The organism is Stenotrophomonas sp. (assembly GCF_032103445.1).
GTDB lineage: Bacteria > Pseudomonadota > Gammaproteobacteria > Xanthomonadales > Xanthomonadaceae > Stenotrophomonas.
Genome location: NZ_DAMDFR010000038.1, coordinates 1 through 40758, shown reverse-complemented (window position 1 = coordinate 40758; position 40758 = coordinate 1). Strand labels below are relative to the sequence as shown.

Annotated in this window: 46 protein-coding genes and 1 tRNA gene; 26 read left to right on the top strand and 21 right to left on the bottom strand. The window is 66.4% G+C overall.

The window, feature by feature from the left end; all coding sequences use genetic code 11:
• Nucleotides 1–351: SPOR domain-containing protein (locus RT551_RS14100; RefSeq protein ID WP_313459770.1), on the top strand; the 351-nt coding region annotated here is incomplete at its 5' end.
• A gap of 160 nt (nucleotides 352–511) precedes the next feature.
• Entirely contained in the window at nucleotides 512–871 is a 360-nt protein-coding gene (locus RT551_RS14095; RefSeq protein WP_313459792.1) for a VOC family protein, read from the top strand.
• A 3-nt stretch (nucleotides 872–874) separates the two neighbouring features.
• Here RT551_RS14095 and RT551_RS14090 read toward each other — a convergent pair whose 3' ends face one another.
• Both RT551_RS14090 and RT551_RS14085 read right to left on the bottom strand, forming a co-directional pair.
• Nucleotides 875–1621: an SDR family NAD(P)-dependent oxidoreductase gene (locus RT551_RS14090; RefSeq protein WP_311193494.1), complete on the bottom strand. Its 747-nt coding sequence runs from the start codon at nucleotides 1619–1621 to the stop codon at nucleotides 875–877.
• A 73-nt stretch (nucleotides 1622–1694) separates the two neighbouring features.
• Nucleotides 1695–2177 carry a hypothetical protein gene (locus RT551_RS14085; protein WP_313459767.1) on the bottom strand — a complete coding sequence of 161 codons (483 nt, stop codon included), beginning with the start codon at nucleotides 2175–2177 and terminating at the stop codon, nucleotides 1695–1697.
• A gap of 158 nt (nucleotides 2178–2335) precedes the next feature.
• On the opposite strand from RT551_RS14085, the gene RT551_RS14080 reads away from it, so the two are divergent.
• Both RT551_RS14080 and RT551_RS14075 read left to right on the top strand, forming a co-directional pair.
• A complete protein-coding gene (locus RT551_RS14080; protein ID WP_313459765.1) occupies nucleotides 2336–2803 on the top strand; it encodes a DUF1456 family protein in 468 nt (155 codons plus the stop codon).
• Nucleotides 2804–2840: 37 nt separating this feature from the next.
• Nucleotides 2841–3962 (top strand): MFS transporter, encoded by a 1122-nt coding sequence (locus tag RT551_RS14075; protein ID WP_313459789.1) that lies wholly within the window; start codon nucleotides 2841–2843, stop codon nucleotides 3960–3962.
• 43 nt (nucleotides 3963–4005) lie between these two features.
• Here the strand turns inward: RT551_RS14075 and RT551_RS14070 are convergent, their stop codons facing one another.
• Nucleotides 4006–4677 carry a TorF family putative porin gene (locus RT551_RS14070; RefSeq protein WP_313459786.1) on the bottom strand — a complete coding sequence of 224 codons (672 nt, stop codon included), beginning with the start codon at nucleotides 4675–4677 and terminating at the stop codon, nucleotides 4006–4008.
• 211 nt (nucleotides 4678–4888) lie between these two features.
• Here RT551_RS14070 and RT551_RS14065 point away from each other — a divergent pair, with 211 nt between their 5' ends.
• Nucleotides 4889–5278, top strand: coding sequence for a DUF6165 family protein (locus RT551_RS14065; protein ID WP_313459784.1), 390 nt, complete (start codon nucleotides 4889–4891; stop codon nucleotides 5276–5278).
• Between the two features lie 36 nt (nucleotides 5279–5314).
• On the opposite strand, the gene RT551_RS14060 is transcribed toward RT551_RS14065, so the two are convergent.
• From RT551_RS14060 to RT551_RS14045, 4 genes are all read right to left on the bottom strand, one after another.
• Nucleotides 5315–6658, bottom strand: a complete 1344-nt coding sequence (locus tag RT551_RS14060) for an acyl-CoA thioesterase/bile acid-CoA:amino acid N-acyltransferase family protein (RefSeq protein WP_313459762.1) — start codon at nucleotides 6656–6658, stop codon at nucleotides 5315–5317.
• Between the two features lie 112 nt (nucleotides 6659–6770).
• The gene (locus tag RT551_RS14055) at nucleotides 6771–7490 is read right to left on the bottom strand and encodes a LytTR family DNA-binding domain-containing protein (protein ID WP_313459760.1); all 720 of its coding nucleotides are present in this window, start codon (nucleotides 7488–7490) and stop codon (nucleotides 6771–6773) included.
• Entirely contained in the window at nucleotides 7487–8488 is a 1002-nt protein-coding gene (locus tag RT551_RS14050) for a histidine kinase (protein WP_313459757.1), read from the bottom strand. The genes RT551_RS14055 and RT551_RS14050 overlap by 4 nt, the downstream gene beginning before the upstream one ends.
• A gap of 150 nt (nucleotides 8489–8638) precedes the next feature.
• Nucleotides 8639–9211, bottom strand: a complete 573-nt coding sequence (locus RT551_RS14045; RefSeq protein WP_313459754.1) for an Ax21 family protein — start codon at nucleotides 9209–9211, stop codon at nucleotides 8639–8641.
• A 642-nt stretch (nucleotides 9212–9853) separates the two neighbouring features.
• Between RT551_RS14045 and RT551_RS14040 the strand changes: the two genes are divergently transcribed.
• Nucleotides 9854–10216, top strand: coding sequence for a DUF1428 domain-containing protein (locus RT551_RS14040; protein WP_313459781.1), 363 nt, complete (start codon nucleotides 9854–9856; stop codon nucleotides 10214–10216).
• A 7-nt stretch (nucleotides 10217–10223) separates the two neighbouring features.
• Here the strand turns inward: RT551_RS14040 and RT551_RS14035 are convergent, their stop codons facing one another.
• Complete coding sequence (locus RT551_RS14035; RefSeq protein ID WP_313459751.1) at nucleotides 10224–10898, bottom strand: hypothetical protein; 675 nt, start codon at nucleotides 10896–10898, stop codon at nucleotides 10224–10226.
• A 99-nt stretch (nucleotides 10899–10997) separates the two neighbouring features.
• Nucleotides 10998–11840: a histone gene (locus tag RT551_RS14030; RefSeq protein WP_313459750.1), complete on the bottom strand. Its 843-nt coding sequence runs from the start codon at nucleotides 11838–11840 to the stop codon at nucleotides 10998–11000.
• A gap of 495 nt (nucleotides 11841–12335) precedes the next feature.
• Between RT551_RS14030 and RT551_RS14025 the strand changes: the two genes are divergently transcribed.
• From RT551_RS14025 to RT551_RS13965, 13 genes are all read left to right on the top strand, one after another.
• Nucleotides 12336–13772, top strand: a complete 1437-nt coding sequence (locus tag RT551_RS14025; RefSeq protein ID WP_313459747.1) for a Do family serine endopeptidase — start codon at nucleotides 12336–12338, stop codon at nucleotides 13770–13772.
• 134 nt (nucleotides 13773–13906) lie between these two features.
• Nucleotides 13907–14272, top strand: a complete 366-nt coding sequence (locus RT551_RS14020) for a hypothetical protein (protein WP_282294970.1) — start codon at nucleotides 13907–13909, stop codon at nucleotides 14270–14272.
• Nucleotides 14273–14296: 24 nt separating this feature from the next.
• The gene (locus RT551_RS14015) at nucleotides 14297–14782 is read left to right on the top strand and encodes a phage holin family protein (RefSeq protein WP_313459778.1); all 486 of its coding nucleotides are present in this window, start codon (nucleotides 14297–14299) and stop codon (nucleotides 14780–14782) included.
• Nucleotides 14779–15228, top strand: a complete 450-nt coding sequence (locus tag RT551_RS14010; RefSeq protein WP_311193484.1) for a protein sip-5 — start codon at nucleotides 14779–14781, stop codon at nucleotides 15226–15228. Before RT551_RS14015 ends, RT551_RS14010 begins: the two co-directional genes overlap by 4 nt.
• A gap of 102 nt (nucleotides 15229–15330) precedes the next feature.
• A complete protein-coding gene (locus RT551_RS14005; protein WP_313459775.1) occupies nucleotides 15331–16419 on the top strand; it encodes an AI-2E family transporter in 1089 nt (362 codons plus the stop codon).
• A gap of 9 nt (nucleotides 16420–16428) precedes the next feature.
• Nucleotides 16429–17139: an HAD-IA family hydrolase gene (locus RT551_RS14000; RefSeq protein ID WP_313459743.1), complete on the top strand. Its 711-nt coding sequence runs from the start codon at nucleotides 16429–16431 to the stop codon at nucleotides 17137–17139.
• Nucleotides 17140–17161: 22 nt separating this feature from the next.
• Nucleotides 17162–18529 carry a leucyl aminopeptidase family protein gene (locus RT551_RS13995; protein ID WP_313459741.1) on the top strand — a complete coding sequence of 456 codons (1368 nt, stop codon included), beginning with the start codon at nucleotides 17162–17164 and terminating at the stop codon, nucleotides 18527–18529.
• A 132-nt stretch (nucleotides 18530–18661) separates the two neighbouring features.
• Nucleotides 18662–19765 (top strand): catalase family peroxidase, encoded by a 1104-nt coding sequence (locus RT551_RS13990; RefSeq protein ID WP_313459738.1) that lies wholly within the window; start codon nucleotides 18662–18664, stop codon nucleotides 19763–19765.
• Nucleotides 19762–20301, top strand: a complete 540-nt coding sequence (locus RT551_RS13985; protein WP_313459735.1) for a cytochrome b — start codon at nucleotides 19762–19764, stop codon at nucleotides 20299–20301. The genes RT551_RS13990 and RT551_RS13985 overlap by 4 nt, the downstream gene beginning before the upstream one ends.
• 72 nt (nucleotides 20302–20373) lie before the next feature.
• Nucleotides 20374–21618: an efflux RND transporter periplasmic adaptor subunit gene (locus tag RT551_RS13980; RefSeq protein WP_313459734.1), complete on the top strand. Its 1245-nt coding sequence runs from the start codon at nucleotides 20374–20376 to the stop codon at nucleotides 21616–21618.
• Between the two features lie 58 nt (nucleotides 21619–21676).
• Nucleotides 21677–22366, top strand: coding sequence for an ABC transporter ATP-binding protein (locus tag RT551_RS13975; RefSeq protein WP_125359690.1), 690 nt, complete (start codon nucleotides 21677–21679; stop codon nucleotides 22364–22366).
• A gap of 15 nt (nucleotides 22367–22381) precedes the next feature.
• Complete coding sequence (locus RT551_RS13970) at nucleotides 22382–23539, top strand: FtsX-like permease family protein (protein ID WP_312316009.1); 1158 nt, start codon at nucleotides 22382–22384, stop codon at nucleotides 23537–23539.
• 11 nt (nucleotides 23540–23550) lie between these two features.
• Nucleotides 23551–24861, top strand: a complete 1311-nt coding sequence (locus RT551_RS13965; RefSeq protein ID WP_260341738.1) for an ABC transporter permease — start codon at nucleotides 23551–23553, stop codon at nucleotides 24859–24861.
• 51 nt (nucleotides 24862–24912) lie between these two features.
• Here the strand turns inward: RT551_RS13965 and RT551_RS13960 are convergent, their stop codons facing one another.
• On the bottom strand, nucleotides 24913–25764 hold the full coding sequence (locus RT551_RS13960; RefSeq protein WP_313459729.1) for a hypothetical protein: 852 nt from the start codon (nucleotides 25762–25764) through the stop codon (nucleotides 24913–24915).
• 421 nt (nucleotides 25765–26185) lie between these two features.
• Here RT551_RS13960 and RT551_RS13955 point away from each other — a divergent pair, with 421 nt between their 5' ends.
• Nucleotides 26186–26380, top strand: a complete 195-nt coding sequence (locus RT551_RS13955) for a hypothetical protein (protein WP_313459727.1) — start codon at nucleotides 26186–26188, stop codon at nucleotides 26378–26380.
• Between the two features lie 365 nt (nucleotides 26381–26745).
• Here RT551_RS13955 and rarD read toward each other — a convergent pair whose 3' ends face one another.
• Nucleotides 26746–27660: an EamA family transporter RarD gene (gene rarD, locus RT551_RS13950; protein ID WP_313459724.1), complete on the bottom strand. Its 915-nt coding sequence runs from the start codon at nucleotides 27658–27660 to the stop codon at nucleotides 26746–26748.
• Entirely contained in the window at nucleotides 27657–28559 is a 903-nt protein-coding gene (gene yedA, locus RT551_RS13945; protein ID WP_313459721.1) for a drug/metabolite exporter YedA, read from the bottom strand. Before yedA ends, rarD begins: the two co-directional genes overlap by 4 nt.
• Nucleotides 28560–28732: 173 nt before the next feature.
• Between yedA and RT551_RS13940 the strand changes: the two genes are divergently transcribed.
• Complete coding sequence (locus RT551_RS13940) at nucleotides 28733–30067, top strand: MFS transporter (protein ID WP_313459719.1); 1335 nt, start codon at nucleotides 28733–28735, stop codon at nucleotides 30065–30067.
• A 108-nt stretch (nucleotides 30068–30175) separates the two neighbouring features.
• On the opposite strand, the gene RT551_RS13935 is transcribed toward RT551_RS13940, so the two are convergent.
• The 4 genes from RT551_RS13935 to RT551_RS13920 form a co-directional block, all read right to left on the bottom strand.
• Complete coding sequence (locus RT551_RS13935; RefSeq protein ID WP_313459772.1) at nucleotides 30176–31828, bottom strand: M28 family metallopeptidase; 1653 nt, start codon at nucleotides 31826–31828, stop codon at nucleotides 30176–30178.
• 181 nt (nucleotides 31829–32009) lie between these two features.
• On the bottom strand, nucleotides 32010–32942 hold the full coding sequence (locus RT551_RS13930) for an MBL fold metallo-hydrolase (protein WP_313459716.1): 933 nt from the start codon (nucleotides 32940–32942) through the stop codon (nucleotides 32010–32012).
• Nucleotides 32943–33000: 58 nt separating this feature from the next.
• On the bottom strand, nucleotides 33001–33339 hold the full coding sequence (locus RT551_RS13925) for a hypothetical protein (protein WP_313459713.1): 339 nt from the start codon (nucleotides 33337–33339) through the stop codon (nucleotides 33001–33003).
• A 70-nt stretch (nucleotides 33340–33409) separates the two neighbouring features.
• The gene (locus RT551_RS13920; protein WP_313459710.1) at nucleotides 33410–34702 is read right to left on the bottom strand and encodes a tryptophan--tRNA ligase; all 1293 of its coding nucleotides are present in this window, start codon (nucleotides 34700–34702) and stop codon (nucleotides 33410–33412) included.
• Between the two features lie 110 nt (nucleotides 34703–34812).
• On the opposite strand from RT551_RS13920, the gene RT551_RS13915 reads away from it, so the two are divergent.
• Entirely contained in the window at nucleotides 34813–35598 is a 786-nt protein-coding gene (locus RT551_RS13915) for a hypothetical protein (protein WP_313459707.1), read from the top strand.
• Nucleotides 35599–35676: 78 nt separating this feature from the next.
• On the opposite strand, the gene RT551_RS13910 is transcribed toward RT551_RS13915, so the two are convergent.
• The 3 genes from RT551_RS13910 to rocF form a co-directional block, all read right to left on the bottom strand.
• Entirely contained in the window at nucleotides 35677–35898 is a 222-nt protein-coding gene (locus RT551_RS13910; protein ID WP_260341728.1) for a CsbD family protein, read from the bottom strand.
• Nucleotides 35899–36093: 195 nt separating this feature from the next.
• Nucleotides 36094–36231 (bottom strand): entericidin A/B family lipoprotein, encoded by a 138-nt coding sequence (locus tag RT551_RS13905; RefSeq protein WP_282294989.1) that lies wholly within the window; start codon nucleotides 36229–36231, stop codon nucleotides 36094–36096.
• Nucleotides 36232–36439: 208 nt separating this feature from the next.
• A complete protein-coding gene (rocF, locus tag RT551_RS13900) occupies nucleotides 36440–37363 on the bottom strand; it encodes an arginase (protein WP_313459701.1) in 924 nt (307 codons plus the stop codon).
• A 309-nt stretch (nucleotides 37364–37672) separates the two neighbouring features.
• On the opposite strand from rocF, the gene RT551_RS13895 reads away from it, so the two are divergent.
• The 4 genes from RT551_RS13895 to RT551_RS13880 all read left to right on the top strand — a co-directional run bounded on the left by RT551_RS13895 (nucleotide 37673) and on the right by RT551_RS13880 (nucleotide 40123).
• Complete coding sequence (locus tag RT551_RS13895; RefSeq protein WP_125359703.1) at nucleotides 37673–38125, top strand: roadblock/LC7 domain-containing protein; 453 nt, start codon at nucleotides 37673–37675, stop codon at nucleotides 38123–38125.
• A 77-nt stretch (nucleotides 38126–38202) separates the two neighbouring features.
• Nucleotides 38203–38562 carry a roadblock/LC7 domain-containing protein gene (locus tag RT551_RS13890; RefSeq protein ID WP_125359704.1) on the top strand — a complete coding sequence of 120 codons (360 nt, stop codon included), beginning with the start codon at nucleotides 38203–38205 and terminating at the stop codon, nucleotides 38560–38562.
• A 68-nt stretch (nucleotides 38563–38630) separates the two neighbouring features.
• Nucleotides 38631–39584 carry a hypothetical protein gene (locus tag RT551_RS13885; protein WP_313459699.1) on the top strand — a complete coding sequence of 318 codons (954 nt, stop codon included), beginning with the start codon at nucleotides 38631–38633 and terminating at the stop codon, nucleotides 39582–39584.
• On the top strand, nucleotides 39584–40123 hold the full coding sequence (locus tag RT551_RS13880; protein WP_313459696.1) for a GTPase: 540 nt from the start codon (nucleotides 39584–39586) through the stop codon (nucleotides 40121–40123). Before RT551_RS13885 ends, RT551_RS13880 begins: the two co-directional genes overlap by 1 nt.
• A 1-nt stretch (nucleotide 40124) precedes the next feature.
• Here the strand turns inward: RT551_RS13880 and RT551_RS13875 are convergent.
• A tRNA-Thr gene (locus tag RT551_RS13875) sits at nucleotides 40125–40200 on the bottom strand.
• Nucleotides 40201–40240: 40 nt separating this feature from the next.
• A partial coding sequence (locus RT551_RS13870; protein WP_313459693.1) for an SPOR domain-containing protein occupies nucleotides 40241–40758 on the bottom strand: 518 nt, incomplete at its 5' end.

Sequence of the window (40758 nt, the reverse complement as noted above, 5' to 3'; positions counted from 1 at the left end):
GCGGCAACCGCAGCACCCGCTGCGGCCACGCCGGCTGCCACCGCCACCGCAGCGGCTCCCAAGCCGGCGGAAACGACCCCGGCGGCGACTCCGGCTGCGGCGGCGGCTGAAGACAGCAACGTCCGCTACATCCTGCAGGCCGGTGCCTTCGGGGCCTCCGGCGATGCTGAGGCGACCAAGGCGAAGCTGGCGATGCTGGGTCTGGCGGCACGGGTGGAGTCGGCACAGATCAGCGGCAAGACCGTGTACCGCGTGCGGATGGGGCCGTATGGCACGGCCGGCGAGCTGGCAGAGGCCAAGCAGAAGCTGTCCAGCAGCGGCATGCAGGCGATGGCGATCAAGGCGCAGTAACCGACATTGGCCATTGAGCCCTTTGCTGTAACGGTTGGCCTTGAGCCATGAAGAAGCCCCGCTTGCGGGGCTTTTTCTTTTTCCGTTCATGGGGATGACGCGCATGGCGCGTCGCTACGGGGTAAGGCATGCTGGCGACTTCCTGGGGTGGAGTACGCGCATGGGCAGCTCGGAAGGCAACGACCGTCGGATCGACAACATTGAGTTCAACGTCAGCGACATCGCCCGCAGCAAGACGTTCTATGGCGAGGTGTTTGGCTGGACCTTCACCGACTTTGGGCCCGGTTACACCGAGTTCGACGATGGCCGGCTGAAAGGCGGCTTCACCACCGACGGTCCGGTGCGCGCAGGTGGTCCGCTGGTGATTCTGTACGCGGATGATCTGGATGCGACGCAGCAGCGGCTGGAAGCGGCCGGCGCGGAGATCTCCACGCCGGCGTTCGATTTCCCGGGCGGCCGGCGGTTCCATTTCCGCGACCCGGATGGGTATGAGCTGGCGGTATGGACCGCGCAGGCCTGACTGTCAGTCGCGCGCGACCTGGAAGCCGGCGAACGACTGGGTCACCGGCATTACTTCGAGGCGGTTGATGTTCAGGTGCGCCGGCAGGCTGGCGACCCAGAAGATCTGCTCGGCGATGTCCTCGGCGGTCATCGGATTGGCTCCGCTGTAGAGCTTGTCCGAGGCCGCCTGGTCGCCATGCGTGCGGACCACGGTGAATTCGGTTTCGGCCATGCCCGGCTCGATGGTGGTCACACGCACGCCGGTGCCGTGCAGGTCGGCACGCAGGCCCAGCGAGAACTGGCTGACGAAGGCCTTGGTGCCGCCGTACGCATTGCCGCCCGGATAGGGGTACACGCCGGCGACCGAGCTGATGTTGATGATCGCGCCCTTGCGCTGCACCAGCTGCGGCAGCAGGCGGTGGGTCAGGGTGACCAGCGCGGTGACGTTGGTGTCGATCATGGTGCGCCAGTCGTCCAGCGAGGCGTTCTGGGCCGGGGCGGTACCCTGGGCCAGGCCGGCGTTGTTGACCAGCAGGTCGATGCCGGCGAATTCAGCCGGCAACGCGGCCAGCGCCGCTTCCATCGCGGCACTGTCGCGCACATCGAAGGCGGCCGCGTGCACCAGCCCCGGATAGGCGTCCACCAGCGGCTGCAGGCGCTCGGCGCGGCGGCCGGTGGCAATCACGCGCCAGCCGGCCTTGGCGAAACAATGGACGGCAGCGGCACCAAAGCCGGACGTGGCACCGGTGATCAGGGCAGTACGGGTCATCGCGGGTCTCCGTGAGAAGTCCCGCCCATTTTCGCACTGGATGAACGCGCGTGTGTTGCCGGCGCTGGCGGGCTCAGCGGATGCGGAACACGCGCGCCTTGGGCAGGTCTGCGTCGACCTGCAGGAACCAGCGCCCGGCGATGCCCGGCACCACCACGATGGCAGGGTTGCTGACCGGCTTCTTGAGCTTCATCTCGCCCTTCAGCACCTGCCACTGCTGGCCGTTGTCGAGGCTGAACACGGTGCCAGGCTGCCAGCCTTCGATGGTTCCGGTGGCATGGGCTTCGATGGGGCCTTCGTCCAGGCCGGCGAACATCGGGGCCGACGCCGGAACCGGTGCGGAGGCAGATGCGGCCGCCACGGGAGCGGCAGGAGCCCGCTGCTCGGCCTCACGCAGCAGTCGATTCAGGGTCTGCAGCTGGGCCGGAGTGAGCCCCACTTCGGCCAACGCCTGCGCGTCCACGCGCTGCTCAATGGCCACATACGGGGCCTGCGCGGCGGCCGTTGCGGCCAGCCAGACCATGCCCACACCCGCCAGAACCTGCCACCTGCGCATTGCCCGCTCCACCTGGAATTGATGCCTGAGGCCGGCACTATGCTTCACTTTCATGGCAGCCAGATGACAGTCGTCATCACCCCGACCGGGGCCGCACCCCCCGCCCGGGGTAAAATGGCCGCCAGCCGCGCAGCCGCGCCGGCGGTACTGGAACCCCCATGATCAACAACGATGTACTGCGCAGCATCCGCTACATGCTCGACCTGAGCGACAGCATGGTCGCCAACACCTGTGCCCTGGCCGACCCGGCATTCGTGGTGGATCCGGCCGATGTGGCCGGCTGGCTGCGCAAGGAAGACGAGGCCGGCTTCATTGCCTGCGATGACCGCAGCCTGGCGCACTTCCTGGATGGCTTGATCGTGCACTATCGCGGCCGCGACGAAAGCCAGCCGCTGCGTCCGGTGGAAAAGCGCATCACCAACAACCTGGTGCTGAAGAAGCTGCGCGTGGCCTTCGAACTGAAGGACGTGGACATGCATGCGATCTTTGAAAGCGCCGGCTTCCCGGTATCCAAGCCGGAGCTTTCCGCCCTGTTCCGCCAGCCGGACCACAAGAACTACCGCGCCTGCGGTGACCAGATGCTGCGCAACTTCCTGAAGGGACTGACCCTGCGCGTCCGTGGTTGAGACGCATGCACCGCTGAGCCGCTGGCAGGTGTTGCTGATGGCCTTCGCCACGGGTGTGGCGGTGGCCAGCAACTATTACGCCCAGCCGCTGCTGCACACCATCGCCGAGTCGCTCGACATCAGCTTTGCGCGCGCCGGCATGCTAGTCACTGCCGCCCAACTCAGCTATGGGCTGGGGGTGATCCTGCTGGTGCCGCTGGGCGACATGTTCGAGCGCCGTCGGCTGATCGTGGTGATGTCATTGCTGTCGGCGGCCGGCCTGGTGATCAGTGCACTGAGCCAGCAGTTCCTGTGGCTGGTAGTCGGCACCGCCTTGACCGGTCTGTTCTCCGTGGTGGCGCAGGTGCTGGTGCCGTTCGCCGCAACCCTGGCGCGGCCGGAAGAACGCGGCCGCGTGGTCGGCGTGATGATGAGCGGGCTGCTGCTGGGCATTCTGCTGGCACGCACCGTCGCTGGTGCGCTGTCCTCACTGGGCGACTGGCGCACGGTGTACTGGATGGCCGCCGGGGCGATGGTGCTGACCACGCTGGCGCTGTATCGCACCCTGCCCCGCTTCCATGAGCATGCCGGGCTGGGCTACTTCGCATTGCTGCGCTCGATTGGCACCCTGTTTGCGCAGGAGCCGGTGTTCCGCCTGCGCACGCTGTTGGGCGCACTGAGCTTTGCGATGTTCGCCATCTTCTGGACACCACTGGCGTTCCTGCTGGCGGCCGAGCCCTATCACTACAGCGATGCCACCATCGGCTTGTTCGGACTGGTGGGCGCGGCCGGCACGTTGGCCGCAGGCATTGGCGGGCGGCTTTCCGATCGCGGCAAGGCGGGTCTGGCCACCACGGTGGCGCTGGTGCTGCTGGCGGCGTCGTGGCTGCCGCTGGGTTTCTCCGCGCACTCGCTGATCGCGTTGCTGGTCGGTGTGATCGTGCTCGACCTGGCCGCGCAGCTGCTGCACGTCAGCAACCAGAACGTGGTGTTCGCATTGCGCCCTGAAGCCCGTAACCGGCTCAATGCCGGCTACATCACCGGGTATTTCGTTGGCGGCGCACTGGGTTCGCTGGTCTCGGCGCAGATGTACCAGCGTTTCGGTTGGACCGGCGTATGCCTGACCGGCGCGACCGTGGCGATGATGGCACTGCTGGCCTGGGGTCTGCGCAAGCGCTGAACGGGGTCGCCGGGCACAGGCCCGGCGCACCCGGTGGTACCGCTCAGAACGCGGCCTGGATCGCGAACTCCACCCGTGAGCCGGCGTTGCTGCCGAACAAGCGCTTGCCTGCATTGTCGGTGTCGTGCCCGGTCAGGCGCAGTTCCCAGGGACCATGCACCTTCCAGATGGCGCTCAGCTGGCCGTGCAGGTAGTCATCGGCGTATTCCTTGTCCAGGAAATACTGGCCCACGGCACCTTCAATGCGCCACTGGTCGTTTATCGGGAAGCGCGCGCCCAGCTGGGCGTAGGTACCGGTGGTATCCGACGCCAGCGCGTCGTCGGACACGCCCACGCTCAGCCAGTAGTTGCCCTTGAAGGTCACGGTGCTGTTGAGCTCGGTCCAGTCCAGGTCGACGCCGGGGTCAGTGGACGGGTACATGTAGTGGGTCAAGTTGACGTCCAGCGCCCAGTCTTCGGAGAGCGAACCGCTCCAGCCCGCCACGAAGTCGAATTCGCTGCGTGCGCCCGCGTCCGGCTCATAGGACACGCCCGAGCCCCAGACCGAGCCGTACCAGCCGGATTCACTGCTGAGCTTGACGCCGGCCTGCACGGTCGGATCTTCCATGGTCTGCGAGCTGCCGCGCCAGACATAGTCGGTGGTCAATGTCGCGTTACCGTCCACGCCGGCCAGCGCCGAACCACTGATCACCAGACCGATCACCAGCCCCCCCATCCGGCGCACCCTGCGCCGTCCTGCCTGCTTTGCCACGATGAAACACTCCAGAAAACGGCGACGCCGTTGAAGCGCACAGTGTGATGAACAGGTGCATAAAGGAGCCATGCGGCGGGCCATCGGCCCCCGCAAAATCCGCGTAAAGATGGCGACCAGCCCTTCAGCCGGCTCGCGCTATCATGGCCGCCTTGAATCCTGCAGCGAGAACGACGTGGACGCGATCCTGACCCCGGTATCGATTGGCGAACTGATCGACAAGATCACCATTCTTGAAATCAAGGCCGAGCGCATCACCGATGCGGCCAAGGTCGCCAACGTCAGTACCGAGCTGGACGGCCTGCTGCCGCTGTGGCACCAGCAGCTGTCCGTACAGCCGGGCCTGGACGCTCTGAAGTCGCAGTTGAAGGTCATCAACGAACGCATGTGGGACATCCAGGATCGCCTGCGCGACAAGGAAGCCGCCCAGACCTTCGACGACGACTTCATCCAGCTGGCCCGCGGCGTCTATGGCACCAATGGCGAGCGGGTAAAAGTAAAGAACGAGATCAACCGCATCGCCGGCTCGCACCTCGTAGAAGAAAAACAGTACCAAGGCGAATAACCACGTAGAGCCACGCCCTGCGTGGCTGCACCACCATCATCGTTCAGCAGTGCCCCCAGCCCCCAACACCCGCCCCAGAAACCCCAACACCCGGCTCCCCGATTCCCGATCCGCCCGCGCATACCCCTCCGGCGTACCACCGACCGGAATGTACGGGCCGGTCTGGTGGCGAAAGGTCGTGGGTTGCAGGAACGGCGTGATCAGATGCCCGGCATCAGCGAAGTACGCCACTTCATCCGGCTGCGGAAGGGTGCGCCGCTCGCGCAACCAGCGCTGCGCCACCGCCGCCATGCGTGCCGAGTCGCCCAGCTGGTCATCACCTCCGGCCACCAGCATCACCGGCCCGTTGATGCGTTCAATCGGCAGCATCGCCTGTTCCAGCACCTGCGCCTGCTGCAGGGTCGGGCGCGACCAGTCGGCCCCCTCATCGAAGGGCAGATAGCCCAGCGACTGCCCCCGGTACGACAGCGCCGGCCGATCCACGCCCCGGAAATCCGCAGGCGGCACGTCACGCGAAATGCCCCGGAACGGTGCAGGACTGCCTACCCACGACACCACCGCACGGATCCGCGGGTCATGCGCCGCAGCCGCCATCGCCACGATGCCGCCCCACGATCCCCCCATCACCCCGATCCGCTCTGCATCCACCCCGCGTTGCCGCTGCAGCCAGTCCACTGCCTGCAGTACCGGTTCGATCGGCACGTCGATCAGGTCCTTCGGTCGGCCAGGCACCCGGTAGTACGCCACGGCCACGGCGACGTAACCGTTGCTGGCCAGCCAGGCCGCGTAGGCGCTGGCGGTATCGATGCCGCCCTCGGCACCGCCCAGGGTGATGACGGCAGGATGTAGAGGTCGGCTGGCGTCCATCGGTCCGGGCAGATACACCCTGGCAGTGACACCACCGATGCGCACCTCGCGGGCCGTTACCGCTGCAGCGGACAGATGGCGCAGCAGGGTGTGTTCGCCCAGCACCCGGCCATTGCGATAGGCGGTGAGCTGCATCGTCACCGGCGCAAAGGTGAGGGCCCCGGGCTGCATGCGCTGCGGCATTGGGCTGGGACTGCCATCGCCGCTTTCCGGCTGCATCGACCAGATCAGGCCACTGGCGTCCACGCCGCGGTAGGTACCCTGCTCCGCAGCGGCCACCGCCGTGTCCATCACGCCTTCCAGGTCGGCACGCAGCAGCGCGCGCGACTGCCAGCGCTGTCCGCGCGCATCATGCATGTCAAGGCGTAGTTCCACGGGTTCGGCCGCGCCCAGACCCGTCACGCGGATCTGCGGAACGCGATCGACCCCGTCGTCCAGTGCCCCGACGTGCAGTTCGGCGGCAGCCAATGGCGCGGCAAGCGCCCACATCAGCAAGGAAACGCACACGCGCATGGACCAGGCCTCTGATTGATCATGGCCCGGAATCATGACGTTGGGATCGATCCTGCGATGCTCGAATCACCCTGTAATGGTGCCAACCGGGCGCACGCTGGCACCAACCGGGTCAGCGCACGCGCAGCGCCTCTTCCAGTGCGTTGCGATAGGTGCGACTGAGCGGCAGCTGTTCGCCCCCAGCCAGCTCCAACATCGCATCTCCATTGCGCCGCTCGTGCAACGCACGTACCCGTTGCGGATTCACCAGCACCGAGCGATGCACACGCAGCACACCCGCACCCGCCAGCTGAGCGGCCAGCACCATGATGCTTTCGCGCAGCAGATGCACCTGCGCGCCGACGTGGACACAGGCGTAGTGGCCGGCCATGTCGATGTAGTCGATCCGGGCCGGATCGAGGAACTCGGTGCGGCTGCCCTGCTTCACCGCCAGCCACTGCCCTGGCGATGCCGGCGGCGGCGGTGGGGCGATCAATCGCCGCATGCGGTCAAGTGCCATGGCCAGGCGATCGGCGTCGACCGGCTTGAGCAGATAGTCGGCCGCCCCCAGCGCATAGGAACGCAACGCGTGCTGGTGGTGAGCGGTAATGAAGATGGTGCGGGTCGCCATTGCCGGCCAGCGTGCGGCCAGCGCCAGGCCGTCCCCGTCGGGCAGCTGGATGTCCAGCAGCAGCAGGTCAAAGCGGCGCGCTTTGAGCAGGGCGTCGGCTTCGGCCACGCTGCGTGCCGTGGCGTCCACGCGGATGTCGGCATGCGCGTCCAGCAGGCGCACCAGCTTGGCGGTGGCCAGCGGCACGTCTTCCACCACCAGTGCGCTGAGCGGGGCGCTCACGCCGGCACCTGCACGTCGACGCGGAAGCCATCAGGCAGCGGCTGCGCGTGCAGAACCGCGCGGTCACCGTACAGGGCGTGCAGGCGCTGGCGCAGATTCTCCAGGCCAGAGCCGGTACCCGGCGGAGGCGATCTGTCTGCCAGGCCACAACCGTTGTGCACACTCAGATGCAGGTGCACACCCATGCGTTCAGCGCGCACCCGGATGTCCAGCGCTGCGCTGCCCTGCTCCCAGCCACTATGGCGTACGGCGTTCTCCAGCAGGGGCTGCAGCAGCAGTCCAGGCACGGCGCAGCGCCATGCCGTGCCCACCACCTTCCAGTCCACCTGCAACGGCGCGTCACGCAGCAGCCGCTGCAGGTCCAGGTAGTCGTTGGCGGCGGCCACTTCGTCGGCCAGCGATCGCTGCGCGGAGCAGGCCATGGCGTCACGCAGCAGGTCCGACAGCCGTGCCAGCGCACGGTCGGCATCCGCAGGCCGGTGATAGCCCAGCGCGCCGATGGCATTGAGCGCGTTGAACAGGAAGTGATGCTGCAGATGCTGGCGCAATGCGTCCTGCCGGGCCTGATGCAACAGTGCACCGCGCCGCCGGTAGCGCTGCACGAAAGCCAGGGTCTGACCGATGCCGACCACGGCCACAAACGTGGGTGCCGCAAACAAAGCCGTTACCGCGATGGCCCGCATCATCGCCGCTGCGCTGGGCAGGGTGCCCCAGGGATGCAGCTGCGCCATCCAGGCACCCAGTATCCATCCCAGTGCCGACAACGCAGGGGTGACCGCTGCGCCGAGCAGCAGCAGACAGCCGGCGTGCCGCAGGTCGCGGCCAAGGCCCAGTGGCCAGCGTCGGCACAGCGCCCACAGTGCCGGCGTGGCCAGCATCCAGGGCAGGTAGCTGCCGACGATGAAGGCCACTGCATGGAACCAGCCGCCCAGCGGACCGCCGATGCCCTGACTGAGGTACACCGCCGGCGCGCTGCTGATGATCAGCAGGGCCCACATGCCGACGGCGAATCGAAACAGCGGAGAGTGCATACGGTGCGGCGGCATGGAAGCGGCCACCGAGTGTGGCACACGCAATAAAAAAGGGCCCGGCAGTGCCGGGCCCTGTATTGCCACGCAGGCAGCGCGCGGCAAACGGTCAAGCGCCGCTTACCAGCTGAAGCGCGGGCCGACCGACCATTCCTTGTCACCGTGGCGGTCCATCTTGAGATCGCCGCTGAGGCCCCAGTTCTGGTTGAGCTTCACCTGGCCACCCAGGCGGCCGTAGAACTGGCCGTCCGGATTGATGCCGTGCTTCTTGCTGTAGTCCTCGTAACCGGCCATGGCATACACCTCGGCGTGCTGGCCGAAGGCGGTGCGGATGCCGGCTTCAGCGCTGTAGCCGTTGAAGTCCAGGCCGTGGCGCGGGTCGAACTTGTTGTAGGCGACGCGGCCGACGAAGTCGGTGCTGCTGCCGATTTCCTGGTTGTAGCCCACACCCACGCGCCACTGGTCGATCTTGAAATCGCCGATGTCGGTCTTCTGCTGATTGAACTCGCCGAAGGCGTGCACGTTCGGCAGGAAACCATAGGAGCCCTTCACGCCCCAACCGTCAGCCTTGCCGCCGTCGGCGTCAGTTTTGACGTAGTTGCCTTCGGCGTAGTTGTAGGACAGGCCTTCAGCGGCCGACGCGGCAAACGGGAGGGCGGCAGCCAGGGCCAAGGCGATCAACGAAGTCTTCATGCGGTACATCCTTTCTTTCTTATGTCGTGCAGTGGCAACGATCGGCTGCTGCATCGGGAATGCAAAGTTTCCGTTATTCGACACAACGCGCCCTGAAGTTGGACGCATTCAACACGCTGAATTTTTGGGATGTGTTCAGCCGCGGACGAGTACACGCGGGTGCGCGAACGGTAGTGCCGGGCCATGCCCGGCAACCTCAGGAAACTCAAGAGAGAAAAGAAGGAGCGCTGGTCACGACGATACCCTTGCGGGGCGTCACGCGCTGGGGAAGCCGCTCTTGGGGAGTAGTCGGCTAACGCGTCCAATCTCCGTATTGCACCGGGGCCAACGCAGCTCAGGCGTCGAACTGCAGGTCACAGTGAGTGAGCATCCTGCCCGGCCCGCCCATATTGATCGGGATTATCCAACTCGCATATCAGGGTATTCCTCACCGGGGCTAGGACTTTTCTTACCCCATTCACGCTGCAGCGCAACGATAAACACAGTTAACACGTTGATTCCATTTTGATTACCACCGGTTACCCGGTATTCGTCACAGTTCCGGCACAGCGCTCGCGGCACGGTCGATTTTCCTCGCGCCCAGGCGTCGTACCTGTTGAAGGTGCCCGTGGTGGCGCACCCGCTCCCGACCGGAGGCTGCACATGTCGTATGTAGACGGATTCGTACTGGCGGTACCGACTGCCAACAAAGACAAGTTCATCGACCATGCAAAGGAAGGCGATTCGGTATTCATCGAATTTGGCGCATTGCGCGTGCTCGAATGCTGGGCCGACGATGTACCGCACGGCAAACAAACCGACTTTTTCCGCGCGGTGGAGGCCAAGGAAGACGGGACCGTGGTGTTCTCCTGGATTGAATGGCCCGACAAGGCCACCCGCGACGCTGGCATGGAGAAGATGATGAAGGACCCGCGCATGGATCCAGCCAACAACCCGATGCCGTTTGATGGCAAGCGGATGATCTACGGCGGCTTCGTGCCGATTGTGGTGCTGGAGAAAAAATAAACGCCGGCTAGCGGCCGGCATCGTCGTCGCGGTGTGCGATGCCGGCCCCCATGCCGACCCCCATTCCCATCCCCATGCCACCTGCTCCCGCGCCTCCCCCGCCGCCCTTGCCTGCGGCACGGTCGCCCTCGCCCTTCGGCTTGGCACCGGTGGGTCGCGCGGGCCCCTGCGCGGGAATGCTCACGCTGGCCGGAATGGGCTGCAGGTCCAGCGCCTCGCGGATGAAGTCGCGCAGCGACACCACCAGTGCGGCGGTCTGTACCGGCCGCCCCTGCGCCAGTTCGGTGGCAGCCACGGCGGCCAGGCGCACCTGGTCATCGGTGCCGAGCAGGATGATGTCCGACAGCGCGGCTTCCACCGCATCGCGGATACGGCGGGCACGGTCGCTGCCGATATCGGCGGCGGCGTCTCCGTCTTCCGCTGCGGTGCTGGCGGTTTGGCGCAGATCGCGCAGGTGACGCGGGTCCACGTCCAGTGAACCAGTGAACGAGCCGCCCAGCGTCTTGTAGGCCGCAATCAGCGTGCGCAGGCGTTCGTTGATCTGTCGGTTCTCGCGTTCACGCCGCTGCTGCATGGTCTGCATCACCAGCAGGCGGATACCCACGCCGATCAGGGTGATGACGGCCAGCCCGACCAGGGTCGAGAGCAGGGCCTGCCAGGAGCTGAAGTCCAGTCCACGCATTGAGAGTCCCCTTTCGCCAGACACGATGCTGGCACGGCGGGTGTGGCCGCGACGTGGAAACCGCTGCCCGCCCTGAAGGCGGGCAGCGGTGGCACGCGATTACTTGCGGGCGCGCTTGGCCGGAGCCTTGCGAACCGCCTTCTTGGCGGTCGCGGTCTTCTTGGCAACAGCCTTCTTGGCCACAGCCGACTTCTTGGCGACGGCCTTCTTGGCGGTGGCGGTCTTCTTGCCGACAACCTTCTTGGCGGCAGCCGACTTCTTGGTCACGGCCTTCTTGGTGGCGGCAACCTTCTTGCCGACAACCTTCTTGGTCGCGGCGGTCTTGCGGGTCACGGCCTTCTTCGAAGCGGCAGCCTTCTTGCCGACGACCTTCCTGGCAGCGGCGGACTTCTTGGTCACGGCCTTCTTGGTGGCGGCGACCTTCTTGCCGACGGTCTTCTTGGCGGCGGCGGTCTTCCTGGTCACGGCCTTCTTGGCGGTGGCAACCTTCTTGCCGACGGTCTTCTTGGCGGCCGCAGCCTTCTTGGTCACGGTCTTCTTGGTCGCAGCGGCCTTCTTGCCGGCAGCCTTGGTGGTCTTGGTCACGGCCTTTTCGGCAGCAGCCTTCTTCTTGGCAACCTTCTTGGTCAGGGCAGCGGCTTCGGCCTTGGCGTTGCTCTTGGCAGCTTCCAGCTTCTTCTTGGCGGTGGCCAGACGCTTGCTGACAGTCTTGGCGGCCTTGTCGGCCTTCTTGGCAACGGTCTTCTCGGCCTTCTTGACGGCCTTCTTGACCTTGGCAACCTGGGTGGTGGCAGCCTTGCGGGCGCGCTTGACGGTCTTCTTCACCGAGGCCACTGCTTCTTCGGCGGTGGTGGCGATGGTTTCGCCCACATTGCCAGCGGTTTCTTTAACGCTTTCGACGCCCTGCGACAGGGACGTCGCCACACCGTTTCCATTGCTCATTTGTTGCCTCCAAGGGGGCTAGGTTGGTCAAATCGCTGGCGATGCTATACCGGCAATGCGGATCGTGGAACGACTTTTGCGCGTTGTCCATGTGCTCCGTCATGGCGCGCGCGCAGCGCCATGCGCGCGCGGCCACCCCGCTCGTACAGCAAACCCCTTGAAAACAGCCTCCGCGCGCACGTTGCGTCACTCAGAACGGCGCTCCACGTCACCGCGAAACGGGTGCGGAACGAACATCGAAACCGCCCGCGCGCAGCTTGCCAGACGGCGCTGCAGCGCGGAATTGCGCAGCAACGCAATGACAGCGCGCGGCGCATGGCGCGGTGTCGTCAGTGTTCGCGATGGCCGATGATCCTGCTCCGACCCGGTTCCAGCTGCCCGGGCAGCCGCCATTTTTCATCGCCGGTTTAGCCCGTTGCCCACACACTCATTCAGCTTGGTTTACCGTATGCCCAACCCGTTCCCCGCCCCGCTTGTTCCCACGCCGGATCTGCCATGCGCCCGCTGCCCACTCTACTGACGCTTGCCCTTGCCGCCGCCTTCGGCGGATTCGTGGCTTCGGCCATCAACGCCCACCTGGACAACCGCGCCGAAGCCGCGCCGCTGCCGGCGACCGCCCTGACCGTGCCGACCACCGCCGCGTTGCCGGCGTCGGTCGCCGGGCAGCCGGTTCCGTCACTGGCCCCGATGCTGGAACGGGTGATGCCGGCGGTGGTCAGCGTCAACACCAAACAGGTGGTGCGGGTGCGCAACCCGTTCTTCAACGACCCGTTCTTCCGCCGCCTGTTCCCGGAAGTGCCGCAGGAACGCATCAACGAATCGCTGGGCTCAGGGGTGATCATCGACGCCGCCGGGGGTCTGGTGCTGACCAACCACCACGTCATCGACAACGCCGACGATGTGCAGGTGACGCTGGCGGACGGGCGCACGGTGAAGGCCGAATTCCTGGGATCCGATGCCGACACCGACATTGCGCTGATCCGCATTCCGGCCGGCAACCTTACCGAAATCAAGCTCGGCGACAGCGCCCAGCTGCGCGTCGGCGACTTCGTGGTGGCGATCGGCAACCCGTTCGGCTTCAGCCAGACGGTCACCTCGGGCATTGTCTCGGCGGTGGGCCGCAGCGGCATCCGCGGGCTGGGCTACCAGAACTTCATCCAGACCGATGCCTCGATCAATCCAGGCAATTCCGGTGGCGCGCTGGTGAACCTGCAGGGCCAGCTGGTCGGCATCAATACCGCCAGCTTCAATCCGCAGGGCAGCATGGCCGGCAACATCGGCCTGGGCCTGGCGATTCCGTCCAACCTGGCCCGCGACGTGGTCGACCAGCTGGTCAAGCATGGCGAAGTGGTGCGCGGCACGCTCGGCCTTGAAAGCCAGAATCTGACCCCACAGCTGGCGCAGAGCCTGGGCCTGAGCGAAACCCGCGGCGCGCTCGTGACCCGCGTGCTGCCCGGTTCGGGCGCAGCGGCGGCCGGACTGAAGCCGGGCGATCTGGTGGTGTCGGCCAACGGCCAGCGCGTGGACAGTGCGCAGGCCCTGCACAACATTGAAGGCCTGCAGGCGGTGGGCAGCACGCTGACTCTGGACATCCGTCGCGACGGCAAGGCGCAGCAGTTGAAGGCCGTGCTGAAGGAGCAGCCGCGTGCGGTCACTGGCGAGTCATTGGACCCGCGCCTGACCGGTGCCACCTTCGCCGACCTGCCCGAATCGATGCGCCAGGCAGGACTGAGCGGCGTGGTGGTCAGCGAGGTCAAGCGCGGCAGCCGCGCGGCCAACAGCGGACTGGCGAGCGGCGACGTCATCATCCAGGCCAGCGTCGGCGAGTTCGCCGACCTCGCCAGCTGGCGCGCCAACTTCCAGCAGCGCCCGCAACAGCTGGTGCTGCGGATCGTGCGCGGCGGGGCCAGCGGCCAGCTGGTCATGCGCTGAACCGGCGTGGTGTACCTTGACGTGCACCACGCAGATACGTAACACCCTCTACACCCCGGCGATGCTATTGATGGCGTTCGTTACCGCCGGGGTCATCCGCGGTCACCTTCCCCATCGCATACAGGAGATACACGATGAGCCCCACCAATACCGAGAACCTGAAGGAACACCTGGGTGAAGCCGGTTCGCACCTGAAGTCCGCCGCCAGCGCCGCTGGCAGCTCGATCAAGGGCGCAGCAGGTGCCGCCACGGATGAACTGCGTATCGGCAAGGCCAACGTCAAGGCTGAGCTGTCCGACACCGCCCTGTCCGGGCTGGCCGCTGCCGAGTTCGGCGGCGCCGCCGCCAAGGAACAGGTCGATGCGCTGATGGACAAGGGCAAGGACCTGGTCGACAGCGCCGCCGAGCTGATCCGCGAACGCCCGCTGGCTTCGTTCGGCGTCGCCTTCGCCGCCGGTTGGATCATCGCCAAGCTGGCCCGCAGCGGCGGCGACAAGTAATCCGGCGTGAGCGACCAGTCCCAGTTGCCCCCCGACGGTGGCGCGGCCAACCCGCCGCCGGAAGGTGATGCGTACAAGGCTCCTGGCCTCGACGAGAGCATCCGTGAGGTCGGCCAGGCCGGCCGCGCCACGGTGGATTCGGCCAAGCACACGCTGCGCTCGCTGCGGCGGCTGGCCTCGTTCGAGTTCGCGCTGGCACGCAGTGCGTTTGGACGGGCCTTGGCCTGGAGCGGCGTGGCGATTGTGTTCGGTGCCTCGGCCTGGCTGCTGCTCGCCGGCACCCTGATCGCGCTGATGCAGCGGTGGGGCCTGTCCTGGTTCCACTCGCTGCTGATCACCTCCATCCTCAGCCTGGCGGTCACCGGCTACGCCATCTGGCGGGTGTCGTTCTTCTTCCGTCACACCGGCATGCATGCCACCCGTCGCCAGCTGGCCCGTCTGGGTCTGTTCGACGAGCCACACGAGGATGACCCGGAAGGCCGCGATGACGAGACGGAGCGCACGCGATGAAGTTTGAAGCCCTGCGCCAGCGGGTGAAGCGCGCCGAACAGGTGGTGGTCATCCGCAGCGTTGAAACCCAGAGCAACTGGTTCACGCTCAGCAAGGTCTGGCGCGAGGGCTGGACGCCGCTGCGCATCATCACCGTGGGCCTGGCCGGCGGCTTCATCGCCGGCAAGCTGGAACCGGGAAAGACCCGCTTCCACGGCGCACGATGGCTGCAGATGATCGGCTCGGTGTCCAGCCTGCTGGCCAGCGCGCAGGCCGCGTTTGCCTCGATGCAGGCCGCTGAAGCGGCCGACACCGCCGAGCAGGCGGCCGACAAGGTGGATGACGTCGCCGATGACGTGGCTCCGGCCGCCGCAGCGCGCGTTCAGCCGCAGCCCGCAGCGGCCGCCCCGCGCAGTGAACCGCAGCCGCAGCCGGCTGAAGCCGCGACCGACGTTTCAGAACGGTAAGCAGTAGTATTCCGCCCCCAACACGTTCCGCCCGACCGCCGGTCGGGCACTACCACGCAGGCGATCGGCATGAGCGTTCCGGTGACTTCTCCTTCCGATTCGATCGTGCCCCCGCCCGACGACGCCGAACCGGCTCCGCCACAACCGACCCCACGCCCGCGTGCGCCGATGTCACTGGTGGTGCTGGCCACCCTGGCGGTCTGCTACACCCTGTGGGCGGCGCAGGACATCATCCTGCCGGTGCTGCTGGCGATGTTTTTCGCGCTGGTCGGCAATCCGATCCTGCGCTTCCTCGGTCGCCTGTGGATTCCGCGCTTCCTGGCGGCCGTGCTGGTCATCGGCGTGGGCCTGAGTGGTGCCGCCGCGCTGGGCGTGCAGCTGGTCGGCCCGGCGATGGACTGGGCCCAGGAAGCCCCGCAGCAGCTGCGCAAGGTGGCCCGGCAGGTGCAGAACCTGACCAAACCCGTGCAGCAGGCCAACCAGGCGGCGGAGAACTTCGCCCGTGCCGCCGGCGGTGAAACCAATCGTCGCGTGCAGGTCGTGCGGACCCAGCTGGACGACCCGTACCGGGTACTGACCCGCGCGCCGAAGCTGGCGGCCTCGGTGCTGGCGGTGGTGCTGCTGACGCTGTTCTTCATGATCTACGGGCAGAACCTGCAGAAGCATGCGATCGCGCTGTTCCCCAGCCGCCAGCAGCAACGCTTCACCAGTGACATCCTTCGCTCGATTGAACGCGAGGTGTCGCGTTATGTGTTGACCATCACCGTGATCAACACACTGGTGGGGTTGGTGTTCTCCGGAATTCTGTTGCTGCTCGGTATCGGCCTGCAGGAGGCCCTGCTGTGGGGCACGGTGGCGGCGCTGCTGAACTTCGCGCCGTATGTCGGCCCGTTCATCGGGGTCACCCTGATGCTGCTGATGGGCTTCGTGGAGTTCAGCGACCCGTTCAAGGCGCTGCTCCCGGCCGCCTGCTATCTGGCCCTGCATACCGTGGAAGGCCAGGTGATCACCCCGATCGTGCTGGGGCGGCGGATGGCGATTTCGCCGCTGATCCTGATCCTGGCGCTGATGGTCTTCGGCTGGTTGTGGGGCATGGTCGGGCTGCTGCTGTCGGTTCCGCTGCTGGTGTGCATCAAGCTGGTGCTGGCGCGGCTGGATGGCACTCAGGGGTGGGCAAGGCTGTTGGAGTAGAATGGCCGGGTGAATTTCCCTGTCCAAGCCATCACCCTCGACCTCGACGACACGTTGTGGCCGTTCGCCCCCATCGGGGCCCGCATCGACCAGGTGCTGCACACGTGGATGCTGGAGCACAGCCCAGCCACCGCCGCGATGTACCCGGTGGCGGCCATGCGCGAACTGCGCGAGCGCTCCTTCCGCGACAACCCCCACCTGCACTACGACCTGAGCGCCCTGCGCCGGTTGACCCTGCGCGAGGCTCTGGAAAACAGCGGAGCCAGCCTGGACCTGCTGGAGCCCGCCTATGAGGCGTTCTACGCCGCCCGCAACCAGGTGGAGTGCTACCCGGACGCCCTTGACGCGTTGGCGCGGATTGCCGCGCGGGTGCCGGTGGCGGCGGTCAGCAACGGCAACGCCGATCTGGAGCGGATCGGCCTGGCCCATCATTTCGCCTTCCAGCTGGGTTCGCGCGAACACGGCGCGGCCAAGCCGGCGGCCAGCATTTTCCACGCCGCCTGCGAGCGCCTGGGCGTGGCCCCGACCCACGTGCTGCACGTGGGCGACCACATGGACATGGACGTGGTGGGGGCGATGCAGGCCGGCCTGCGCGGCTGCTGGATCAACCGCGAGGCCCACACCTGGACCCATCCTTCGCTGCAGCCTGACCTGCAGTTTGACACCCTGACCGGGCTGGCCGACTGGCTCGATGCCAACCCGGGCGCAGCGCGCGCCTGATCCACTACGGAACCCTTCCCGCATGACCCAGATCACCGGCTTCACCACCGATACCTCCAAAGCCCTGCCGCTGCATGTAATGGACCGCGAGCAGTTCGCCGCCTGGCGCGCGCAGCAGTCCCCGTCGCTGGTGGCCTGGCTGGACGCGCAGCACTTCAATGGCAGCGGTGGCAGCGTGGTGCTGCTGCCGGGCGACGCCGGCGTTGGCGGGGCGATCGTGGGCTTCGGTGATCCCGGCGATGTGTACGCCTACGCGCATGCACCGTTCGCGCTGCCGGAAGGCAGCGTGTGGCAGCTGGCCGGCGACCTGCCGGAACTGATCCGGGACCGGCTGCAGGTCGGTTGGGGCCTGGGCAGCTACCGCTTCACCCGGTACCGCAAGCCCAACCGCGCCCCGGCACAGCTGGTGGCCAGCCCGTCGGCGGAAGTGCGTGATGTGATCACCGCCTGCCTGCGCGTGCGCGACTGGGTGAACACCCCGACCGAGGACATGGGCCCGCAGCAGCTGGAAGACGCCGCGCGCGAACTGGCCAGCGCCCACGGCGCACAGATCGAGGTGATCACCGGGCAGGAACTGCTGGAGCAGAACTTCCCGGCCATCCATGCAGTGGGCCGCGCCTCGCACCGCGCGCCGCGCCTGATCGCGCTGCGCTGGGGTAAGACCGATGCGCCGCACGTGGCGCTGGTCGGCAAGGGGGTGTGTTTCGACACCGGCGGGCTGGACATCAAGCCGGCCGACGGCATGCGCAACATGAAGAAGGACATGGGCGGTGCCGCGCACGCGCTGGCACTGGCCGGGCTGATCATGGCCCAGCAGCTGCCGGTGCAGCTCACCCTGCTGATTCCGGCGGTGGAAAACGCGATCGGTCCGGACGCGTTCCGCCCGGGCGAAGTGATCGCCACCCGCAAGGGCCTGAGCATCGAGATCGACAACACCGACGCCGAAGGCCGGGTGATCCTGTGCGACGCGCTCACCTACGCCAGTGAACAGAAGCCGGAACTGCTGCTGGACTTCGCCACCCTCACCGGCGCGGCGCGCATCGCGCTGGGCCCGGACCTGCCTGCGCTGTTCAGCAATGACGACACCGTGGCGCAGCAGTGGCTGGAGGCGGGCGACCGCACCCGCGACCCGGTCTGGCGCATGCCGCTGTGGCGTCCCTACCTGCGTTACCTGCACAGCAACATTGCCGACCTGGCCAACGCCGGCTCGCGCATGGCCGGCTCGGTCACTGCCGCGCTGTACCTGGAGCGCTTCATCGGCGAAGGTCAGAAGTGGGCGCACCTGGACGTGTACGCGTGGAACGACGGCGAGCGCCCGGGCCGCCCGGCCGGCGGTGAAGCGCTGGCGCTGCGGTCGGCGTGGCAGATGTTGAAGACGCGGTACGCGTAATACTCAAGATCCCCGCCCCGGCGGGGATCGTCGTTTTCAACGTTGTCGAAAATGTGAATATCGGCCGGACACCGGTTCTGCGAGGATGAGCGCCAGCCCACCCACTCACTTCGTGAAGGCAGGTATTGGCCCATGTCGCTCTTCCGCTACACCCGTGCCGGCCAAGAGCCCGGTGCACCCCGCCGGCATTCCGCGCTGCTGTGGATCGGGTTGATTGCCTTCATTGCCGGCCTGCTGATTCTGGCGTTTGCCTGGCTGGCCGGTTGGCTGGGGCGCGACCGCGCGACCGCGCAGTCCTTCACCGACACCATTGAAGCCACCGGAGCCAGGCACCCGGGCTTCCGTCGTGCGCACAGCAAGGGCGTGTGCGTTACCGGTACGTTCCAGGGCCTGCCTGCGGGTGCCGAGCTGAGCTCGGCGCGGGTGTTCCGCCAGCAGCAGGTGCCGGTGCTGGGGCGCCTGTCGATCGGCGGGGCCGACCCGCATGGTGCCGATGCCAATGCGCGCGTGCGCAGCATGGCGCTGCAGCTGGTGACCGACGACGGCCAGGAATGGCGCACGGCCATGAACAGTTTCCCGTTCTTCGCCGTGCCCACCGCCGATGCCTTCCTGGAACAGACCAAGGCACAGATTCCCGACCCGGCCACCGGCAAGCCCGACCCGGCGAAGATGGCCGCGGTGGCGGCAAAGTACCCTTCGGTACGCGCGTTTGGCGAGTGGGCCAAAAGCGCGCCGTGGTCGACCAGCTGGGCCAACACCGACTACAACGGCGTCAACAGCTTCCGCTTCATCAATGCCGCCGGCCAGGAGCAGGTGGTGCGCTGGAGCATGCGGCCGACGGCCGCGTTTGAAGCCATGAGCGCCGAACAGCGCGCGCAGGCCGGGCTGGATTATCTGGCCGACGAGTTCCAGCAGCGCCTTGCGCAGGGACCGGTGCAGTGGGAAATGTGGGTGACCCTGGCCGAGCCCTCTGATGCGGTCAACGACCCGTCGATACCGTGGCCGGCCGAACGCCGTCAGGTGAAGGTGGGCACGCTCAGCCTGACCGCCCTGCAGCCGCAGGCCGGCGGGGCCTGCCGCGACATCAACTTCGACCCGCTGATCCTGCCCCGTGGCATCGATGGCACCGACGACCCGATCCTGGCCGCGCGTTCGGCGGTGTACTCGGTGTCGTTCAACCGCCGCGAGCGCGAAACTGCCAGTGGTGCGGCCAAGGCGACGGGAGAAGCGAAATGAAGCAGAGCAGCGGACATTTCAACCTGACCGCGCGGGTGCTGCACTGGCTGATGGCCGCGCTGATCCTGGCAATGCTGTTCATCGGCGTGACCATGGTGGCCTCGCTGCACTGGCGGCCGGCGCTGATCGACCTGCATCGGCCGCTGGGCATCGCGATCCTGCTGCTGGCGGTAGTGCGCCTGATCAACCGCCTGCGCCATCGCCCGCCGCCGCTGCCGGCCGACCTGCCGGGCTGGCAGGTAGCTGCCGCGCATGCCTCGCACTGGCTGCTGTATGGGCTGATGTTCGCAATGCCGCTGGTTGGCTGGGCGATGCTGTCGGCCGGCGGCTACCCGGTGCAGATGTGGAAGGGTGTTGCGCTGCCGCACATCCTGCCGCACAGCCCGGCGCTCTATGCGGCCCTGCGCAGCGCGCACAGCCTGCTCGCCTACGTGCTGTTTGCGACGGTGGTGATGCATCTGTGTGCGGCGTTGTTCCACGCCTGGGTGCGGCGTGACGGGGTGTTTTCGGCGATGGCGCGCGGCCCGGGCCGGTAACGCCCACCCGGCGGCGTTTGCCGCCGGGCAATCTTGCGGTCACACTCGGCGCGATTCCACGTCTTGAGTCCCATGAACGCATCCGCCGAACTGCTCAAGGAACTTCGCATCGACCGCCAGAAGGGCGCGGCCCCGCCGCCGTCCCCGCCCCGCCGCGGTCTCTGGATCACATTGGCCGTGGTCGCCCTGGTGCTGCTGGCCGGTGTTGGCTGGTTCGCCTTCGGCCGCGAGAAGCCGCTGGAGGTGACCACCGCGCCGGTGCTGGCCATCCAGCAGGGCACCGCCAGCAGCTCGGTGCTGGACGCCAGCGGCTACGTGGTGGCGCGGCGCATGGCCACGGTGTCGGCCAAGATCACCGGCAAGGTTCGCGAGGTGATGATCGAGGAAGGCATGCGGGTCGAAGCCGGCCAGATCATGGCCACGCTGGACCCGATCGATGCCGACGCCCAGCGCAGCCTGTCCGCCTCGCAGCTGGAAGCGGCACGTGCGCAGCTGGCCGGGTTGAAGGCCCAGGTCGCCCAGGCCGATGCCGAAGCCGCCCGCTTACAGCTGCTGGTCGGCCAACAGCTGGTGTCGCGCTCGCAGTACGACCAGGCTACCGCGCAGCGTGACAGCCTGCGCGCGCAGCTGAAAACCGCCGAGCGCAACACCCAGGTGGCGGCCGATTCGCTGGCCATTGCCGATCTCGGCGTGGACAACAACATCGTGCGCGCACCGTTCTCCGGCGTGGTCACCGCCAAGGCGGCCCAGCCCGGCGAGATCGTGTCGCCGCTGTCGGCCGGCGGCGGCTTCACCCGCACCGGCATCGGCACCATTGTCGACATGGATTCGCTGGAGATCGAAGTCGAAGTGGGCGAAGCCTACATCGGCCGCGTGCAGCCGAAGATGCCGGTGGAAGCCACCTTGAATGCCTACCCGGAATGGAAGATTCCGGCCGAGGTGATCGCCATCATTCCCACCGCTGATCGCGGCAAGGCCACGGTGAAGGTGCGGGTGGCGCTGAAGGTGAAGGATCCGCGCATCGTGCCGGAAATGGGCGTGCGGGTGAGCTTCCTGGAAGCGGCGGCACCGGCCCAGGCGGAAGCGCCGAAGGGCGTTCGCGTGCCGGCGTCGGCACTGGTCGAGCGCGACCAGAAAACCGTGGCCTTCGTGGTCAGCGATGACGGCCACGCGCAGCAGGTGCCGGTGACCGTGGGTGTGGCATTGAACAACGACCGCCAGGTTACCGCCGGTCTCAGCGCCGGCCAGCAGGTGGTCAACAACCCACCAGCGGAGCTGCGTGATGGCAGCGCGGTGGTGGAGAAGCAAGCGCCGTAACGGGTGACACGACCAACGGTCGTGCATCCGTCAAACCTCTTGATACGGAGAACCACCCATGTCCACCCTGGTTTCGCTCCGCAACATCACCAAGACCTACCAGCGCGGCCCCGAAAAGGTGCAGGTGCTGCATGGCATCGACCTGGACATCCAGCGCGGCGACTTCGTGGCGCTGATGGGGCCGTCCGGCTCAGGCAAGACCACCCTGCTCAATCTCATCGGCGGCCTGGATACCCCCAGCGGCGGCGAGATCGAGATTGAAGGCGAGCGCATCGACCGCATGAGCGGTGGCCAGCTGTCCACCTGGCGCAGCCACCACGTCGGCTTCGTGTTCCAGTTCTACAACCTGATGCCGATGCTGACCGCGCAGAAGAACGTGGAACTGCCGCTGCTGCTGACCCACCTGGGTGCGGCGCAGCGCAAGCGCAATGCCGAGATCGCGCTGACGCTGGTGGGCCTGGCCGACCGCCGCAGCCACCGCCCGAATGAGCTATCCGGCGGCCAGCAGCAGCGCGTGGCGATTGCGCGCGCCATCGTCTCCGATCCGACCTTCCTGATCTGCGACGAACCGACCGGTGACCTCGACCGCGCCTCGGCCGAGGAGATCCTGTCGCTGCTACAGCAGCTCAACCGCGAGCACGGCAAGACCATCATCATGGTCACCCACGATCCCAAGGCCGCCGAGTACGCCACCCATACCGTGCACCTGGACAAGGGCGAGCTGGCCGACGCGCCAGCGGCGCACTGACGGAGGAGCGCCGCCATGAAATATTTCTCGCTCATCTGGGCGCAGCTGTTCCGCAGCAAGACGCGGACGCTGCTGACCCTGTTTTCAGTGGTGGCTGCGTTCCTGCTGTTCGGCATGCTCGATTCGGTGCGCGTGGCTTTCAGCTCCGGCGGCAGCGTGGAAGGGGCCAACCGCCTGATCGTGGCCTCGCGTCTTTCCATCACCCAGTCGCTGCCGATCCGGCTGGAGCCGCAGGTGCGGCAGGTGGCCGGGGTAAAGGACGTCACCTACGGCATGTGGTTCGGCGGCATCTACCAGGACCCGAAGAACTTCTTCGCCAACTTCTCGGTGGCCCCGAACTATTTTGACGTGTACCGCGAACTACAGTTACCGCCTGACCAGCTCAAAGCGTTCCAGGACACCCGGACCGGTGCGGTGGTCGGCGAGACCCTGGCCAAGGAATTCGGCTGGAAGATCGGCGACACCATTCCGCTGCAGGCGACCATCTTCCCGCGCAGTGGCAGCAATGACTGGCCGCTGCAGCTGGTGGGCATCTTCCGTTCCAAGGACCGCACCCTGGCCGCCAATGAAGAGCGCCAGTTGATGATGAACTGGAAGTACTTCGACGAAAGCAACGACTACATCAAGAACCAGGTCAGCTGGTACACGGTCACCCTGGACAACCCGGACCACGCCTCGCGGGTGGCGCAGGCCATCGATGCGATCTCGGCCAACTCCGACCATGAGACCAAGAGCCAGACCGAATCGGCGTTCCAGCAGGCCTTCGTCAAGCAGTTCGCCGACATCGGCCTGATCGTGACCTCGATCATGGGCGCGGTGTTCTTCACCCTGCTGCTGCTCACCGGCAACACCATGGCCCAGGCCGTGCGTGAGCGTGTTCCGGAGCTGGCCACGCTGAAGACGCTGGGCTTCAAGGACAGCACCGTGCTGGTGCTGGTGATGATTGAATCCGTCCTGCTGATCGGGCTGGGCGGTGCCATCGGCATGGGGCTGGCGGCGATGATCCTGCCGGCGCTGGCCCCGAAGACCCAAGGGCTGCTGCCGCCGCACGTGCCCACCCAGACCTGGGTGATGGGCGTGGCGCTGATCATCGGCATTGGCGTGGTGGTGGGCCTGCTGCCGGCGCTGCGCGCCAAGCGGCTGAAGATTGTGGACGCCCTGGCGGGCCGCTGAGGAGAATCGACATGATCAAGCACTGGTTGAAGAATGCGTTGACGGTCGTGCTGCTGGCGGTGGCACTGGGCGTATGGATCGCCCTGCCCTGGCCCGGCGTGCTCGCCGTGGCCGTGGCAGTCGCGCTGTGGCTGCTGCTGACCCGCAGTGGCCGGCTGGCGTTGGCCGCAACGCGCATTGGCGTGGCCAGCCTGCCGCAGCGCTGGGGAGCCTCCTCGGTGGTGGTGGTCGGCATTGCCGGTGTGGTCGGCGTGCTGGTGGCAATGCTGGCGATGGGCCAGGGCTTCCAGTCCACCCTCAACAGCACCGGCGATGACACCACCGCCATCGTGCTGCGCGGTGGCTCACAGGCGGAAACCAATTCGGTGATCACCCGCGAGCAGACCCCGCTGCTGTCCACCCTGCCCGGCGTCAGCAAGGATGCACAGGGCCGGCCGATGATCTCCCCGGAACTGTCCCAGGTGGTCAACCTAGTGTCGAAAGGTGACGGCACTGACGTCAATGCGCAGTTCCGCGGCGTGGGCGAGATGGGCTGGCTGGTGCATGACAAGGTCAAGGTGACCGAGGGCCGGCAGTTCAAGCCGGGCCTGCGCGAGATCGTGGTGGGCAAGGGCGCGCAGAGCCAGTTCCGTGGGCTGGATGTCGGCCAGACGCTGACCCTGGGCAACCAGCAGTGGACCGTCGTGGGTGCCTTCAACTCCGGCGACTCGCACGATTCGGAACTGTGGACCGACGCCGAAACCCTGGCCACCACCTACCAGCGCGGTGCCTGGCAGTCGATCAGCGTGCGTACCGATGGCAAGGCGGGCTTTGACCAGTTCAAGGCGGCCGTGGCCGCCGACCCGCGCCTGAAGCTGGACGTGGAAACCACCAAGGCCTACTACGCCAAGCAGGGTGGCGGGCTGACCAAGCTGATCAGCGTGCTCGGCACGGTGATCGGCGCGATCATGGCCTTCGGTGCGGTGTTCGGCGCGCTCAACACCATGTATGCGGCGGTGGCAACACGTGCGCGCGAGATCGCCACCATGCGCGCAATAGGCTTCCGTGGCCTGCCGGTGGTTACCGCGATCATGCTGGAAACCATGTTGCTGGCACTGATTGGCGGGCTGCTCGGCGGCCTGGTCGCCTGGGCCATCTTCAATGGCTACAGCGTCAGCACCATCGGCAGCAACTTCAGCCAGGTGGTGTTCCAGTTCAAGGTCTCGCCCGAGCTGCTGTGGAGCGGGCTGAAGTGGGCGCTGGGCATCGGCCTGGTCGGCGGGCTGTTCCCCGCCCTGCGCGCGGCGCGGCTGCCGATCACCACGGCCCTGCGCGAAACCTGAGGTTTGTGTGTGGGACCTGCAGCGCCCGGCGGGGCGCTGCAGGGTGTTGTGTTACAGGTGGATCACGAAGCAGTTGATCTCGCCGTCCATGCGGCTGCAGTCGAAGCGCATGCGTCGCCACGGGATGGGTTCGCCGTGCATCTTCACCCCCGCCCATTTGGCCCGCTGCATGAAGTACGGCTGGCCTTCAAAGAACGAGGTGTAGGAGAAGGATTTTGGCCCACCATCGGCGGCCAGAAAGTCTTCCGGTGACTCTTGCATGTAAGTATGGAAGTCCCCTGACCTAAGATATTCCCAACTGCGAGTATCGTGGTCGAAGTAGAACTCCATCTCCCCAAGCCCAGTTCTACCGGTTTTCAGCTGCACGGTGTAGGGCACCGAGCCATCCAGCTGAAAGTCGAAGCGGATCACTCGGCCATAGGGGTCCGCCCTGAGGTGGGCGTACCTTGCTCCACTGTTGAGGACGCGCTTCACCGTCGCCCGCGCCTCGGCATGCAGCGGATGCAAGGCGGAAACATGATGACCCCATATCATCGTATCGCTCTGGGGACTTGGCCAACCGGGCGGTATCAGCTGGAACGTCCCCCATTCGTCGTAGAATTTGCCGCTGCTAGGATGGTAGTGAAGGATCATCGCGTTGAACTGCCTGCTGACCCAGGATGCGGGATACCACCGCTCCACGGCCAACTCGCTGCCGTCGCGCTGCACGTTGTAGGCATAGAGAAGGTCATAGTTGAACCCGGTGTAGATGAGGTGCATGCCCTCACCCATGCTGATGGCCTTGGCCTGGCGTTCTTCTTCATTGCAATAGAAACAGCTCCATGCGATCGGGTCTTCCGGGCGTTCGTTCGCTTGGGCGGGCACTGCAGCCAGTCCCAGTGACAGCCACAACAGGTGTCTCATCATCATCCGCTCCTTGAACTCCCGCACATGCGGGCTGTTGAAGTGGAGCAGGCGACGGCACCGGCGAACATCGGAACGCAGCGAAATGTGAGCAGGCCGCCGCACCAAGGCAAATCACGCGGTCTCCCGGTAACACCAGTCATGCGTTGGCCGGCCCACGCATGACTGGCGCTACCGCAAAACGTGCCCATTACGCCAACCCCGTAGAGCGGGGCTTGCCCCGCTACGAACGGCCGGGCATCCACGTTAGCCGGGCAAGCCCGGCTCTACGCACCGCTTCAGTTCAGCCGCCCGCTTGAACTTTGTCTGAAATTGCGAAATCCCCATTGCGAGGCCACAACGCACTCGCTATTTTCGCGCCCTCGCAACAGGCAGGCGTCGCGGACGGATTACGACAACTGCCCACCTAAGGAGCGTTGGGATGTCGGACAGCAAGTGGGCCAAGGGACTTCAATCGCGTCTGCTGGAACTCCCGGAAGGTTTACTGGTTGCGGTGCTCTACGCTGCGGCATGCTGGGCGTCGAGACAGGTGTCGCTTGATCAGTTTTTTCTGCCTGCAGGCATCCGCGTTGCGGCGCTCCTGGTGTGCCGCCGCGAGATGTGGCCGTACAGTTGACGGGCGACCCGTGCCAGTTGTCTCTCCAACTACAGTTGACCGCTTATCGGTCTATCGCCGAAGTGGTATCGCTGATATTGGAGAGGGAACGCGGTCCGGTGCGGATTCGAGCCAGGTGCGGCTCCACAGGCAGCATTTGAGCGTCTCGCTGCGTCAGCCGCCAGCTATGGAGGCAAGGTCGATTTCAAACAGAATCGATTGCGGATGTACCTGTCAGATCCCGCATGAAATTCGTGCCGGCGGAGGGCCGGTTCGATCGGGCGGTGGTTGGATCGCGTCAGGGGTACGGGACGGTGATGGTTTCAGCCACGCATGGCGTGGCTCTACGCGGAGGTGCGGGTAGCGTTCCGTGGGACGGTGGTGACTCAGCGCGTCGTTGCCTTCCGCGTCCGCCACAGGCTGTCGCCGATGAAGAGCAACAGGCCGGCCCAGATCGCGGCGAAGCCCAGGGCCTTGCCGGTGTCGAAGGGCTCGCGGAAGAAGAACACGCCCAGCAGCAGGCCGATGGTGGGGGCGATGTACTGCAGGATGCCGACCAGCGACAGCGGGATGCGCTTCACGCCATAGGCGAAGCCGATCAGCGGCAGGGCGCTGACCGCGCCGCCGAGGATCAGCAGCAGGTCATTCTTCCAGCCCCAACCGCTGAAGAAGGCCCCGCCGTGCGCGCCTTCGCTCCAGATCGCAAAGCCGATCGCGGGCAGGAACAGGTACAGGCTTTCGATGCCGAGGCCGGCCACCGGGTCCACCGAGATCAGCTTACGCAGCAGGCCGTACAGGCCGAACGAGCAGGCCAGGCCGAGCGCGATCCACGGCGGTCGGCCGGCATCCACGGTGAGCCAGGCCACGCCGACCGCGGCGCACGCCACGGCCAGCCATTGCAGGCCGCGTAACCGCTCCTTCAGCACCAGCACCCCCAGCAGCACGCTGACCAGTGGGTTGATGAAGTAGCCCAGGCTGGTTTCGATGACGTGGCCGGCGTTGATAGCCCAGATGTACAGGCCCCAGTTGAAGGCGATGGCCAGGCTGCTCAGCGCCAGCGTGGGCAGCGCGCGCGGCTGCGCGGCAATGGTCTTCCACCAGCGGCGGCCGCTGATGAGCAGCAGCCAGGCGACCACCAGCACGGTGGTCCAGATGATGCGGTGGGCAATGATCTGCTGCGAGGGCACCGCCTTGAGCAGGTGCCAGTACACCGGCACCAGACCCCACAGGGTGAAGGCGAAGGCGGTGATCGCCAGGCCCCGGCGCTGCTCCTGCAGCGCCTGCGCGTCCACCGCGCTCACTTGGCGCGGGTCCGGGCGAGGGTCAGCACCACCACGCCGGCCAGGATGACGCCCATGGCCAGCAGGTCGTGCGCGCCGAACCGCTCATGGCCGATCCAGGCCCCCAGCAGCACGGCGATGACCGGGTTCACGTAGGCGTAGCTGCCGGCCAGCGCCGGGCGCACGTTGTGCAGCAGCCACACGTAGGCGGTGAAGGCGACGATAGAGCCGAACATGCATAGGTAGGCCACGGCCAGCAGCCCATTCATGCTGGGCCAGCTGGTGGGGCGTTCGCCGGTCGCCAGGCCCAGCGCGACCAGCATGACGCCACCGCAGATCATCTGCCCGGCGGCGGTCATGAACGGGGCCGGCAGGTCCAGGCGGCGGGCGCTGACCGAGCCGAACGCCCAGCCGATCGGGGCGATCAGCAGCAGGATCAGCCCCTGCGGGGAGGCGGTGAGGCTGCTGCCCGCATTCAGCCAGACGACGCCGAGGAAGCCGATGGCGATGCCCAGCCATTCGCCCTTGGTGGCGTGTTCGCCCCGGATTGCGCCGAACAGCGCCATCCATAGCGGCACTGAGGCCACGGCGGTGGCCGCCAGACCCGAGGACACGGTGCGCTCGGCCAGCACCACCATGCCGTTGCCCAGCACCAGCATGGTCAGGCCCATGAACACCAGGTTGCGCCACTGCCGGCCGGTCGGGGCGGCCATGCCGCGCCAGCGCAGCACCGCGTACATCAGGCTGCCGGCAACGATGAAACGGGCTCCGGACACGGTGGTCAGCGGCAGTGCGCCGCCTTCCAGGGCCAGCCGGATGCCCAGGTAGGTGGAGCCCCACACCACATAGACCAGCAGCAACGCCAAAACCACCATGCCGGTACGCGGCGCGGAGGCGGGAACGGGGGTTGGGACGGCCATTGCACGACCAGCAGGCGGGGGGAAGGGCGATTCTAGGGCCGCTGTCGCAGCTGGACTAGTCACATGGTGCAATGTCCACCGGTCATGCACGTGGGGTAAGGTAAAAGCAGGTGCCTATCCTGGGCCCGACGCTTTCCAGATCCACCGCTTCACCGCGAGGAACGATTTTCCGCATGAGCCACTCCCCCTCCCTTTCGACGCCCCTTGATGACAAGGCGGCGCTCAAACGCTCGATCTCCAACACCCTGAAAGGCTCGGCCGGCAACCTGGTCGAGTGGTACGACGTCTACGTGTACTCGGTGTTCGCGGTCTACTTCGAATCGCAGTTCTTCTCGGCCGAAGACAAGAACTCCACCATCTATGTGTGGGCGATCTTCGCCGCCACCTTCCTGATGCGCCCGATCGGCGCGTGGTACTTCGGCCGCTTTGCCGACCGTTACGGCCGCCGCCTGGCGCTGACCGTGTCGGTGACGATGATGGCCGCCTGTTCGTTCCTGATCGCACTCACCCCCACGGCGGCCACGATTGGTGGCTGGGCGGCATTGATCCTGCTGTTCGCGCGCCTGCTGCAGGGCTTCGCCACCGGTGGCGAGTACGGGGCCTCGGCCACCTACATGTCGGAAGCGGCGATTCCGGGCCGTCGCGGCTTCCTGTCCTCGTTCCATTACGTCACCCTGGTCGGTGGCCACGTGCTGGCACAGCTGACCCTGCTGACCATGCTGATCTTCTGGGCCAAGCCGGAAATCTCGGCCTGGGGCTGGCGTGTCGCCTTCGGCATCGGCGGTCTGGCCGCGATCGTGGTGTTCTGGCTGCGCCGGACCATGGACGAATCGCTGGGCCATGACGACATCGAGGCCGCGCGCGAAGGCAAGGCCAAGGCCTCCGGCTCCATGCGCGAGCTGTTCGTGAACCAGTGGCGTCCGCTGCTGCTGTGCTTCCTGATCACCGCCGGCGGCACCGTGGCCTTCTACACCTACTCGGTGAACGGCCCGAAGATGATCCAGAGCGCCTTTGCCGGCAACGACGTGATGACCGGCACGCTGATCAACCTGGGCGTGCTGACCTTCCTGATGCTGCTGCAGCCGGTCGGCGGCTGGCTGTCGGACATCATCGGCCGCAAGAGCCTGCTGGTGTTCTTCGGCGTCGGCGGCGTGCTGTACAGCTGGTACCTGATCACCGAACTGCCGAACCAGCATGACCCGGTGTGGGCGTTCCTGACCCTGGCCCTGGGCTTTGTGATCCTGACCGGCTACACCTCGATCAACGCGGTGGTGAAGGCGGAGCTGTTCCCGACCCACGTGCGTGCACTGGGCGTGGGCCTGGGCTATGCGCTGGCCAACTCGCTGTTCGGTGGTACCGCGCCGCTGCTGTACCAGGGCGCGCTGAAGACCGGCCATGTGGGTGAGTTCGCCATCTATGTCACCGCGATCATTGCGGTGTCGCTGTTCGTGTATGTGTTCTTCCTGAAGAACAAGGGCCCGAACTGGTTGGATGGGACGCGGAAATAGGTGGTGCCGGCCGCTGGCCGGCAACCACGTAAAAGCAAAACGCCGGGGCTGATGCCCCGGCGTTTTTTTGTACCCAGCGTTCATGGGGTTGCCGGCCAGCGGCCGGCACTACCGGCGGGCCGCTTCGCTCTTTTCGCGGATGGCGCGGAACTCCGAACCTTCTTCCCAGTGCGGCCAACGGCGGCTGTTGGCCAGTTCCATGCCAAGGTCGTACACCAGCAGGGTATCGGCGGCGTGGCCGGCCGGGTCCCAGCTCGGGGTCCAGGCGTCGCAGGCCTGGTGGTAGCAGTCGGCGAAGTACTTGTCGCGCAGCGCGCGGCCGGCTTCGACGCCGCCGTCCAGCTTGTCCAGGCCCGGGCCGATGGTGATCGCCGGCACGCCCAGGCGGGCGAACGCGAAGTGGTCAGCGCGGTAGAAGAAGCCGGCTTCCAGGTTCGGGTCCGGCGAGTAGCTGCGCCCGCGCGCCTTGGCGACACGCTCCAGGTCGCCCTCGAGCGACACGCGGCCCTTGCCCCACGACGCGATGTCACGGGTAGCGCCGTCCGGGCTGAACATCTCGATGTTCAGCACCGCCGCGGTCTTGTCCAGCGGGGCCAGCGGATGGGCGGCGTAGTAGTTCGCGCCGAGCAGGCCCTTTTCCTCGGCGGTGAGGGCGACGAAGTACAGCGTGCGTTGCGGCTGCGGGCCGGCGGCGAACACGCGGCCCAGCTCGAGCACGGTGGCCACGCCCGTGGCGTTGTCGATGGCACCGCGGCGGATGCGGTCACCCTTGGCGTCGGGCTGGCCGATGCCGAAGGCATCCCAGTGCGCGGAGAAGATCACCGCCTCATCGGCATGCGCTCCGCCGGGCAGCTTGGCCACCACGTTGCGGGTGATGACCTGCTCACGCTTGAGCTTGAACTGCGCCGACAGCGCCGCATCGCCCAGCGCCACCGGCTGGAAGCCCGGCGTCATGGCCTTGCGCTTTTCGGCCTCGAAATCCAGGCCGGCGTTGCGGAACAGCTGTTCGGCGAGCGCACGCTGCATCCAGCCGCGCACCGGCACGTGCTGGGCCAGTGCCTGTTCCTGGGTACGTTCAATGTCGAATAGCGGCGAAGTGCCCGAGCTCTTCACCGTGGCCCAGCCATATGCGGCCGGGGCGGTTTCATGCACGATCAGCACGCCCTGCGCGCCACGGCGGGCGGCCTCTTCAAACTTGTAGGTCCAGCGGCCGTAGTAGGTGACCGCCTTGCCGTCGAACGCGCCGGGCGCTTCCGCTTCGAAGTCGGCATCGTTGATCAGCACCACGGCGATCTTGCCGTGCAGATCGACGTCCTTGTAGTCGTTCCACTGCCGTTCCGGCGCGTCGATGCCGTAGCCGACGAACACCAGCGGGGCGTCCTTGATGTTCACCTCGGCCTGCGGGCGCAGGCTCTGCAGGGTGACGTCAACGCCATTGGCCAGCGTCTGGGTCTTGCCCTTCTGGCGCAGCGTCGCAGTGACGGGGCCATCCACCTGGGCACGCACCATCGGCACCGGCTGCACCCAGCTGCCGTCCACGCCGCCGGGCTGCAGGCCCGACGCCTTGAACTGCTCGATCAGGTACTGCACGGTGCGCTCTTCGCCGGGGCTGGCCGGGGCGCGGCCTTCGAACTCGTCCGAGGCCAGCACGCGTACATGGCGCGACAGCGCCTGCGGATCGATGCCACCGCCGGGAAGATCATTGGCCGCGTAGGCCAGGCCTCCTGCAAACAGGCAGGACGACAGCAGCAGGATGCGCATCGGATTCACGGCAGTACACCAGGAAAAAACGGAATGCCAGAGTGTAACGTGACAATCGCATGACCCACCATGACGTAGAGCCGCGCCCCAGCGATCTCAACGCGCCGGTACGACGAACGCGTCGCCACGCGCCCGTGAATGGACACCCCATGACGTAGAGCCGGGCTTGCCCGGCTGCTCTTCAACGCCGATCACGATCCAACCAACACGCCAACCCCTGCGCGTTGAGCTCGATATCCATCGCCAGCACCCGCACCACCGCCGCCTCATCCAAGCGGCACCCATGCGCCATCGCACGCTCCACATACAACTCGGTCAATGCCGCCACCAGGCACCGATGCCGATCCGCACGCCCGTCGCACTGGCGACCGATCTCCACCATCGCATCAATCTGCTCGATCAGGTCCGCACCAAGCTTGGGAATATCGCCGACCCGGCCGAAATGGGTGAGGTAAACCGACTGCGGCTGCAGTGCCAACAGACGACCGATGGAATGCTTCAGCGGCTCCGGGTCGAACTGCACCGGCGACGAGGTGGGCACCACAAACGCGCCCCGGTCACTGTCCAGTTCGCGATAGGACAGCCCGAAGGTGTCACCGGTGAAGGCGCTGCGGCTGCGCTCGTCCCACACGCACAGATGGTGACGGGCGTGCCCGGGTGTGTCGATGCACAGCAACGGACGCCCGGCCAGGTCCACGTGGTAGCCGTCTTCGGCAATCACCACGCGCTCGGCCGGTACCGGCAGGATCGGGCCATAGCTGCGGGCGATCTCTTCCGCTCCGTAGACCTCGGTCGCCCCGGCAATCAAGCGTGCCGGGTCGATCATGTGCGGCGCGCCGCGCGGATGCACCACCAGCTGCGCATTGGGCAGCTGCTGCATCAGCAGGCCCGCGCCACCGGCATGGTCCAGGTGAACGTGGGTGACGATCAGCCAGTCGACCTGCTCGGGGGTGAAGCCCACCCGTGTGAGGGCGGCGTGCATGGCGGGCACGGACAGCCCGGTGCCGCAGTCGATGAAAGCGGCGCGGCCGGCCTCGGTGATCAGATAGGCGGCACCGAAGTCATCGCGCTGGAACGCGGTGTCGATGGTATGAATGCTGGGGTCGATAGGCATCTGTGCCTCCCTGGCAATGAATCGGTGGGGCATCGCCCGTGGGGCGATTGCCCTCAATTTACGCCAAACCGTGGGGTGCCTTCGATTCGGCTTTGGTCGCACGTCGCGCCAGCCAGCTGCCACGCAGCAGTATCGCCAGCACCAGGACCGCCAGGAAGGCACCGTAGGCATACAGTACGGCGAGCACCTGCCGCCAGATCGGGCCGGCGTCGCCCTGGACCACGCCGATATGGTGGCCCCAGAGCATGGCGATGGCGCTGAGGGCGAAGGCCAGCAGCAGGGTGAGGGAGTCGAAGGCCCGGCGGGCGGTGGTGCGGGGTTCGCGTGGGAACCACCAGAACAGGGCACCCAGCAGGGTGAACCAGGGCAGGAACAGCAACAGAGACAGCCAGGGCATTGCGGTCATCCTGTTGGGGATGACGGCATCATGCCATGAGGAGCAGCCGGGCAAGCCCGGCTCTACGGGGTCAGGCGTCGCGCAGGACGGCCAGGGCGGCGAGGATCTGGTCGACTTCGGCTTCAAGCTTGAACAGCTCGCTCTGCAGCTGGTCGCCCTGCTCGGCCTGCTTGAGCACGGCGATCAGCTGGCCGGCATCGCGCGGCGAATCGAAGCCTTCGCTCTGGATCAGCAGGGTGCCATCGCTGGCCTGCAGCTTGAAGTAGAAGCGGCCGTCCTTCTCGCGGTACTGCTTGAACAGCGGCGGGGCGGCGCGCAGTTCCTGGGCGTCGTCGGCGATCGCTTCGCGTGCGGTGGACAGGTCACGCAGGCCCACCGCGTGGCGCAGTTCCTTCAGCAGCGGAATGGCGTACTGCTCGCGCAGCTGCTGGCCGCGGCGACGCAGCAGCGCTTCGATCTTCTCCGGCTCGGCCATCAGCGCGTCGTAGCGCTCGCGCAGCGGGGTCAGTTCCTGGTCGATGCGCTCGAACAGCTGCTGCTTGGCATCGCCCCAGCTGATGCCGTCGGCGAAGGCCTGGGCGAACGCGGCGGTCTGCTCCGGCGTGGCGAAGGCCTGGTACATCTGGAACAGCGCCGAGCCTTCGGTGCTCTTCGGTTCGCCCGGGGCGCGCGAATCGGTGAGGATCGAGAACACCAGCTTCTTCAGCTCTGCGCGCGGGGCGAACAGCGGAATGGTGTTGTGGTAGCTCTTGCTCATCTTGCGGCCGTCCAGGCCAGCCAGGGTGGCAACCTGCTCGTCGATCACCACGTCCGGCAGCGGGAAGTACTCCTGGCCGTACACGTGGTTGAAGCGCTGGGCGAAGTCGCGCGCCATTTCGATGTGCTGGATCTGGTCGCGGCCGACCGGCACGCGGTTGGCCTTGAAGATCAGGATGTCGGCGGCCATCAGCACCGGGTACATGAACAGCCCGGCGCTGATGCCGGCGTCTTCGTCCAGCTGCTCTTCGCGGTTCTTGTCCACCGCCGCCTTGTAGGCATGGGCGCGGTTGAGGATGCCCTTGCTGGCAACCACGGTCAGGAACCACATCAGCTCGGTCGTTTCCGGGATGTCGCTCTGGCGGTAGAACCACACCTTGTCCGGGTCCAGGCCACAGGCCAGCCAGCTGGCGGCAATCTCCAGGGTGGAACGCTGGGTGCGCTCGGGCTCCTGCGCCTTGATCAGGCTGTGCAGGTCGGCCAGGAAGAAGAAGCTCTCGATCTCCGAGGCCTGGCTGGCGGCAATGGCCGGTCGGATGGCACCGACATAGTTGCCCAGGTGGGGCGTGCCGGAGGGGGTGATGCCGGTAAGAACGCGGGTGGTCATGGGGGGAATCATGTCGGACAGGTAAACGCCCCCAGTTTACCTGCCCCGGCGCAACCCCGTTGGCCCGGGTGGCACGTTCAACCCACTACCTTCCCAGCGGATGCGCTGCCATGAAACGCCTGATCCTGCCCCTGCTTGCCGTGCTGGCCCTGACCGGCTTCAAGCCCTATCCGCCGGACCCGGGCCGGACCGACCCGGTGGAGCTGAGCATCGTCGACCGCGACCAGGGCAGCGCGCTGCCCTGGTACAGCCACCGCGGCCAGCGCTGGGTGGCCGGCCAGAACGGCCACCCGTACAGCCTGCGGCTTTACAACCGCAGCCCCGGGCGCGTGCTGGTGGTGCTGTCGGTGGACGGACTGAACGTGATCAACGGCGAGGTGGCCTCTCCGGACCAGACCGGCTACGTGCTGGAACCGTGGCAAAGCGCGGACATCACCGGCTGGCGCAAGTCCCGGCAGGAAGTGGCGCAATTCGTGTTCACCGACCCGGGCCGCAGCTACGCCAGCCGCACCGGCCGCCCGGACAACATCGGCGTGATCGGCATGGCGGTGTTCAATGAAGCGCCGCAGTTCCGACCACCGGTGGCACCGGCCCCGCCGATGGCGCGGCAGCGCGCGCAGGCACCGGCCGCGGAGTCGTCCGACCGCTCACTGTCGTCAGTCGAGGTAACGGGTTCGCTGGGCACCGGGCATGGGGCGCGCGAATCGTCGTATTCGGGAAGCACGGACTTCCGTCGCGCCAGCCGCATACCTGTTCAGCAGGTGTCGGTGCGCTATGACAGCGAGCGCAACCTGATCGCGCGCGGCATCATCACCCGGCCGCGTCCGGTGGCCGGCGAGCCGCAGGCGTTTCCGGGCCAGTTCGTGCCGGACCCGCCGCCGTACCGCTGGCGTTGATCGGACACACAGAAGAACGGGCCGCATCGCGGCCCGCCTCTTCTTCACTTCACGTTGCCGGATCAGACCGGCACCCGATCAATGGTAATCCGGGTATTCCTTGCGCATGGCTTTTTCGAAGTCACGGACTTCGGTTTCAGCGCGGTCTTTGGCCCAGCCGTAACGTTCCTGCAGACGGCCAGCCAGGTATTCGGCATTGCCCTCCGCCACCTTGAAGTCGTCGTCGGTCAGGTCGCCCCACTTGGCCTGTGCCTTGCCCTTCAGCTGCGTCCACTTGCCGGAAATGATGTCTTTGTTCATGGGTTGGCATCCTGTTGGAACGGCAATGTCGCCGCAGGTGCAGAGTGCGCAATCGCGTGTTGGCCGACGGTCAAGCGTGAATGAAAGCGATGCTCACGTCGTTGAACGTGCAGACAGCGGTGTGCAGCGCACATGAAAAAAGCCGGGTTTCCCCGGCTTTTTCCCGATGCGTGCTGGCCGCGGCCAGCAGAGTCATCAATTGCCCTTGGCGGCGTCTTCAACCTTTTCGCCGGCCTTCTGCACGTCCTTGCCCGCACCGGCAACGGTGTTGCAGCCGGACAGCATGGCAACCGAGAACATCGACAACAGCATCAGTGCAATTACACGCTTCATGGGCTTCTCCTCAAGGTTCAAAAACGGCACCGCAAATCGGGTCCCACCTGTAAGACGGGCACGGGCCCGCCTTCCTGATCGCGGTGACCTCGCCGCCGTTTCCGGCAGCGCCGCCGCGTGGGTGCAATCTCGCCGTTGGCGCGTGCAATCAATGTGAACACGCGACCGGCGTTGTTCAGCCGGCCGCAGGGAAACGCCTTGAATACGCTCAGTCGCGCATCAGGGTGGACTTGCCGAACAGGCTTTCGACCAGGTCCACGGCCACTTCCGCGGTGATGTTGCGGGTGTCCAGCAGCGGGTTGAGTTCAACGATGTCCAGCGAGCCCATCTGCCCGGTGTCGGCGATCATCTCCATCACCAGCTGGGCTTCGCGGTAGTTCACCCCACCCATCACGGTGGTGCCCACACCCGGGGCGATGCTCGGGTCGAGGAAATCGACATCGAAGCTCACATGCAGATGCGTGTTGGCATCCATGCCGGCCAACGCCGATTCCACCGTGCGCTTCATGCCCACCTCATCGATGTAGCGCATGTCGTACACATCGACCTTGTGCTGCTTGATCAGCCGCTTCTCATCCGGATCCACCGAGCGGATGCCGATCTGGTGCACCTGCTGCGGCGAGATCGCCGGTGCGCTGCCGCCCAGATGGGTGAGCGCCTCGGGCCCCAGCCCGCACAGGCAGGCCACCGGCATGCCGTGCACATTGCCGGACGGGGTGACGTCGCTGGTGTTGAAATCCGAATGTGCGTCCAGCCACAGCACGCGCAGGTTGCGGCCCTGTTCGCGGCACCAGCGCGCCACGGCGGTGATCGAGCCGATGCCCAGGCAGTGGTCCCCGCCCAACATGATCGGCACGCGGCCGTCCTGCAGTTCGGCATAGATGGCGTCCATCAGCGCGCGGTTCCAGGCCACCACCTCGTCCAGATGACGGTAGCCCTGCTCCGGTGCGGTCCACGGATTACGCGGACCATCCAGGTTGCCGCAGTCGCGCACGCTCACGCCGCGCGCTTCCAGCGCCTGGGCCAGTCCGGCAATACGCAGTGCCTCTGGCCCCAGCCCCGCGCCACGATGGCCGGCCCCCACGTCGGTGGGCACGCCAATCAGGGACACCGGGGGAAGACGCTTGCTCATGCTGACTCCGAACACGTGAAATTAGTCCCTCAGTCTAGTGATGTGATGCTTTTCACACTCGCGGCGATGCAGCACCGGACGCCTGCGGATGGTGATGAAATAGCCACATCCAACGCGCTTCGGCGAACCGCGACGCAGCGTGAAAGCCTTGTGTGTCAACGGTTTGACACTTGAGTGAGAGGAAGTGTGATTTACCTTTCATTAGCCAAGATGACGTCACCTGCGTGATACATTTCGCACTTCTTCGCAGTGCTGATTGACTAACCCGCAACGGGTTGGTCTGTCGTTCGTCGTTCTAGGGGGCAGTACGTGCAGCGCAGTAACATTCATCAGATCGTTCGCAACGCCAGTGGTGAAAGCCAGCCGGCGCGGCAGCTGTATGACGCCGCCGCTATTGAAGACGCCTTCCGCCAGGCCCGCGAACGCGAGTCCGGCCTGACCCTGCTGATGCTGTCGACCGCCGACGGTCGCGCCGTCGCCGAAGATTCGGCGCTGGGCGTGGACGGTCGTCGTCTCGCCGCGATGGCCAATTCCTTCCTCACCTTGGGCGAAACGGTTTCGCGCGAGCTGGCGCTGAGCGAAGCCGACTACGCCACCATCTGCACCAAGCTGGGCAACGTGGTGCTGATCCGCATCAGCGCCGACAAGCCGCTGACCCTCACCGCTGTTGCCAGCCACGACGTCAACATGGCGGTGCTGCTGTTCCATGCGCGCGAATGCGCCGGACGCCTGCACGCCCTGCTGCCGCCGCGCGCAGGCTGACCTCTCCCGTTTTGTTGTGTCCTACCGGCAGACGTCTGTCTGCTGCCCCCTGTGTCTGAGCAAAAAGGATTTGTCGTATGCCGAATCATTCGCTTGAAAAGTTGAACTCCCTCGCCGGTTTCGTTGGCGCGGCCCTCGTTGACGGTGACAGCGGCATGGCCCTGGCCATGGCCGGCGGCGGCAACATCAACCTGGAACTGGCTGCGGCCGGCAACACCGAAGTTGTGCGCGCCAAGCGTCGCGTCGCCACCTCGCTGGGTCTGTCCGATTCGATCGAAGACATCCTGATCACCCTGGACACCCAGTACCACCTGATCCGTCCGCTGGAAAGCAACCCGATGCTGTTCCTGTACGTGATCATGGACCGCAGCAAGGCCAACCTGGCGATGTCGCGCCACGAACTGAAGGCCATGGAAAAGACCCTGGACTTCAGCTGATCGCCTGAGGCCCCACGCGTGTGGCACCCGCTTGCGGGTGCTGCGCGCGGGCCGCGCGACCTGTCCCGATGAATACCCCCCTTCGTAGTTTCCGCGTGGCCGCCGCCGGTCTGGATGTGCTGCATCAGACCCGCTTGAAGCTGGCCTGTTCGATGCTGTTGGCCGAGCGCATGGATGTGCAGTTGATTCCCTGGACCGGCGATGCCGATCTGCTGGTGATCGGCCTGGACCATGCCGACGCCGGCCGCATGCTGAGCGAAGCGAATGCGTCCAACGTGCCGATGCTGTCGATCGCGCGTCGCTACGCCGACGCCGCTTCCGGCCGCCTGCCGCACGGTGCCACCGTGCGCGACATCAACGAACAGCTGTCGAGCCTGCTGCTCAATGCGCCGGCCGCGGCCGCAGAGCGCCCCTCGCCGGGCGTGCCCAAACTGCTGCGCCTGGCGCAGATGCCGGCCAGTGCGGATCTGCACCTGCTGCAGCGGGGTGGGATCAGCGCAGCAGTCGATACCACCACGCGCAGCATCGCCCTGCCCGCCTCGCTGTCGCTGGCCGAGCTGATCGCGCAGCTGGATGACACTACGTGGTCGTCGGAAGTCGTTGACGCGGCCACTTTCCAGCACCAGTACACCTACCGCCTGCCGCAGCGGCACTCCTTCGAGGCGCTGTATTTCGCGCTCGCGCGCTATCGTCCGGAGCTGCTGCCGGCGCTGGATACGCCGGCGACGCTGAAATTGCGGCACTGGCCCGACCTCCATGCCGACGACGTGCCTGCGGGCTGGCTGCTGGCGATTGCCAGCCTGCATGCCCGCCCGTGGCAACCCGCCGCGCTGGCTGCGGCTTGCCATCTGCCGCGTAACACGGTGGAATCGATCTTCTGTGCTGCTGTTGCCAGTGGCCTCGCTCTGAACCAGGATGCCGCCGTGCCCAGCCCCACCCGCCGTAAAGACGCCAGCGACTCCCGTTTCTTCTCGTGGGTCGCCCGCCGTTTCGGCCTGAACCTGTTCCAAGGGGGTCAGTGATGAGCCTGCCCGCCAACAAGCTGGTATTCGTCGGCAGCATGGGTGCCGGCAAGACGACTGCGGTGCGCGCGATTTCCGATATCGAGCCGGTCAGCACGGAAATGCCGCTCAGCGGCGATACCGTCGGCGACAAGGTGGAAACCACCGTCGCGCTGGATTACAGCTCGATTGAACTGGACGACGGCGAACTGCTGCATGTTTACGGCGTGCCGGGCCAGCGCTACCTGGATTTCATGTGGCCGATGGTGTGCGAAGGCGCACTGGGCGTGATCGTGCTGGTCAGCGCCGGTCATCCTGAAGCCGTGGAATCCACGGTGGAGCTGCTGCAGGAGTTTTCACGCATTGCACCGGAGGCGAGTCTGGCGGTGGGGGTGACCCGTTCGGATGAGTACCCGGCGTTGCAGATTCCCGAGTTCCGTAATGCGCTGTTCGACGCCGGGCATCGGTTGCCGGTGATGCGGGTGGATGCGCGCTCGGCGACCCAGGTGACGTTCCTGGTGAAGTCGCTGTTGTCTTATCGGTACGCTGAGACGATCTAAGTGGTGCCGACACCCGGATTCGAACTGGGGACCTACCGCTTACAAGGCGGTTGCTCTACCAACTGAGCTATGCCGGCACAGGCATGACGCGCGCCGAATCCGGCGCGGAGGGCGATTCTAACGCAGGCGGGCGCATTCCAGCGAGCGCTGTTGTGCGGCCCCGCTGCGCTGACGGGCGGCATTGGGGCTGACTGCGTCAGCCAATGTCGCATCTACCCACCATTGGGCGCTGCCGTCGCCGCCGCTGGCGACCAGCCGGGCGTTGAAACCGGCGGCGCTGAGCGCGGCCATGCGCCGCTCGGCCCCTTCTCGATTGCGGTACTGGCCCAGCGCGATGGCGTTGGCGTCTTCGCCCTGGCCGAGGATGTAGTAGTCGCTGATGCCGGCGGCGGCGATCCGCTTGACCAGGGCCTGGGCCTCTTCACGGCTGGCCGAGGGCGGCATCATCACCCGGTAGGTGCTGGCCCCGGCGTTGGGCACTTCGCGCAGGCGCGAGCGCTGCAGCAGGTCACCCGCCTTGCTCTGGGCGGCGATGGCGGTGTCACGGCTGGTGAACGGGCCGAGACTGAGGCACTGCGCCGGGGCGGGTGTCGGCGCGGCAGGTGCGGGGACAGGTGCAGCGGGTGCGGGCGCGG

Excerpts from the sequence above, each read along its gene's own strand:
- RT551_RS14095 (WP_313459792.1), top strand. The coding sequence starts at position 512 with ATGGGCAGCTCGGAAGGCAACGACCGTCGGATCGACAACATTGAGTTC.
- RT551_RS14090 (WP_311193494.1), bottom strand. The coding sequence starts at position 1,621 with ATGACCCGTACTGCCCTGATCACCGGTGCCACGTCCGGCTTTGGTGCC.
- RT551_RS14085 (WP_313459767.1), bottom strand. The coding sequence starts at position 2,177 with ATGCGCAGGTGGCAGGTTCTGGCGGGTGTGGGCATGGTCTGGCTGGCC.
- RT551_RS14080 (WP_313459765.1), top strand. The coding sequence starts at position 2,336 with ATGATCAACAACGATGTACTGCGCAGCATCCGCTACATGCTCGACCTG.
- RT551_RS14075 (WP_313459789.1), top strand. The coding sequence starts at position 2,841 with ATGGCCTTCGCCACGGGTGTGGCGGTGGCCAGCAACTATTACGCCCAG.
- RT551_RS14070 (WP_313459786.1), bottom strand. The coding sequence starts at position 4,677 with ATGGGGGGGCTGGTGATCGGTCTGGTGATCAGTGGTTCGGCGCTGGCC.
- RT551_RS14060 (WP_313459762.1), bottom strand. The coding sequence starts at position 6,658 with ATGCGCGTGTGCGTTTCCTTGCTGATGTGGGCGCTTGCCGCGCCATTG.
- RT551_RS14050 (WP_313459757.1), bottom strand. The coding sequence starts at position 8,488 with ATGTGGGCCCTGCTGATCATCAGCAGCGCGCCGGCGGTGTACCTCAGT.
- RT551_RS14045 (WP_313459754.1), bottom strand. The coding sequence starts at position 9,211 with ATGAAGACTTCGTTGATCGCCTTGGCCCTGGCTGCCGCCCTCCCGTTT.
- RT551_RS14040 (WP_313459781.1), top strand. The coding sequence starts at position 9,854 with ATGTCGTATGTAGACGGATTCGTACTGGCGGTACCGACTGCCAACAAA.
- RT551_RS14035 (WP_313459751.1), bottom strand. The coding sequence starts at position 10,898 with ATGCGTGGACTGGACTTCAGCTCCTGGCAGGCCCTGCTCTCGACCCTG.
- RT551_RS14030 (WP_313459750.1), bottom strand. The coding sequence starts at position 11,840 with ATGAGCAATGGAAACGGTGTGGCGACGTCCCTGTCGCAGGGCGTCGAA.
- RT551_RS14025 (WP_313459747.1), top strand. The coding sequence starts at position 12,336 with ATGCGCCCGCTGCCCACTCTACTGACGCTTGCCCTTGCCGCCGCCTTC.
- RT551_RS14020 (WP_282294970.1), top strand. The coding sequence starts at position 13,907 with ATGAGCCCCACCAATACCGAGAACCTGAAGGAACACCTGGGTGAAGCC.
- RT551_RS14010 (WP_311193484.1), top strand. The coding sequence starts at position 14,779 with ATGAAGTTTGAAGCCCTGCGCCAGCGGGTGAAGCGCGCCGAACAGGTG.
- RT551_RS13995 (WP_313459741.1), top strand. The coding sequence starts at position 17,162 with ATGACCCAGATCACCGGCTTCACCACCGATACCTCCAAAGCCCTGCCG.
- RT551_RS13990 (WP_313459738.1), top strand. The coding sequence starts at position 18,662 with ATGTCGCTCTTCCGCTACACCCGTGCCGGCCAAGAGCCCGGTGCACCC.
- RT551_RS13985 (WP_313459735.1), top strand. The coding sequence starts at position 19,762 with ATGAAGCAGAGCAGCGGACATTTCAACCTGACCGCGCGGGTGCTGCAC.
- RT551_RS13980 (WP_313459734.1), top strand. The coding sequence starts at position 20,374 with ATGAACGCATCCGCCGAACTGCTCAAGGAACTTCGCATCGACCGCCAG.
- RT551_RS13975 (WP_125359690.1), top strand. The coding sequence starts at position 21,677 with ATGTCCACCCTGGTTTCGCTCCGCAACATCACCAAGACCTACCAGCGC.
- RT551_RS13970 (WP_312316009.1), top strand. The coding sequence starts at position 22,382 with ATGAAATATTTCTCGCTCATCTGGGCGCAGCTGTTCCGCAGCAAGACG.
- RT551_RS13965 (WP_260341738.1), top strand. The coding sequence starts at position 23,551 with ATGATCAAGCACTGGTTGAAGAATGCGTTGACGGTCGTGCTGCTGGCG.
- RT551_RS13960 (WP_313459729.1), bottom strand. The coding sequence starts at position 25,764 with ATGAGACACCTGTTGTGGCTGTCACTGGGACTGGCTGCAGTGCCCGCC.
- RT551_RS13955 (WP_313459727.1), top strand. The coding sequence starts at position 26,186 with ATGTCGGACAGCAAGTGGGCCAAGGGACTTCAATCGCGTCTGCTGGAA.
- yedA (WP_313459721.1), bottom strand. The coding sequence starts at position 28,559 with ATGGCCGTCCCAACCCCCGTTCCCGCCTCCGCGCCGCGTACCGGCATG.
- RT551_RS13940 (WP_313459719.1), top strand. The coding sequence starts at position 28,733 with ATGAGCCACTCCCCCTCCCTTTCGACGCCCCTTGATGACAAGGCGGCG.
- RT551_RS13935 (WP_313459772.1), bottom strand. The coding sequence starts at position 31,828 with ATGCGCATCCTGCTGCTGTCGTCCTGCCTGTTTGCAGGAGGCCTGGCC.
- RT551_RS13930 (WP_313459716.1), bottom strand. The coding sequence starts at position 32,942 with ATGCCTATCGACCCCAGCATTCATACCATCGACACCGCGTTCCAGCGC.
- RT551_RS13925 (WP_313459713.1), bottom strand. The coding sequence starts at position 33,339 with ATGCCCTGGCTGTCTCTGTTGCTGTTCCTGCCCTGGTTCACCCTGCTG.
- RT551_RS13920 (WP_313459710.1), bottom strand. The coding sequence starts at position 34,702 with ATGACCACCCGCGTTCTTACCGGCATCACCCCCTCCGGCACGCCCCAC.
- RT551_RS13915 (WP_313459707.1), top strand. The coding sequence starts at position 34,813 with ATGAAACGCCTGATCCTGCCCCTGCTTGCCGTGCTGGCCCTGACCGGC.
- RT551_RS13910 (WP_260341728.1), bottom strand. The coding sequence starts at position 35,898 with ATGAACAAAGACATCATTTCCGGCAAGTGGACGCAGCTGAAGGGCAAG.
- RT551_RS13905 (WP_282294989.1), bottom strand. The coding sequence starts at position 36,231 with ATGAAGCGTGTAATTGCACTGATGCTGTTGTCGATGTTCTCGGTTGCC.
- rocF (WP_313459701.1), bottom strand. The coding sequence starts at position 37,363 with ATGAGCAAGCGTCTTCCCCCGGTGTCCCTGATTGGCGTGCCCACCGAC.
- RT551_RS13890 (WP_125359704.1), top strand. The coding sequence starts at position 38,203 with ATGCCGAATCATTCGCTTGAAAAGTTGAACTCCCTCGCCGGTTTCGTT.
- RT551_RS13885 (WP_313459699.1), top strand. The coding sequence starts at position 38,631 with ATGAATACCCCCCTTCGTAGTTTCCGCGTGGCCGCCGCCGGTCTGGAT.
- RT551_RS13880 (WP_313459696.1), top strand. The coding sequence starts at position 39,584 with ATGAGCCTGCCCGCCAACAAGCTGGTATTCGTCGGCAGCATGGGTGCC.